General features: G+C 73.5%; 50 protein-coding genes and 3 pseudogenes (1 of these 53 cut by a window edge). 26 read left to right on the forward strand and 27 right to left on the reverse strand.

Features of this window, described 5'->3' with window-relative positions:
- A protein-coding gene (locus ACSLTV_RS19685; protein ID WP_432135352.1) for a BCCT family transporter crosses the window boundary here: on the reverse strand, nucleotides 1-534 show its beginning. It extends 1,167 nt beyond the left edge of the window; only the first 534 of its 1,701 coding nucleotides appear in the window; it begins with the start codon at nucleotides 532-534; the stop codon falls past the left edge of the window.
- A gap of 271 nt (nucleotides 535-805) precedes the next feature.
- Between ACSLTV_RS19685 and ACSLTV_RS19690 the strand changes: the two genes are divergently transcribed.
- Together ACSLTV_RS19690 and ACSLTV_RS19695 are read left to right on the forward strand one after the other, a co-directional pair.
- Nucleotides 806-1,912, forward strand: coding sequence for an endonuclease/exonuclease/phosphatase family protein (locus ACSLTV_RS19690; protein WP_435612566.1), 1,107 nt, complete (start codon nucleotides 806-808; stop codon nucleotides 1,910-1,912).
- 302 nt (nucleotides 1,913-2,214) lie between these two features.
- Nucleotides 2,215-2,709 carry a cupin domain-containing protein gene (locus tag ACSLTV_RS19695; protein ID WP_435612567.1) on the forward strand — a complete coding sequence of 165 codons (495 nt, stop codon included), beginning with the start codon at nucleotides 2,215-2,217 and terminating at the stop codon, nucleotides 2,707-2,709.
- A gap of 28 nt (nucleotides 2,710-2,737) precedes the next feature.
- Here the strand turns inward: ACSLTV_RS19695 and ACSLTV_RS19700 are convergent, their stop codons facing one another.
- Genes ACSLTV_RS19700 through ACSLTV_RS19715 form a run of 4 tightly spaced genes read right to left on the reverse strand, consistent with a single transcriptional unit; the run spans nucleotide 2,738 to nucleotide 5,763 of the window.
- Nucleotides 2,738-4,336, reverse strand: a complete 1,599-nt coding sequence (locus ACSLTV_RS19700) for a polyamine aminopropyltransferase (RefSeq protein ID WP_432135349.1) — start codon at nucleotides 4,334-4,336, stop codon at nucleotides 2,738-2,740.
- A 16-nt stretch (nucleotides 4,337-4,352) separates the two neighbouring features.
- Entirely contained in the window at nucleotides 4,353-4,790 is a 438-nt protein-coding gene (locus tag ACSLTV_RS19705) for a DUF350 domain-containing protein (RefSeq protein ID WP_432135348.1), read from the reverse strand.
- A gap of 59 nt (nucleotides 4,791-4,849) precedes the next feature.
- Nucleotides 4,850-5,260: a DUF4247 domain-containing protein gene (locus tag ACSLTV_RS19710; RefSeq protein WP_432135347.1), complete on the reverse strand. Its 411-nt coding sequence runs from the start codon at nucleotides 5,258-5,260 to the stop codon at nucleotides 4,850-4,852.
- The gene (locus ACSLTV_RS19715) at nucleotides 5,257-5,763 is read right to left on the reverse strand and encodes a DUF2617 family protein (RefSeq protein WP_432135346.1); all 507 of its coding nucleotides are present in this window, start codon (nucleotides 5,761-5,763) and stop codon (nucleotides 5,257-5,259) included. The genes ACSLTV_RS19710 and ACSLTV_RS19715 overlap by 4 nt, the downstream gene beginning before the upstream one ends.
- A gap of 127 nt (nucleotides 5,764-5,890) precedes the next feature.
- On the opposite strand from ACSLTV_RS19715, the gene ACSLTV_RS19720 reads away from it, so the two are divergent.
- Nucleotides 5,891-6,079: a hypothetical protein gene (locus ACSLTV_RS19720; RefSeq protein WP_432135404.1), complete on the forward strand. Its 189-nt coding sequence runs from the start codon at nucleotides 5,891-5,893 to the stop codon at nucleotides 6,077-6,079.
- A gap of 26 nt (nucleotides 6,080-6,105) precedes the next feature.
- Entirely contained in the window at nucleotides 6,106-6,969 is an 864-nt protein-coding gene (locus tag ACSLTV_RS19725; RefSeq protein WP_435612568.1) for a penicillin-binding protein, read from the forward strand.
- 13 nt (nucleotides 6,970-6,982) lie between these two features.
- Here the strand turns inward: ACSLTV_RS19725 and ACSLTV_RS19730 are convergent, their stop codons facing one another.
- On the reverse strand, nucleotides 6,983-8,380 hold the full coding sequence (locus ACSLTV_RS19730; RefSeq protein ID WP_435612569.1) for a trypsin-like serine protease: 1,398 nt from the start codon (nucleotides 8,378-8,380) through the stop codon (nucleotides 6,983-6,985).
- Nucleotides 8,381-8,530: 150 nt separating this feature from the next.
- Complete coding sequence (locus ACSLTV_RS19735) at nucleotides 8,531-10,195, reverse strand: alkaline phosphatase D family protein (RefSeq protein WP_435612570.1); 1,665 nt, start codon at nucleotides 10,193-10,195, stop codon at nucleotides 8,531-8,533.
- 242 nt (nucleotides 10,196-10,437) lie between these two features.
- Here ACSLTV_RS19735 and ACSLTV_RS19740 point away from each other — a divergent pair, with 242 nt between their 5' ends.
- On the forward strand, nucleotides 10,438-11,262 hold the full coding sequence (locus ACSLTV_RS19740) for a DUF1206 domain-containing protein (RefSeq protein ID WP_435612571.1): 825 nt from the start codon (nucleotides 10,438-10,440) through the stop codon (nucleotides 11,260-11,262).
- Nucleotides 11,263-11,305: 43 nt separating this feature from the next.
- On the opposite strand, the pseudogene ACSLTV_RS19745 reads toward ACSLTV_RS19740, so the two are convergent.
- Nucleotides 11,306-11,494 (reverse strand): annotated as a pseudogene (locus ACSLTV_RS19745) (phosphatase PAP2 family protein); the annotation flags it as partial.
- 11 nt (nucleotides 11,495-11,505) lie between these two features.
- Here ACSLTV_RS19745 and ACSLTV_RS19750 point away from each other — a divergent pair.
- The 3 genes and pseudogenes from ACSLTV_RS19750 to ACSLTV_RS19760 all read left to right on the forward strand — a co-directional run.
- A pseudogene (locus ACSLTV_RS19750) lies at nucleotides 11,506-11,789 on the forward strand (SRPBCC family protein); the annotation flags it as partial.
- Nucleotides 11,790-11,819: 30 nt separating this feature from the next.
- On the forward strand, nucleotides 11,820-12,062 hold the full coding sequence (gvpK, locus tag ACSLTV_RS19755) for a gas vesicle protein GvpK (RefSeq protein WP_435612594.1): 243 nt from the start codon (nucleotides 11,820-11,822) through the stop codon (nucleotides 12,060-12,062).
- Between the two features lie 59 nt (nucleotides 12,063-12,121).
- A pseudogene (locus ACSLTV_RS19760) lies at nucleotides 12,122-13,288 on the forward strand (ABC transporter substrate-binding protein).
- A gap of 309 nt (nucleotides 13,289-13,597) precedes the next feature.
- Here ACSLTV_RS19760 and ACSLTV_RS19765 read toward each other — a convergent pair.
- A complete protein-coding gene (locus ACSLTV_RS19765) occupies nucleotides 13,598-14,491 on the reverse strand; it encodes an NADP-dependent oxidoreductase (RefSeq protein WP_435612572.1) in 894 nt (297 codons plus the stop codon).
- 136 nt (nucleotides 14,492-14,627) lie between these two features.
- Between ACSLTV_RS19765 and ACSLTV_RS19770 the strand changes: the two genes are divergently transcribed.
- Nucleotides 14,628-15,044, forward strand: a complete 417-nt coding sequence (locus ACSLTV_RS19770) for a winged helix-turn-helix transcriptional regulator (RefSeq protein WP_432135339.1) — start codon at nucleotides 14,628-14,630, stop codon at nucleotides 15,042-15,044.
- A 21-nt stretch (nucleotides 15,045-15,065) separates the two neighbouring features.
- Here ACSLTV_RS19770 and ACSLTV_RS19775 read toward each other — a convergent pair whose 3' ends face one another.
- Nucleotides 15,066-16,514 (reverse strand): extracellular catalytic domain type 1 short-chain-length polyhydroxyalkanoate depolymerase, encoded by a 1,449-nt coding sequence (locus ACSLTV_RS19775; protein ID WP_435612595.1) that lies wholly within the window; start codon nucleotides 16,512-16,514, stop codon nucleotides 15,066-15,068.
- Nucleotides 16,515-16,921: 407 nt separating this feature from the next.
- Between ACSLTV_RS19775 and ACSLTV_RS19780 the strand changes: the two genes are divergently transcribed.
- Nucleotides 16,922-17,380: an SRPBCC family protein gene (locus ACSLTV_RS19780; RefSeq protein ID WP_432135337.1), complete on the forward strand. Its 459-nt coding sequence runs from the start codon at nucleotides 16,922-16,924 to the stop codon at nucleotides 17,378-17,380.
- A 138-nt stretch (nucleotides 17,381-17,518) separates the two neighbouring features.
- Here the strand turns inward: ACSLTV_RS19780 and ACSLTV_RS19785 are convergent, their stop codons facing one another.
- The gene (locus ACSLTV_RS19785) at nucleotides 17,519-18,400 is read right to left on the reverse strand and encodes a helix-turn-helix transcriptional regulator (RefSeq protein WP_435612573.1); all 882 of its coding nucleotides are present in this window, start codon (nucleotides 18,398-18,400) and stop codon (nucleotides 17,519-17,521) included.
- 101 nt (nucleotides 18,401-18,501) lie between these two features.
- On the opposite strand from ACSLTV_RS19785, the gene ACSLTV_RS19790 reads away from it, so the two are divergent.
- The 3 genes from ACSLTV_RS19790 to ACSLTV_RS19800 all read left to right on the forward strand — a co-directional run bounded on the left by ACSLTV_RS19790 (nucleotide 18,502) and on the right by ACSLTV_RS19800 (nucleotide 21,817).
- A complete protein-coding gene (locus ACSLTV_RS19790; RefSeq protein WP_435612574.1) occupies nucleotides 18,502-19,929 on the forward strand; it encodes an MFS transporter in 1,428 nt (475 codons plus the stop codon).
- Between the two features lie 514 nt (nucleotides 19,930-20,443).
- The gene (locus tag ACSLTV_RS19795) at nucleotides 20,444-21,391 is read left to right on the forward strand and encodes a GNAT family N-acetyltransferase (protein ID WP_432135334.1); all 948 of its coding nucleotides are present in this window, start codon (nucleotides 20,444-20,446) and stop codon (nucleotides 21,389-21,391) included.
- A gap of 99 nt (nucleotides 21,392-21,490) precedes the next feature.
- Nucleotides 21,491-21,817 (forward strand): antibiotic biosynthesis monooxygenase family protein, encoded by a 327-nt coding sequence (locus ACSLTV_RS19800; protein WP_432135333.1) that lies wholly within the window; start codon nucleotides 21,491-21,493, stop codon nucleotides 21,815-21,817.
- 240 nt (nucleotides 21,818-22,057) lie between these two features.
- On the opposite strand, the gene ACSLTV_RS19805 is transcribed toward ACSLTV_RS19800, so the two are convergent.
- Nucleotides 22,058-23,773: a sigma-70 family RNA polymerase sigma factor gene (locus ACSLTV_RS19805; RefSeq protein ID WP_432157025.1), complete on the reverse strand. Its 1,716-nt coding sequence runs from the start codon at nucleotides 23,771-23,773 to the stop codon at nucleotides 22,058-22,060.
- Nucleotides 23,774-24,288: 515 nt separating this feature from the next.
- Here ACSLTV_RS19805 and ACSLTV_RS19810 point away from each other — a divergent pair.
- Both ACSLTV_RS19810 and ACSLTV_RS19815 read left to right on the forward strand, forming a co-directional pair.
- Complete coding sequence (locus ACSLTV_RS19810) at nucleotides 24,289-24,795, forward strand: DUF1772 domain-containing protein (protein ID WP_432135332.1); 507 nt, start codon at nucleotides 24,289-24,291, stop codon at nucleotides 24,793-24,795.
- A gap of 187 nt (nucleotides 24,796-24,982) precedes the next feature.
- Entirely contained in the window at nucleotides 24,983-25,645 is a 663-nt protein-coding gene (locus tag ACSLTV_RS19815; RefSeq protein ID WP_435612575.1) for a hypothetical protein, read from the forward strand.
- 84 nt (nucleotides 25,646-25,729) lie between these two features.
- Here the strand turns inward: ACSLTV_RS19815 and ACSLTV_RS19820 are convergent, their stop codons facing one another.
- Both ACSLTV_RS19820 and ACSLTV_RS19825 read right to left on the reverse strand, forming a co-directional pair.
- Nucleotides 25,730-26,284: a DUF3291 domain-containing protein gene (locus tag ACSLTV_RS19820; protein ID WP_432135330.1), complete on the reverse strand. Its 555-nt coding sequence runs from the start codon at nucleotides 26,282-26,284 to the stop codon at nucleotides 25,730-25,732.
- Between the two features lie 336 nt (nucleotides 26,285-26,620).
- A complete protein-coding gene (locus ACSLTV_RS19825) occupies nucleotides 26,621-27,295 on the reverse strand; it encodes a hypothetical protein (RefSeq protein WP_435612576.1) in 675 nt (224 codons plus the stop codon).
- 284 nt (nucleotides 27,296-27,579) lie between these two features.
- Between ACSLTV_RS19825 and ACSLTV_RS19830 the strand changes: the two genes are divergently transcribed.
- The 5 genes from ACSLTV_RS19830 (at nucleotide 27,580) to ACSLTV_RS19850 (ending at nucleotide 34,283) form a co-directional block, all read left to right on the forward strand.
- A complete protein-coding gene (locus ACSLTV_RS19830) occupies nucleotides 27,580-27,837 on the forward strand; it encodes a hypothetical protein (RefSeq protein WP_435612577.1) in 258 nt (85 codons plus the stop codon).
- A 187-nt stretch (nucleotides 27,838-28,024) separates the two neighbouring features.
- The gene (locus ACSLTV_RS19835) at nucleotides 28,025-29,671 is read left to right on the forward strand and encodes a glycoside hydrolase family 27 protein (RefSeq protein ID WP_432135327.1); all 1,647 of its coding nucleotides are present in this window, start codon (nucleotides 28,025-28,027) and stop codon (nucleotides 29,669-29,671) included.
- A gap of 586 nt (nucleotides 29,672-30,257) precedes the next feature.
- Nucleotides 30,258-32,393 (forward strand): cellulose binding domain-containing protein, encoded by a 2,136-nt coding sequence (locus ACSLTV_RS19840; RefSeq protein ID WP_435612578.1) that lies wholly within the window; start codon nucleotides 30,258-30,260, stop codon nucleotides 32,391-32,393.
- A gap of 496 nt (nucleotides 32,394-32,889) precedes the next feature.
- Nucleotides 32,890-33,855 (forward strand): DMT family transporter, encoded by a 966-nt coding sequence (locus tag ACSLTV_RS19845; protein ID WP_435612579.1) that lies wholly within the window; start codon nucleotides 32,890-32,892, stop codon nucleotides 33,853-33,855.
- Between the two features lie 41 nt (nucleotides 33,856-33,896).
- Complete coding sequence (locus tag ACSLTV_RS19850) at nucleotides 33,897-34,283, forward strand: signal peptidase I (RefSeq protein WP_432157003.1); 387 nt, start codon at nucleotides 33,897-33,899, stop codon at nucleotides 34,281-34,283.
- Here ACSLTV_RS19850 and ACSLTV_RS19855 read toward each other — a convergent pair.
- From ACSLTV_RS19855 to ACSLTV_RS19890, 8 genes are read right to left on the reverse strand one after another with little or no spacing between them, the layout of a single operon-like run.
- The gene (locus ACSLTV_RS19855) at nucleotides 34,249-35,676 is read right to left on the reverse strand and encodes an NADH-quinone oxidoreductase subunit N (RefSeq protein WP_432135323.1); all 1,428 of its coding nucleotides are present in this window, start codon (nucleotides 35,674-35,676) and stop codon (nucleotides 34,249-34,251) included. The genes ACSLTV_RS19850 and ACSLTV_RS19855 overlap by 35 nt on opposite strands.
- On the reverse strand, nucleotides 35,673-37,178 hold the full coding sequence (locus tag ACSLTV_RS19860) for a complex I subunit 4 family protein (protein WP_432135322.1): 1,506 nt from the start codon (nucleotides 37,176-37,178) through the stop codon (nucleotides 35,673-35,675). Before ACSLTV_RS19860 ends, ACSLTV_RS19855 begins: the two co-directional genes overlap by 4 nt.
- 7 nt (nucleotides 37,179-37,185) lie before the next feature.
- Nucleotides 37,186-39,060, reverse strand: a complete 1,875-nt coding sequence (locus ACSLTV_RS19865) for an NADH-quinone oxidoreductase subunit 5 family protein (RefSeq protein ID WP_435612580.1) — start codon at nucleotides 39,058-39,060, stop codon at nucleotides 37,186-37,188.
- Nucleotides 39,057-39,362 (reverse strand): NADH-quinone oxidoreductase subunit NuoK, encoded by a 306-nt coding sequence (locus ACSLTV_RS19870; protein ID WP_432135320.1) that lies wholly within the window; start codon nucleotides 39,360-39,362, stop codon nucleotides 39,057-39,059. The genes ACSLTV_RS19865 and ACSLTV_RS19870 overlap by 4 nt, the downstream gene beginning before the upstream one ends.
- Nucleotides 39,359-39,919, reverse strand: coding sequence for an NADH-quinone oxidoreductase subunit J (locus ACSLTV_RS19875; protein WP_432135319.1), 561 nt, complete (start codon nucleotides 39,917-39,919; stop codon nucleotides 39,359-39,361). Before ACSLTV_RS19875 ends, ACSLTV_RS19870 begins: the two co-directional genes overlap by 4 nt.
- A gap of 20 nt (nucleotides 39,920-39,939) precedes the next feature.
- Nucleotides 39,940-40,866, reverse strand: a complete 927-nt coding sequence (locus tag ACSLTV_RS19880) for an NADH-quinone oxidoreductase subunit H (protein WP_435612581.1) — start codon at nucleotides 40,864-40,866, stop codon at nucleotides 39,940-39,942.
- Nucleotides 40,859-42,163 (reverse strand): hypothetical protein, encoded by a 1,305-nt coding sequence (locus ACSLTV_RS19885; RefSeq protein WP_435612582.1) that lies wholly within the window; start codon nucleotides 42,161-42,163, stop codon nucleotides 40,859-40,861. The genes ACSLTV_RS19880 and ACSLTV_RS19885 overlap by 8 nt, the downstream gene beginning before the upstream one ends.
- Nucleotides 42,154-42,504, reverse strand: a complete 351-nt coding sequence (locus tag ACSLTV_RS19890; RefSeq protein WP_432135316.1) for an NADH-quinone oxidoreductase subunit A — start codon at nucleotides 42,502-42,504, stop codon at nucleotides 42,154-42,156. The genes ACSLTV_RS19885 and ACSLTV_RS19890 overlap by 10 nt, the downstream gene beginning before the upstream one ends.
- A gap of 145 nt (nucleotides 42,505-42,649) precedes the next feature.
- Here ACSLTV_RS19890 and ACSLTV_RS19895 point away from each other — a divergent pair, with 145 nt between their 5' ends.
- From ACSLTV_RS19895 to ACSLTV_RS19910, 4 genes are all read left to right on the forward strand, one after another.
- Nucleotides 42,650-43,429, forward strand: coding sequence for an SDR family NAD(P)-dependent oxidoreductase (locus ACSLTV_RS19895; protein ID WP_432157008.1), 780 nt, complete (start codon nucleotides 42,650-42,652; stop codon nucleotides 43,427-43,429).
- A 598-nt stretch (nucleotides 43,430-44,027) separates the two neighbouring features.
- Nucleotides 44,028-45,068 (forward strand): terpene synthase family protein, encoded by a 1,041-nt coding sequence (locus ACSLTV_RS19900; RefSeq protein ID WP_432135314.1) that lies wholly within the window; start codon nucleotides 44,028-44,030, stop codon nucleotides 45,066-45,068.
- A 17-nt stretch (nucleotides 45,069-45,085) separates the two neighbouring features.
- The gene (locus ACSLTV_RS19905; protein ID WP_435612583.1) at nucleotides 45,086-46,570 is read left to right on the forward strand and encodes a cytochrome P450; all 1,485 of its coding nucleotides are present in this window, start codon (nucleotides 45,086-45,088) and stop codon (nucleotides 46,568-46,570) included.
- A 78-nt stretch (nucleotides 46,571-46,648) separates the two neighbouring features.
- Complete coding sequence (locus ACSLTV_RS19910; protein WP_435612584.1) at nucleotides 46,649-49,558, forward strand: ATP-binding protein; 2,910 nt, start codon at nucleotides 46,649-46,651, stop codon at nucleotides 49,556-49,558.
- Nucleotides 49,559-49,620: 62 nt separating this feature from the next.
- Here ACSLTV_RS19910 and ACSLTV_RS19915 read toward each other — a convergent pair whose 3' ends face one another.
- Nucleotides 49,621-50,082 (reverse strand): potassium channel family protein, encoded by a 462-nt coding sequence (locus ACSLTV_RS19915; protein WP_432135402.1) that lies wholly within the window; start codon nucleotides 50,080-50,082, stop codon nucleotides 49,621-49,623.
- Between the two features lie 102 nt (nucleotides 50,083-50,184).
- Entirely contained in the window at nucleotides 50,185-50,403 is a 219-nt protein-coding gene (locus tag ACSLTV_RS19920) for a hypothetical protein (protein WP_432135311.1), read from the reverse strand.
- A gap of 615 nt (nucleotides 50,404-51,018) precedes the next feature.
- Here ACSLTV_RS19920 and ACSLTV_RS19925 point away from each other — a divergent pair.
- Nucleotides 51,019-51,201, forward strand: a complete 183-nt coding sequence (locus ACSLTV_RS19925; RefSeq protein ID WP_432135310.1) for a hypothetical protein — start codon at nucleotides 51,019-51,021, stop codon at nucleotides 51,199-51,201.
- Nucleotides 51,202-51,321: 120 nt separating this feature from the next.
- Here the strand turns inward: ACSLTV_RS19925 and ACSLTV_RS19930 are convergent, their stop codons facing one another.
- From ACSLTV_RS19930 to ACSLTV_RS19940, 3 genes are read right to left on the reverse strand one after another with little or no spacing between them, the layout of a single operon-like run.
- Nucleotides 51,322-51,894 (reverse strand): NifU family protein, encoded by a 573-nt coding sequence (locus tag ACSLTV_RS19930; protein WP_432135309.1) that lies wholly within the window; start codon nucleotides 51,892-51,894, stop codon nucleotides 51,322-51,324.
- Nucleotides 51,895-51,900: 6 nt separating this feature from the next.
- The gene (feoB, locus tag ACSLTV_RS19935; RefSeq protein WP_435612585.1) at nucleotides 51,901-53,850 is read right to left on the reverse strand and encodes a ferrous iron transporter B; all 1,950 of its coding nucleotides are present in this window, start codon (nucleotides 53,848-53,850) and stop codon (nucleotides 51,901-51,903) included.
- A complete protein-coding gene (locus ACSLTV_RS19940) occupies nucleotides 53,847-54,149 on the reverse strand; it encodes a FeoA family protein (RefSeq protein WP_432135307.1) in 303 nt (100 codons plus the stop codon). The genes feoB and ACSLTV_RS19940 overlap by 4 nt, the downstream gene beginning before the upstream one ends.
- Before the next feature lie 403 nt (nucleotides 54,150-54,552).
- Here ACSLTV_RS19940 and ACSLTV_RS19945 point away from each other — a divergent pair, with 403 nt between their 5' ends.
- Nucleotides 54,553-55,095, forward strand: a complete 543-nt coding sequence (locus tag ACSLTV_RS19945; RefSeq protein ID WP_435612586.1) for a hypothetical protein — start codon at nucleotides 54,553-54,555, stop codon at nucleotides 55,093-55,095.
- Nucleotides 55,096-55,299 lie beyond the last annotated feature (204 nt).

Genomic DNA, 55,299 nt, shown 5'->3' on the forward strand with positions numbered 1-55,299 from the left:
CCCGGCGTACGCCAGCGCCAGCCCGGCGACCCCGTAGATCGCCCACGGGGTCAGCGTCCAGTGGAAGAACGAGTACTCCATGGCCGTGCGCGCCGCACCGGACGACTCGGGCCGCACCCCGCTCGCCGGGGGCGGCGCGAGATAGTGGGTGAGCGGTTCCCCGACGCCGTAGAACATCAGGCCGATGCCCATACCGGCGCTGAACATCATCGCGATCCAGGCGAGGTTGCCGAACTCCGGCTCGGAGTCGTCCGTGCCCAGCCTGATCCGGCCGAACCGGCTGAACGCGATCACCAGGCACAGGACCAGGAACACGTCGGCGGCGACCACGAAAAGCCAGCCGAAGTTGTTCAGGACCCACGTGAGGCTCGTGGAGGAGACGCTGTCGAAGTTGTCGTCGCCGAGCCAGGCCCACAGGACCACGGCGATGACGGCGGCCATGCCGATTGCGACGAGAACGCGGTCGGGAGTGCCGTCGACCGAGGCGTCGGCCGGCGGTGACGGCCGGGACTGATCAATCGGTTCGGTGCTCATGAGGCCCCACTATGGTGGGAAATCGGCTGACAAGGTCAAGTGGCGCGCCGCTCGTGACCACCGAACCGGCCGTGCCACGCCACCGCGGGTACCGGGCCTTCGGCGATCTAGGCCTGACGTCCCGTCAAGTCCGGCCGCCGTCCCTCCGGCCACCGGCACGAGGCGAGCGGGCGCGGACCGCTCGCCGAACGCGGGCCAGTGGTACGCACAGGCCGCCCCCGTCGCGGCTCCGGGGGAACCTGACGTGCCCGCCCGCACGTCGTTGTGGGCGATGAGGCAGAACGGACGGGAGACCATGGTGGAGCGGGCGGGTGGTGGTGTGCCGTCGGCGGTGAAGGCGGCGGTGGTGGGCCCCCGGCCTGCGCGGCTTCGCGACCGAGGGCGGCGCCCGGTGAAGGACGAGTCGCGGGGCGGGGGAGAAACCGGGCGCCCGGGACGCGGCCGGGTCCCGGGTCCGGGGCGGGGGCCGACCGTACTCGCCGTACTCGCCGTGCTGACCGCGGGCCTGCTCGCGTTCCCCCGGGCGGTCCCCAACTCCGCGGGGCGCCTGGGTAGTCTGCTGGAGTCGTTCCTGCCGTGGCTCGGCCTGGTCGTCGTGGCCCTGTTCCTCCTGGCGCTGCTGCACCGGTCGGCCCTCGCCCTGCTGGCGCTTCTGCTGCCGGTGGCGGCCTGGACGCACCTCTTCGGCGGGCTGCTGCTGCCGGCTCCCCGGCCCGGGCCGCGCGACCTGGTCGTGGTCCAGCACAACGTCAGCGACGAGAACCCCGACCCGGCGGGCACCGCCCGCGCCCTGACCGCCGCCGCGCCCGACCTCATCGCCCTGCAGGAACTGGTGCCCCCCGCGCTTCAGGTCTACGAGGGGACGCTCGCCCGGGACTACCCGTACCACGCCGTGCGGGGCACGGTCGGCCTGTGGTCGAAGTACCCGTTCACCGACGCCCGGCCGCTGGACATCAAGCCGCGGGGCATCGAGGAGCCCTGGAACCGCGGTCTGCGGGCCGTGGTGCACACTCCGCACGAGGAGATCGCCGTGTACGTCGCACACCTGCCCTCCGTCCGCGTCGGGGTGAGCGGCCTCGCCTCCGCGCGGCGCGACGAGAGCGCCCGCCTCCTCGGCCGGGCGGTCGCCGCCGAGGAGCGCGGGACGGTCATCCTCCTCGGGGACCTCAACGGCACCGTCCACGACCGCGGACTGACCCCGCTCACCTCACGGTTGGAGGTCGCGCAGCGAGGCTTCGCCCTCAGCTTCCCCGCCCGCTTCCCGCTGGCCCGGATCGACCAGGTCATGGCTCGCTCGGCCACCGTCTCCCGGATCCGCACCCTGCCCGCCACCGGCAGCGACCACCTCCCGGTCGCCGCACGCGTCACGCTGGGCTGAGCCTCGGGAGCCCGCCGGCGTGACCCGGGCTCCCGAACCGCCCGTCGGCCGACGCCGCGAGCGGCCCCCCCGCTTCCCCGTCCGGCACCTCACCCATGGCCGTCCGTTTCCCCGCCCGGCACCTCACCCATGGCCGTCCGTCTCCCCGTCCGGTACCTCAATCACGGCCGGTCGTTTCCCCGGTCTCCGACCGGCCCCCGACCCGCCCCCCGGCCCTGTTGCCCGGCCCCCGCCCCACCCCCCCGGCCCTGTTGCGCGGCCCCCGTCCGAACCTCAGCCGCCCGCTGGGTCACAATGCCCCCATGACCGACGACCGGCCCCGCACCCCCGCCGCCCGCCCGCTGCTGCGTCGCCGTCAGGACGGTGAGCTCATCGACGTCGCCGGTGTCGCGCACTTCTTCCGGCTCACCGGTGATCACACGGGCGGGCGCTTCGCGTTCGAGGAGTTCACCCTCGCCCCCGGCACCATCGGGGCCCGACCGCACGTGCACGACGGACACGACGAGTACTTCTACGTCCTCGAAGGCGAGTTGACGCTGCACACCGGCGACGGCGAGATCACGGCCGGCCCGGGCGACCTGCTCGCCGCGACCCGGGGCACCCCGCACGGTTTCCGCAACGCGGGCCCGGCCACCGCCCGCGCCCTGTGCCTCTACACCCCGGCCGGCTACGAGAACTACTTCCGCGACGTCCACGCCGCCGTGAGCGCGGGAGCCGAACCCACCGACGACCTGCTGGCCGTGTTCCGCGGCCGCTACCGGACCGCCTCCGTCCCGGCGCCCCCGGACGCACCCTGATCGGCGCCGGACAACGTCCCCCGGCAGGTCAGTAGTTCTGCCACTCGTCCAACTCGTAGTCCAGGACCGCCGGATCCATCAGCGTGCTCGGCCGGACGTCCGTGCGGCGGCGGTCGACGGGGAACACGGTCGCCGCTTCGAGCACCTCGTCGTCCAGATAGCGCAGCCGCGGCGCGTCCGCCGCCACCCGCAGCGGTGGGGGCGTGCCGCCCGGCGAGGCGAGGACGAACCCCCAGTTGCCGAAGCTCGGCACATCGACCTGGAACTCGGTCGTGGCGTACCCGGCGGCCTCGACGGTCGCCGCGATCGACCAGTACGTCTTCGGTGCGAAGAACGGCGATCCGCTCTGCACCATCACCTTGCTCCGCGGCGTCACCACCTGGCCGAGCAGGTGGTAGAACTCCACCGAGTACAGCTTCGCCAGCGCCGCCGTGTCCGGGTCGGGGAAGTCGATGATGACGGCGTCGTACCGCTCCCGGGCGGAGCGCAGCCAGGTGAACGCGTCCGCGTTGACCACCCGCACCCTCGGGTCCTCCAGTGACGCGCCGTTCAGCGTGCGCAGTGGCCCGAAGCCGCGGGCCAGCCGCGTCATCGCCGGGTCCAGCTCCACGAGTGTCACCTGACGCACGTCCGGATAGCGCAGCACCTCGCGCAGCGCCAGCCCGTCGCCGCCCCCCAGGATGAGCACCTTCTGCCTGTCCCCCGACAGCGCGGGATGCACGAGCGACTCGTGGTACCGGTACTCGTCCACGGAGCTGAACTGCAGGTCACCGTTGAGGAAGAGCCGCATGTCGGGCTTGCCGGTGAAGGCGGTGGACCGGGTCAGCACTATCTCCTGGTACGCGGTCGTCTCCGCGTGGATGATCGGATCCCGGTACATCTGCTGCCGGGCGGTGACCTCCAGGTCGTCCGCCAGCACGTAGGCCGTGCCGAGCACCGCCAGCACCACGGTGACCCCGGCGAGCAGCCCCGCCTGTACGAAACGCCGGGTCTGCCGGCGGAAGATGAACACCACGACGACCACACCGGCCACCGCGTTGACCGCGCCCACCACCAGCGCGCCCTTCAACTGCCCGAATGTCGGCAGGAGCAGCAGCGGGAAGCACAGCCCGCCGACCAGGGCGCCGATGTAGTCGACGGCGAACATGTCGGCGACGGCGCTGCCCGCCTCCTGTCTGCGGATGCGCTGCAGCAGCGTCATCAGCAGCGGTATCTCGGCGCCGATCAGCAGCCCCACCACCAGGGCGATGACGACCATCGCCGGCGTGTACAACTGCAGCCAGGCGAACGCCGCGTACAGCGTCAGCACCGACAGCCCGCCGACGAGCGCCAGCGCCGCCTCCACGAGGGCGAACGCGCCGACCGGGCGGCGCCGCAGCGGCTTGGCGGCCAGCGAGCCGAGTCCCATGGCGAAGACCATCACGGAGATGACCACGGAGGTCTGCAGCACGGAGTTGCCGATGAGGTAGCTGCCCAGCGCGGTCAGCGCCAGCTCGTAGACGAGACCGCAGGCCGCGCAGAGGAACACCGCGAACAGCAGCAGGAAGCGCGCCCCCCGGGGATGCCGGCGGGCCGGGGCAGGAGCGGGCGCCGAGGTGTCGCGGCCGCGCAGGACGGGTGTGCTCATGGAGGCGGCGACCGGGCTAGGAGAGCGCCGCGCCGACCATGAACCCGGTGCCCAGGTACATGCCGGCCTGGACCCAGGCGGCGGGGTGCGGACGGCCGTCGCTGTCGTCGAGGACGACCGAGCCCATCTGACCGGGCGTGAGAGCGCCGATCACGATGCCCACCAGGGTCATCACCAGCACCCCGGCCAGCCCGTACAACAGTGTGCTGGTCAGGCCGTAACCCAGGCCCCGCTCGGACTCGCTGGCCCGGATCGCCTCCATGATGACGAGACCCACGGCCACCGACTGGCTGCCCAGCAGGACGGCCGCGCCGCGGTTGCGGTCGGACCACACCACGTGGAAGAGCTTGCCGGGCGTGACGAGGTCGAGGGCGATGAAGCCGACCGCCATCACGGCGAGGCCGACGACTCCGTAGAGCAGGGCCTGGCCGGTGGACTCGAAGATCTCGGTCACTGCGTTGCCTTTCTTCAGGGCGTCGTCGGGGGCGGGTCAGGGTGTGGTGGGCGCCGCGGTCACTTGCCCGTGCCGGGACCGCCGCCGCGGAAGCTCTCGCTGTACGGGTTGGGCCAGTGGCTCAGGTGCTGGGAGTGGCGGTTGTAGCCGTTGCGGTAGTCCTCGATCTGGATGAGGCTGCCGTTCCGGTACGGCGAGACGGTGACCATGTCGTCGCCGTACCGCAGGAACTCCATGCTGTCGCCGGAGGCGCGGTCGAGCGCGTGGCTGTGGTCGTCTATCGCGTCGGCGACGTCGCCCGGCACGCTGTCCCGGTCGCGCCAACCCCCCGCGTCCACGGTGTACGTGTCCGCTATCCAGCCGCGCGGCACGGCGGTGTCCGAACCGCCGGAACAGGCCGTCAGCAGGACCGCGGCCAGCATCGCCGCCACCGCCGCAGCCGCCGCGCGGACGGGTCGGGTGCTCTTCATCGGGCCTCCAGCCGGGTGTGCGTCGATACGATCTGGCCGTACTGCGGATACGTGTGCCAGGTGCGCCAGACCAGCCCACCGCCGGCCGGCCCGTCCGCCTCCTCGACGAGTACCGCCGTCACCGCCTCCGGCGAGCCCGGGAAGACTCCGCACAGGCTCGCCTCCCGGTCGGCGACGCGGCCGAGGATCCGTGCCACCCGCGCGCCGAACTCCTCGGGCGGCAACCGCCGTGTCTCGGCGGTAAATGCGTAGTGCCAGCCCGGCAACTCCCGCCGGTGCGCGGTAGGGAGGCCCGTCACCGCTCCCCGCAGACAGGCCACGGTCTCGCGCACGGGTCCGGCGAAGACCTGGTGCGACGCGCCGAGCAGCCGCAGCCGTACGACGAGCCCGCCGACGACCCTCTCGCGCTCGGCCAGCGCCGGACGCTCGTCCAGGTCCAGTGACAGACAGAGCTGGTCCGCGTCGGTGTCCAGATAGGGGGCGTCCAGGGAAATGGCGTGCACCTGGCGTCCCCCCGGAGTCAATTCGTGCGATGAGCGGCGCCGAGTATGACACATGAGGCGCATGTGTTCTAAGCGGCTGGTGGGGCGCCCGTACGTCGTACGGCGCAGGCCCGCCCGACGCGGTGACATGACCTCCGCCGAGAAGCTGACCGACGCATTCGCGGCCGTCCGTGACGTCGAGCTGGAACAGGCCCTCGATCCCGCCGAACCCGACGGCGTCTACCGCGACAGCAGGCAGTGCGCGGCCCTGGCCCTGCAGTCCGGGACCACCACCCTGCTGCCCTCGCCGCCGACCCCGCGCCCGAAGAGGGGCTGAGCGGCACGACGAACGGGAGCACGTAGATGGAGCAGTCAGGTACTTCGGCCCTCCTGCAGGGCGTGGTGCAGGACCTCGCTTCGGGCGTGGCCTCCGCCCTCCGCGGCGGCGGCCACGCCCCCTTCCCCGGCGGGGCACCACCGGACGAGCGGGCCCAGGGGGTCCTCCTCGCCGCCGTCCGCGTCCTCGGGGCCGATGTACTGCTGCCCCGCGTACTCGACCGGACCCCGCCCGCCGGACAGGAACTGGCCGTGTTCCGCGGGGCGATCGAGGCGTTCCGGCCGCAGGCCGACGCGGCCCCGACCGTGCGCCGGAGCCACTGGGGCATGGTGCGCGGCCTGCGGACGGTCGACGCCGCCCACGGCCCGGCCCACGGCGACGCGGGCGCCGAACCCGACGCCGGGTGGCTGTACGAAGCCCCCTGGCAGTCCGTGACACACCGGCTGTCGGTCCTCGCCGCGCTCGCCCTGCCCGGCGAGGACTGCGCCCTGAACCGCGCGGCACAGCACCGGGTCGTCGACGTCAGCCGCGGCTTCGTACGCGCCGTGCGCCGGGCGACGGGCGCCCTCCGCGCCACCCCCCCCCACGACCTGCTCACCTTCCTGGAAGCCCACCTCGGCCCCGACACCACCCCGATCCCCGGCGCCCTACGGGCGGTCCGCACCCCGTTGCTGCGCCGCGGCCTGGATCACCGGCACGTCCACACGCTGACGTGGTTCCGGCACCCCACCGACGGCGGGCCGATGTACTTCCACAGCGGCGCCACCCTCGGCCAGCAGGCGTTCCTCGGATTCCGGCCCGGCACCGCGGTGGCCGCCGTGTGCACCCGCCGCTTCCGCGCCCGGGACCCCTTCGTGGCCACGGCGTACGCACTGCCCGCCGAGCACTGACCGCCGGGCGGTGTCACAGACGCTGCCACAGGGCCGGCGTGCCGCCCGGGAGCCACGCGCCCCGCGCCTGGTGGGACTGCAGGCAGCGGTACCGCTCCGCGCCGTACGTCACCGTCGCGCCCGGCGCGTACACCCGCCCCTCGGCCCACGTGTCGACGGTCGCGTCGTCCTGCGGGCCGGGCGTGCCGGACTCGGAGCCCGCGGTCTTCAGGGTGAGCCCGAACTCCTTCAGCACCGGGTTGACCGGCTGGAAGAAGGTGGTGCCGCCGCTCGCGCAGTCCCCGGAGCCGCCGGAGGTGGTGCCCTGGGCCTGCGCGCCGGAGGCGTACGGGCCGCCGGAGTCGCCCGGCTCGGCGCACACGGTGGTGCGGGTGAGGCCGTGTACCGTGCCCTCGGAGTAACGCACCGTCACGTTCTCCTCCTGGATCGTCCCGCAGTGCCAGCCGGTGGTGGAACCCGAACGGCACACCGACGCTCCGACGACCGCCTGGACCGACCCGCTGACGTCCACCAGCGCGTCGGCCTCCCCCCTGATCCGGGGCGTGGCCGTCCAGTCGCTGTTCACCGCCACCCACGCCATGTCCTTGCCCGGGAAGACGGACGCCTGGAAGGTGCCCTGGTCCGTCCGGTCGGCGCCGGCGGTCTTCGCGCCGGGGTCGCCGCAGTGACCGGCGGTGGCGAAGCCCTGCTGCTCCTCCTTGGTGACGGAGAACCCGACGGAGCAGCGGGCGGAGTCGTCGATGTAGTACGGGTCGCCGCCGACGACGTCGGCGAGTGTGCGGGGCCGGTCCTTCACCACCTGGACGGTCACCCGCGCGGCGTCCACGCCCGCCGCCTCGACGAAGGCGTCCCCGGCCGCCCGGCTGACGCCCTGCACGACCACCCGGTTGGCCCGCACGTCCACGTACCAGACCGGCGCGTCCAGGGCGATGGACCGGGTGCGGGCGGCCGTGGCGTCGAGCTTCTTCTTCACGGCGCCGAGGTCGCTCAGCGAGGTGGTCACCACGGCGGTCTCGGCGCCCTGGGCACGGATGGCGGCCTCGTCGCCGACCCGGGTGGTGGCCACGGTGAGCCTGTCGGACGTCGCGCCGCTCACCCAGGCCCCGGCGAAGCGTTCGCCGAGTGCGTGGCGCAGCAGGCCCACGCGGGCGCCCGCCTCGGCCTCGTTGACCAGGCGGTCCCGCGCCTGGGCGGCCGTCAGCCGCAGGTCGCGCTGCATGGCGCGGAGCACTTGCGGGGACGGCTTGTCGGCGCCGAGGGTCTGTGCGGCGGTCGGGAGGGGACCGGCCGCGGGAGCCGGTCCGGCGACCGCCGCGGCGGGGGCGGTGCCGAGGACCAGCGCGCCGGCCGCCACCAGGGCGGCGCGGCGTCTGCCTCCGCGGAGTGTTCTGACCAAGCGTGTTCCGACCATGCGTGTGCCTCCTGAGGGTTCGGATCCGGGACCGGCGCGACGCCGGACGCCGGGAACCGGAGATCTAGCCGTACCGGCCCGTTCCGACGCGGCCCGCGCGGGGGTTTCGCGCGAAGGGGGACGCGGAGGGAGGCATGCGCAGTAGGCGGGTCAGGCCCGCTCGAGCCCCGGGCTGCCCGCCTCGGTGACGAAGGAGGCGGCCGTGGTGATCGCCGCTCCGGGCCGGCTGACGGCGGCGACGGTCCGGAAGTCGGCGCGGGCCGCGTCGCGCCCCAACTCGACCCGGACGTAGCCGCGTCTGCCGTTGTAGAACCTCATGTGGGGGTTGGCCGTCATCAGCGTGTCCCAGTTGCCCGGCTTCTCCGCCCCGTCCTTGCCGCTGGCGATGGAACTGCACGTCAGTTCCGTCCCCACCGTCCTGGACCCCGGGTCGTCGAAGTCCTCCTTCAGGTCGAAGGCGTAGGCCACATGGACGTCCCCCGTCAGGACCAGCCAGTTGTCCAGCCCCGCCGCCCTGGCCCCGTCCATCACCCGCCGCCGGGACGCGGGGTAGCCGTCCCAGGCGTCCACGGAGACCGTGGACTGCGCGTTGAGGTTGAACCTGCGCTGGGCGAAACACACCTGCTGGGGCATCACCTTCCACCGGGCGCGCGACGACCGCCAGCCGTCGATGAGCCAGCGTTCCTGGGCGTCGCCGGTCAGCGTCCGGGACGGATCGGTGCTCTCCGGGCCCGGGACGTGCGGCCGGTCGCCGTAGGCCTGGTCCGAGCGGTACTGCCGGGTGTCGAGGATGTCGAACTGCGCGAGGTCGCCCCAGATCAGCCGCCGGTAGAGCTGAGCGTTCGGCCCGCTGGGCAACTGGGCGGCGCGCAGCGGCTGGTTCTCCCAGTAGGCCCGGTAGGCCGCGGCGCGCCGGGCGAGGAACTGCTCCGGGGGCTCGCCGTTCTCGCTGACGGAGCCGGCGTAGTTGTTCTCCGTCTCGTGGTCGTCCCAGGTGAGGACGAAGGGGTGGGCGGCGTGCACCGCCTGCAGGTCGGCGTCGCTGCGGTAGAGCGCGTAGCGCAGGCGGTAGTCCGCCAGCGTCGTGGTCTCGTGGCCGAACACGTCGGGAAGGACCGCGTCACCGGTGTAGCCGCGGGCGCCGCCGGCCGGGTCGACCGGGTACTCGTAGATGTAGTCGCCGAGATGGAAGACGACGTCGACGTCCTCCCGCGCGAGATGCCGGTGAGCGGTGTAGTAGCCGTCCGGGTACGCCTGGCAGGCCACCGCGGCCAGGCGCAGGCTCGGGGTCGCGGCGCCCGCGACGGGCGCGGTGCGGGTACGGCCCGTCGGGCTGATCCAGGCACCGACCCGGAACCGGTAGTAGAAGACGCTCGACGGGGCGAGCCCCTGGACGTTGATGTGCACGCTGTGCCCGTACTCCGGGAAGGCGGTGGTGGTTCCGGAGCGCAGCACGACCGTGAACCGCTCGTCCAGCGCCAGTTCCCACAGCACGGCGACCCGTTCCGCGCCGAGCCCGCCGTCCGCCTCGAACGGTCTCGGGGCCAGCCGTGTCCACAGCAGGACCGAGTCCGGCAGCGGGTCGCCCGAGGCCACGCCGAGGGTGAAGGGGTCCTCCGTGATCCGGGCCGCGTCCCGCTGCGGTGCGACCATCGCGCCCTGGGCGGGCAGGTTCGTGGTGAAGGCGAGGGCCGCGGCCGCCGCCGTGAAGGTGAGGAAGCGGCGGCGGCCGACGCGCGGGGCGGCGGCGCGCAGCACCGCGTCGTGCGGGGACGTGAGCTCGATCGGCGTGGTGCGGTGGCCCGTGCGCGCCATCTGACGTCCTTTCAGGAAAGGGCGAGAAAAACGGACCACGCATACTAATCAGACAAAAACGCTTGAAATCCGGTGATTTGCCGTAACAGTCACACGAGAGGTGGACGGTGGCGCACAGCGCTGCGCCGCATCGGGTGATGCCGAACGGCGACGATCGCCCCGGAGGCGGGGTGTGCGCGGGCCGTTGCGGGGCATCCGGACTGTCGACATATCCCCCGGGAGGTGCGGTGAACGGCGGAGTGATGGCGAGTCGGAGCAGGATCGAGGCCGAGCGGGCGGCGCGGGGTTCGGGTACCAGATGGGCCGCCAGAGCCGGGCTGACCGCACGCGGCGTCATTTACCTCATGGTCGGGGTGCTGGCCCTGCGGATCGCGTTCGGCGACGGCTCCGGGCGGCAGGCGGACCGCCGGGGCGCCCTCGCCGAACTGGGGGAGAAGCCCTTCGGCTCGGTTCTGCTGTGGGCCCTGGGCGCCGGTCTGGTCGGCATGGCGTTGTGGCGGCTGTCGGAAGCGGTCTTCGGCTCCGTCGGCCCCGGGGGCCGGAAGGCGAAGAAGCGGGCGCTGGCATGCGCCCGCTGCCTCTTCTACTGCTTCGTCGCCTACTCGGTCCTGCAGTTCGCCGCGGGCTCGGGCGGCGGGGGCGGTTCCAGCGACGAGCGGTCCCGGGATGTCACGGCCCGGCTGCTGGGGGTGTCCGGCGGCCGGTGGATCGTCGCCGCGATCGGCATCGGCATCGTCGTCGCGGGCCTGTGGATCGGTGGCCGCTCCCTGATGGGCGCCCACCGGGACAAGCTGCGGACGGGGGAGATACCGCCGCGTCTGCGCCGACCCGTCGACCTGACCGGCGTCGTGGGCGGCGCTGCCCGCGGTCTGGTCTTCGCGGTCGCGGGCTCCTTCACCATACGCGCTGCGATCGCCTACGAGCCCGACCGGGCCAAGGGCTTCGACGACACCCTGCGCTCTTTCGCCGAGACCCCCGCCGGACCGAGCCTGCTGGCCTGTGTCGCGGTCGGGCTCGTGCTGTTCGGGGCCTTCTCGTTCGCCATGGCCCGCTGGCGCCGGGTCTGACGGTGAGCACCCCGGCGCCGCCTGTGCCCCGCGGCCCGCGCCGTCACGGCCGGCGCCGCGGCAGCAGCCGGGGCCGCCGCCGGGCGAGCCGGGCGCAGGCCAGGCCGATCAGGGCGCCGGACGTGACGTCGTTGGGACAGTGCGCGCCGGACTGGACGCGCTCGAGGGCCACCAGGGCGGCCGCCGTCCCGCACACCGTGCCGGCCGCCGCGACGGTGAAGGCGGTCGCCGCCGCGGTGCGCCCGGAGGGGAACGACGACCTCGGACTGGCAGATGAAGATCTTCTGGTCCAACCGCAGCTGGAAGGCCACCACCACCGAGCAGGTGTCCGACGACCGGATCGCCTGGACCTGCTGGTGATCGAGTACAACCCCAGCGGCCTGTTCGAGAAGACCGGCAACATCTGGCGGGCCCAGGGCCACCGTGCACGCCTCGACCTGAAGAACTACGTCCGCTTCATCACCCTCAAGGGGGAGGCGGACGACGGCGCGAACGAGGAGGAAGAGCCTGAGGAGTCCGAGCGCGCCGGCCGCGGGAGCCGCCGTTGACGATGCCGCATTCCGGAGCCTTACGGTCGCGATGGCGGCGGTGAGATCGCTCTGGTCGACACGCTGGACCGACTCCTCGCCGGGGGCGTCGTCGTCAGCGGCGACCTCACCGAGGAGCAGGAGGAACGGATCGGCCTGACCCTGATGCTCCTCGACGACCGCATGACCGAACTTCGTGAGCGCTACGGCCTGCGCCCCGAGGACCTCAACCTGGACCTCGGCCCGCTGGGCCCGCTGCTCCCTCGTGAGTGACTCCTGAGACCGCGCGGACCGGCAGCCGGGAGGCCGCCGCCGGTGATACATGTAGGCGCATGAACACGCCAGCAACGAGCCCGGCAGCCGGCGCGGCGGCCGGCCCGCCGGTGCGGATCGGTGCCCTCGTCCCGCTCTCCCCGCCCGGCTGGGTCGAAGCGGGCCGCCACCTGCTCGCCGGTCTGCAGCTGGCGGTGGACGAGGTCAACGAGGCCGGCGGGGTCGGCGGAAGGGCGCTGGAGCTCGTGGTGCGGGACACCGCGGCTGATCCGCGGCGGGCCGTGGCGGCCGTGGACGAACTGGCTCGGCTCGGCGTGGTCGCCGTGGCCGGGGAGTACCACAGCGTCGTCGCTCGCGCCGCCGCCGGCCGGGCGGACACACTCCGCCTGCCGTTCCTCTGCTCGTCGGCGGTGCTCGACGAACTCGTCGAACAGCCGACGGACTGGGTGGCGCGCCTGCCCCCGGCGCAGTCGCGAGGCTGGCGCATCTACGCGGACCACCTGCTCGGCGCCGGTCACAGCCGTGTGGCCGTGGCGACCCAGCCGAGTGCGTACTGGGCGTCGGGGACGGGGATCCTGCGGGACCGCCTCGCCGCACACGGCGGCACCGTCACCGAACTCGACATGCGTGACCTGACTCCCCCCGCCCTGTGCGCCGCCCTGCTCGACGACCGGGCGACCGCCCTTCTCCTTCTCGTCGGCTTCCCGGAACCGGCGGTTTCGATCGTCAAGGCGGTGCGCCGGGACCAGCGCCTCGCCGAGGTCGTGATCGGGGCTCCGGCCGGGCAGCCCGAGTTCACCGCATGGGCGACGGCGCTGGGCGACGACGGCTCGGCCACCCCGTTCCTGCGCTATCTGCCCGAACCCCTCGGCCCACAGGGCGTCCGGGTGGCGAGCGCCCTGCGCGAGCGACTGGGCCAAGCGCCCTCCTTCGTGGCCTTCGAGGGCCACGACACCGTCACCGTCCTCGCCGAGGCGCTGCGGGTCGGCTGAGTCGACCGGTCGCGCGTCGCGGCGTCGTGGCCGCACCTCGCGGTGGACGGCACCCGCGGCCGGATCCGGTTCTCCCGACCGCCGGGCAGCACCGTCTGGCAGTGGGCCGAAGCGCCGGTCCACGTCGTCGACCGGGATCCGGCGAACCCCGATCGCTTCCGGACCCGCCATGCCGGCCACGGCGGACCGGTAGCGCCGGGGGACCTCGTGCCGCCGAGGACCTCGGACCGCTGACAGGCCGCGAGAGCCCCCCGAGGAGCTCCGCGAGCGAGCCCGCGCCCCCGCTCCGGGCCGTCGCCGCCACTTCGCAGGGATCGGTGGCCGCCGGAGCGAGGGGGCCGCGCGGGCGGCGGTCGGGACACCGCCAGGTCGCCGGCCGCGTCGCCTCGCCGGAGCGCGCCCGCCCGGCGGCCGGTGTTCCCCACCGGCCCGGGGCCTCGACCGTGCGGGCACACACGGCACGTCCGCCGAGCCCGGGGTCACACCGTCCGGGCACGGAACGCCTCCCCGGGCACAGCACGCCCACCGAGGCGGCCGCGGGCTCTAAGGGAGGAGCACCAGTCGCCCGCGCAGCCCGCCCTCCGCGAGCCGCGCGTGCGCCTTGGCCGCGTCGTCCAGGGCGAACGTCTCGGCGACCCGCAGGGTCAGCGCCCCCTCGTCCACCAGCCGGACCAGTTCGGCCAGGCGCGCTCCGTCCGCGCGCACCTCCACCGCGTGGGTCCGCACCCCGCGCACGGAGGCCGGCTGGGCCTGCGGGATGACACCGACGTACACGCCGCCGTCCCGCACCCGCTCCAGGGCGGGCGCGCCGAGCACGGCGGCGTCGAGTACGGCGTCGAAGCCGGTGCTGTCCGCGCCGTCACCGGTGAGGAAGCGGGCCGCCCCGAACGACCGCAGGAGTTCCTCGTCGTCCTTTCTGGCCTGCGCGGTCACCGACATGCCGAGGCGCGCGGCGAGCTGGACGGCGTACCCCCCGACCGCGCCCGCCGCGCCGGTCACCAGCAACGACCGCCCCGGCGCCGGCTCCAGCAGGTCCAGGGCCTGCGCGGCGGTCAGCGCGTTCAGCGGCAGCGTCGCGGCGTGGACAGGGTCGGCGGTGGCCGGCGCGGCCGCGACGGCGTCGGTGTCCACGACGACGTACTCGGCGTGTGCGCCGAGGGCGCCGTCCACGCCGTGGTCCAGCGCCACCACCTCGTCCCCGACGCTCCAGGTGCCGGCGGTACCGACCGCGTCCACGGTCCCGGCGACGTCCCAGCCGAGCCCTGTCTGCCGGCCCGCGCCTCCGAAGATCCCGGACCGCACCCCGGCGTCCACCGGGTTCAGCGTGGCCGCCGCGACCTTGATCCGTACCTGCCGGGCGGCCGGCTCGGGCACATCGACGTCCACGATCCGTACGTTCTCGGGGCCACCGAACTCCGTCACCACTGCAGCACGCATGGTCAGAACTCCTCATATCGTCGTCAGATGCGGGGGACTTGACCGTCTTCCGCCCCGCCGCACGCAACCCTAGGAAGAGTTACTATCTCCGAGGAAGTAGTTACCTGGAGGTGCCTACCTCACCGGGAGGAGAGCCATGGCGACCATGACAGCGGCCCAGCGGCGAGAGCAGGCGCGGGTGGAGTACGACGCGTTCCTCCGCGACTGCCCCACCAACCAGCTCCTCGGCCGCCTCAGCGACAAATGGGTCAGCCTGGTCGTCGCGGCCCTGTCCTCGGGTCCTCTGCGCTACAGCGACATCAGTCGCAAGATCGCCGGTGTCAGCCCCAAGATGCTCACGCAGACCCTGCGTGCCCTGGAGCGCGACGGCATCCTCACCCGCACGGTCACCCCGTCGGTCCCCGTCCGCGTCGACTACCGGCTCACCCCGCTCGGCAGCAGCCTCGCCCGGCTGCTGAAGGCCGTGAAGGTCTGGGCGGAGACCCACTTCGACGAGGTCCACGCGGCACGGGAGCGGTACGACACCGAGAACCCGCAGGACGCCAAGGGCTGAGGCCCCGGTCGGCCGGGGGCGTCACCGGCTCGGTGCGGGGCAGCCCGAGTCGGCGAGGACGTAGTAGCCCGGGGAGGTCTGCAGCAGGGTGTGGACGGTGAAGGTGTTCCACAGCCCCATGGGCCGGCCCGAGCCCTGGGCGTAGGTGTAGCCGCCGCTCCGATAGGCGCGTCCGGCGGCCACGTGGTCGTAGTTGTCGGCCGTGTGGCAGGTGGGGGTGAAGCCGGTGGTGGTCGCGGTCACCACCGCGGAAGCCGCCCCGACCCTGCCCGCGGCGTCCACGGCCGCCACGCTGTAGCCGTAGGTGGTGCCGGTCGCCAGGTCGACGTCCGTGAACGAAGTCGCCGGGGCGGTGCCCACCCGGGCGCCGCCCCGGTGGACCGTGTAGGAGGCGGCCCCGTCGACGGCCTGCCAGCGCAGGCCGACGGTGGTGTCGGTGGTTCCGGTGACCGTGAGGCCCGCGGGCGCGGGCAGGGCGTCCCCGTCCTGCCCGCCGCCGTCCAGGCCCCAGAACCGGGCGGTGTGGTAGCTGGAGCAGATGGTGTCGAGGTAGTAGGTGCCGGTGCTGCCGCACTGTTCGACGCCGCTGCCCGGGTCGACGGCGAGACCGTGGGACATGCCGGACACGGAGTAGACCTCGACGGCGGGCCGGCCGGCGCGATCGTCGTAGACGGTCAGCGTGGTGCCCCCGCTCAGGCTCTCGGTGCGGCTCGGGGTCTGGCCTATACCCCACAGGTCGGTCCACTGGTCGCGCAGTTCGGTGGCGTTGGCGGGCCGGACGGTGGTGTCGGCCGTGCCCTGCCAGATGGCCACGCGGGGCCAGGAGGTGGTACCGGAGGGGGCGGCGGAGCGCGCCAGGTCGCCCCACTGGGCGGGAGTCCTGTCCGGCGGGGCGTACATGCAGGTGTAGGCGGTGGCCACGCTGTCCGCGCAGTAGGCGGGCAGGCCGGAGTCGATCGCCCCGCCGGCGAACACGTCGGGGTAGGCGGCGAGCAGGTCGGCGGTCATGCCGCCGCCGGCGGACAGCCCGGTGATGTGGACCCGCCCCGTGTCGCTGCCGTACCGCGCGACGGCCGCGTCCACCATCTGCTTGATCGACAGCGCCTCGCCCCGGCCGCGCGTGCTGTCGCCCGGCTGGAACCAGTTGAAGCAGGAGTTGGCGTTGTTCGCGCCGCTGGTCTGCGGGAGGACGAGCGCGAAGCCGTAGGTGTCGGCCACCTCGGGCCACCCGGAGTGCGCGAAGTAGTCGCCCGCGCTCTGGGTGCAGCCGTGCAGGGCCACGACGAGCGGGGCACCCGGGGGGAGGCCGTCGGGCGCGTACGTGTACATGGACAGGTTGCCGGGGTTCGTGCCGAAACCGGTGACCTGGGTGAGCCCCGCGGCGGACGCCTGCGGACCGGCGGCGAGCAGGCCCGCGGTGAGGACCAACGCGCCCACCGATGCCCTGAGCGGGCGGCGCACACCGCTCATCAGGCGGCTGGTGGGGGAGGGGGTGAGGGGGAGCGGCTCTGTCATGATGCGGTCTCCTGGGGGGGAAATGTCCTCGTCCGGCGCCGGGGCGCGGGGCCCGGCTCGGCCCGTTCCGGCCCGCCCCCGCACGGCTGGGAGCCGGCCTGAGGTGCATCATCGGGGCCGCAGCACATGGGTGACATGGTCTGGACAAACACGGTCGGTGCGGTCCCTGTGTCCCGGGCGTCCATGGCCGCACGCGGCCCCGGCCGTGTACGGCACGGGGCTGCCGGCGCCCGCTCGGCACGACAGACACGACCGGGCGGTCGGGGTGGCCGAAGAACGGGTACTCGGCCCGGGCGGTTCCGGCGCGGACCCGGCGTCCGTGCCGCCGCAGACGACCACCGGCCTACGCGGAGGGAACAGAGATGAGCACAGTGAAGGAATCGGTCGAGGTCGAGGTACCGGTCCGCACCGCGTACAACCAGTGGACCCAGTTCGCGGAGTTCCCGAACTTCATGGAGGGGGTCGAGGAGGTGTCGCAGATCGACGACACCCACAACCACTGGACCACCAAGATCGGCGGAGTGCGTCGGGAGTTCGACACCGAGATCGTCGACCAGCTCCCCGACGACCGGATCACCTGGCGGACCATCAGCGGCGACACCCGGCAGAAGGGCACCGTCCGCTTCGAGAGCATGGACGACACGCACACGCGCGTGGAGCTCACGATGGACGTCGAGCCGAGCGGGATGGCGGACAAGACGGCCGACTGGCTCGGGATGGTCGACCGCCGGGTCAAGGGCGACATGCGCCGGTTCAAGACCTACGTCGAGGAGCACGGCCGGGAAACCGGCGAGTGGCGGGGCCGGGTCACCCCGGGCTGAGCGACCGCCCCAGGCCCGGCGACCGCACCGCGGCCCGGACCCGTCACCGGTCCGGGCCGCGAGGACGGCGGAGCCCGACCGGGGAGGACTCACCCGGCCGAACCCACCGGCCCCCTTCCCCGCGCTCCGGACGAGGCCTCACCGCGCCGACGCGATCGCGTGCAGCTTCTCCAGCCGCGCCCTCGACTCACCGTCCACCGGCACGTACGTCACCATCCGCGCGCCCAGCTCCGGGCTGAGCCACAGGTCGCTGTGGTCGACGGTGATGCGGCCGACGTGGCGGTTGAGGAACTCCTTGCGCTTGGTGCGGTGGGCGCCGACCTCGTGCCGGTCCCAGTTCTCGCAGAAGTCGGGGGACTGCTCACGCAGCCGCTTCAGCAGCATCTTCCAGGCGGGTTCCCCGAGGTGCCCGGCCATGGCGACCCGGAAGCGGGCGGCCATCAGACGCTGGGCCTCCTCCAGGTGCACGATCGAGGACCGCCAGTCGTCGTTGGTGTGGGAAAGGATCAGGCAGTTGCGGTCCTCCGGTGCCACCGCGTCCAGGTCGCACAGCAGCAGGCCGTAGGTGCGGTTGTAGGCGAGGATGTCGTACCGGTCGTTCTGGACCGCCGCCGGCAGCGGTTCGAGCTGGTCCAGCAGTGCCCGCACCGCCGGAGTCACCGACGGACAGCTGTGCGCCGGGGTCGGGTCCGCGGCGCCGGCCAGCTGGAAGAGGTGGGCGCGCTCGCCGGCGTCGAGCCGGAGGGCCCGGGCCAGGGAGTCCAGCACCTGGACGGAGACCTGGATGTCACGGGCCTGTTCGAGCCACGTGTACCAGGTGACGCCGACCGCGGAGAGCTGGGCCACCTCCTCACGGCGCAGCCCCGGTGTGCGCCGCCGACGGCCGCGGGGCAGCCCGACCTGCTCCGGGGGGATCCGCTCACGGCGGCTGCGCAGGAAGGCGGCCAGTTCATGGCGGCGGATCTCCGTGCCGCGCGGGGCGGCGGAGGCGGCTTGCGTGTCCTGGGCCGACATCGTCATGGTCCCAGGGTGCCGTCCCGCGCGTACTGTTTCCAGGTGCTGCTTCTACCAGGATAAGGACACTCTGGTACCCCCTTGAGGGGCGGCGCAGGCTCGGTGCCGTGACCGAAACAGCCACTCCACGCCTCGTCCGTTCCCGACCGGAACCGGCCGCGCTCGGCGGCGCCGGCCTCTTCACGGTGCTGCTCGCCGCGGCCCTGCCCCTGGTCGACTTCTTCATCGTCAACGTCGCCCTGCCCACCATCGGCCGCGACCTCGGCGCCGGCGAGTCCCTGCTCGAACTGGTCGTCGCCGGGTACGGCGTCGCCTACGCCGTCCTCCTCGTCCTCGGCGGACGCCTCGGCGACCTGTTCGGGCGCCGCCGGTTCTTCCTCGGCGGCATGGCCGCCTTCGGCGTCACCTCGCTGGCCTGCGGGCTCGCGCCCGACGCGTGGAGCCTGGTGGCGGCCCGCATCGCACAGGGCGCCGCCTCCGCCGCGATGCTGCCGCAGGTCCTCGCCACCATCCAGGCCGCGACATCCGGGCCGCGCCGCGCCAGGGCGATGAGTCTCTACGGGGCGACGGCCGGCCTGTCCATGGTGGCGGGCCAGGTTCTCGGGGGCCTGCTGGTCGCCGCCGACCTGTGGGGAACCGGTTGGCGCCTGGTCTTCCTGGTCAACGTCCCTGTCGTCGTCCTCGGTCTGGCGTTCGCCACGCGCACCGTCCCCGAGACCCGCTCCCGGCGCCCCGAACCCGTCGACGGCCCCGGCACCGTCCTGCTCGCCGTGGCCCTGCTCGCCCTGCTGGTGCCCCTCACCGAGGGCCGTGCCGCGGGCTGGCCGCTGTGGACCTGGCTGTCGCTGGCCGTGTTCCCGGTCGCGACCGGCGCGTTCTTCGCGGTGGAGCGCCGGGCCGACCGCGCCGGACGGACGCCGCTCGTTCCGCCGAGCCTGTTCACGCTGGTGACGCTGCGGCGTGGACTGGTCATGATCCTGCCGTTCTCGATCGGCTTCAGCGGCTTCATGTTCGTCGTGGCGGTCGCCCTCCAGCAGGGCGCGGGCCTCGGCCCGGTGGCCGCGGGGCTCGCCCTGGCCCCCCTGGCGGTGGCGTTCTTCTTCACGTCCCTCGCCGGGCCCCGGCTGGTCGCCCGCCACGGCACCCGCGTGATCACCGCCGGCGCCCTGCTCCAGGGCCTCGGCCTCGCGCTGATCGCGCTGGCCGCGTGGCGGTCCTGGCCGGACCTCGGCGTCCTCGGACTCCTGCCGGGCGGTGCCGTCGCGGGCGCCGGGCAGGCGCTTCAGCTCCCCGTCCTCTACCGGATCGTCCTCTCCGAGGTACCGACCGCCCGGGCCGGGGTCGGCAGCGGCGTGATGACCACCACCCAGCAGGCGTCCCTCGCCCTCGGCGTGGCCACGCTCGGCACCCTCTTCCTGACCCTGACCCCCCACACCGGCATGCGCGACGCGCTGCTGACGACCCTGCTCGTGCAGTTCGCCGGAGTCGTCCTGACGGGGCTGCTCAGCCTGCGACTGCCGCGCACGATCGGCTGACACGGCCCGGGCCGCTTCCACGGGGCACGCCCTGGTCCGGGCTTCTGCGGGCCCCGCGCCCGGCCGGGGCGCCCCTGGAGGCTTCGGCCCGTCGGCGCTGCGGGGTGCGGGGTGCGGGATTGGCTCGTGGTGCGGCCCGGGGTTCGCCGAGGCGAGGGCCTCGGGCGGGGGGCCCGGGGAACTCCCTCCGGGTCCCGCCCGCGGGAGTTCCCCCCGCCCGCGGGGCCACCGCCCGGCGCACCGGCCGGTCCTCCGCCTCCGGACCGACGGCGAGGGAGTCCGCCAGGCCGGTCCCCGGCGGTGCCACGCGTGCTCCGTCCACCGGCGAGCCGGGCAACGGGAGTTCCTCACCTGCCCCCTGGCCCCGGTCCGACGAGACAGCCGGAACAGCACCCGGGAGTGCACGAGGGTGGCAGCCGCGAAAGCGTGCACATGACGGCCAGCGCGGGCCGGCGGCGACCCCGAGCCGGTTGAACAGGCCCACGGGCAAGGCGCGGTGAATAGGGTTCAGACCATGCCTGGACTCCCCTCCTTGCCGTTGCCGGTCGGCTACCGCGGCCGGCCGGCCACCATCGCTGACGCCTGTCCGATCCACCGTCTGATCACCGCCCGCGAAGACGAGTTGTACGGCCGTGCCGAGACCGGCATCGACCGTGTCGCTGCCGATCTCGCCCTCCCGGGGCTGCACCTGGCGTCCGACACCGTGCTCGTTCACGACCGCCCGGGAGAACTGGCCGGCTGGGGGTGGGTGAAGGGACGGCGGGCCACGGTCGACGTGCATCCCCGTCACCGAGAGCGGGGTCTGGGGAGCGCGCTCGTGGCGTGGGCCGAGACGCGGGCCCGGCAGGCGGGAAGCGATCGGCTCGCCCAGTCGGTCCTCGACGGCGATGCGGCCGCCGTCGCGCTCCTGCGCTCCCGTGGCTACGAGCGTCTCGTCACCGAGTGGCTGCTGGAGATCGCGCTGCCCGTGGAGCCGGAGGTGCCGGGGCCGCCGGACCGCATCACCGTCCGGGCGTTCCGGCCCGGCGACGAACGAGCGGCCTACCAGCTCACCGAAGACGCGTTCGACGAATGGCAGCAGCGGCGCAAGTCCTACAGGGAATGGGCCCGGCACACGGTCGGACGGTCGACGTTCGCACCCGGGGCGTCACCCGTCGCGTTCGCCGGCGGCCAGATGGTCGGCGCCGTACTGTCCCTGGACGCCCCCGACAGCGACGAGGGATACGTCGAGCGGGTCGCGGTACGACACGACCACCGCAACCGCGGCATCGCCCGCACGCTGTTGCAGACAGCGTTCCGCGCCTTCCACCACCGAGGGAAGCGGACCTGCACCCTGTGGACGCACTCGGACACCGGCGCGCTGTCGTTGTACGAGCGGATCGGCATGACGGTCCGGCGCAGCGCCACGGTCTACAGCAAACCGCTCACCACCGGACAGCTCGGGCGCAGGGACCCGCCGTAGCCCTCGGACGGTGTACACGCGCTCGGACGCGAGGACGCTCGCCCGGGACGACACGACGCCCTGGCCTCCCGCGCGTCGTCCGTAGGACAGGATGGTCCCATGAGCGTAGTGAAGATCAATGTCCTGACCGTGCCCGCCGAGCAGCGGGAGACCCTCGAGAAGCGGTTCGCCTCGCGGGCGCACACCGTGGAGGGCTCCGACGGCTTCGAGTGGTTCGAACTGCTGCGTCCCGTGGAGGGCACCGACACGTACCTCGTGTACACCCGCTGGCGGGACGAGGAGTCGTTCCAGGCGTGGATGGAGGGCCCGATGAAGGCCGCCCACCAGGGCGGCGGCGAGGGCGCCGAGCGGCCCCGGCCGGCGGCAAGCGACTCCACCCTGTGGTCCTTCGAGGTCGTCCAGCAGGCCGGCCCCAAGGGCGCCTGAGGCGATACCGGCAGGACGTCCGCCGACCGCCCGGCGGGCCCGCGCGAGGCGGACCCGCCGGGAAGACGCCGGTGAGCCCACGGCAAGGGCGGACGAGGTGACGGCGCGCCCGCGCGGCAGCGGCCGGCATCGCACCCGCGGGGCGCCACCCCGATCCGCCCGGCGCCGGCGAACCCTTCGTCCGCTGCGGCGCCGCCGGCCTCCACCACCCGCAGGCGACCGCGCTGCCCTACGGGCTGCTCAGTAGCCGAATACCTGGGTCCACGTCCAGTCGCTCGTGACCACCCCGACCCCGAGGGTCTTGAGCGAGCAGTTGAGTATGTTCGCGCGGTGGCCGGGGGAGTTCATCCAGGCTTGCATCACGCTCGCCGCGGAACTCTGGCCCTGGGCGATGTTCTCGGCCCCCGGACTCGGGTAGCCCTGCGCTTCGGCCCGGTCGACGAACGTGCTGCCGTTGAGCCCGGTGTGGGAGAAGTAGTCGTTGGCGGACATGTCCTCGCTGTGCAACTGGGCCGCCCTGGCCAGACGGTCGTCGAGTGTCACGGGGGCGCATCCCGCTTTCGACCGCTCGGTGTTGGTGACGGCGAGGACCTGGGCGGCGGGTCCCCCGGCGGAAGGGGCGGCGAGCGCGGACGCCTGAGGCGCCTTCTGCCGCGCCGGTGCCTTCTGCGGCGTCGAGGCCGTCGCGGGAGAGGGGCGCGCCGAGGACTTGTCGGGACGCGGTGTGGCCGAGGGCTTCGGCGTGCGGGACGCACCGGCCGACGCGTCTGCCGACGGCGACGACGAGGGGGACGAGGCGGACGGGCTCGGCGCGGTGGGCGTGGGCACGGCGGACGCCGCACCACCCGATGACGCAGACTGCACCGTGTCCCCCTCGCCGTCCGGCGTCAGCAGGACTGCCCCGGTTATGGTGCCGCCGGTGATCAGCAGTGCCACGGCCACGGCCGCCACGGTCCTGCCCCGCCGCTTGCGCTCCCGGTCCTGCGCGCGGCGGCTGGTGCGGGCGCCGACGACCGCCACCGGCGCGGACGACGCGGTGGGGACACCGGCGGATGTGGTTCCCGCGTCCGCGAATGCGGCGCCCCCGGGCCCGGTGTCGGCGGCCCCGTTCCCCGCGTAGGACAACGGCGTCGGGTCGGGCACCTCGTTCCCGGCGGGGGAGAACGGTGTCGTGCCGGATGCCACGTCCCCGCCGTAGGACAGCGGTGTCGCGTCCGCCGACCAGGAGCCGAGGCCGCCGAGCAGGCCTGCGGCCACCGGAACCAGTCCCAGCCCGACCAGCAGGCCCTCCGCCGGGACCAACCCCGCCTGGAAGCCCGCGCAGACCGTGCAGTCGCGGGCGTGACGGGCGATGCGCTTGCGCCACAGTGCCGAGGGGGTGCCGTCCCAGGCGGCGACCACGTCGTCGAGCAGCACACAGCGCGGCTGCGCGGCCAGTGCCCGCACCACCAGCCGGGCCGTCTCCAACTGTGCCTTCATCCGCTGGACGCGCACCGCCGTGTGCTGCGGTGACAACTCCAGCGCGGCCGCGACCTCCGCCCGCGTCAGCTCGCCCGTCGCCTCCAGCCACCACAGCGACAGCAGCGCCTGGTCGTCGGTGTCCAGCCAGCGGGTGGCCTCGGCGACCTCACGCCGCTGGCTCTCCAGCCCGAGCCGCACGATCGTGAGGTCCACGAAGTCGGCCCCGGGATCGGCGACGTCGTACGCGTCGTGCAGCGCGGAACTGGTCCGATCCGGACGGTGGTCACGCCAGTAGTGCCGGATCTGGTTCATGGTGACGGCAACCAGCCATGACCGGAAGGCGGCGGGGTCGATCAGCGAGCCGAGAGATCCGAGGACGCGGAGCATGGTCTCCTGCACCACGTCGTCGACGTCGGGGCGCCCGTTCAGGGCCCGGCCCACGATGTTGTACACCAGCGGGAGGCAGTCGGCGACGAGTTCGTCCTGGGCGCGCATGTCGCCACGCCGCGCCGCCTCGACCGTCTCCCTGCCGGGTCCGCTGCTCGCTTCCACGCTCGTCCACGCTCCTTCTGGTCCCTGGGCCGTTCTGCCCTGTCACAAGAGGAGAGCCGCCGCACCGAGCCGGATAACGGAAAAGGCCCTCGCCGATGTGTCCGCGCCGGGCAGCGCGGTGAACCGCGGTCCGTCCCGCGGCGGTCCACGGTCCTGAAAGCCGGCCCGGGCCTTTCCTCGCCGTGCGGCCCGCCACGCGTACGTACGCGCGTTCGACCGACATGAGGTGAGTCTCGCACAGGGTCGGGCGCGGGGCGGCCGGGCGGCGTACCGCCCCGTCCGCCCGGGTCCCCCAGCCGCCCGGGTTCCCCATCCGCCCGGTTCCCCGGTCGGCGGCGTCTTCGGCGTCGGCGATGTGCTGCTCAGTCGCGTATGCGGTCGAGCGTTTCGATGATGGCCGGTGCTCCGGCCCCACCGGTTGACTGGCGGCACACCACCAGAGAACGGGGGATCCTGGAATGCCGGCTCTTCGTACGGTCGTCCTGTTCGGGGCGACACTCAGCACCGGACTCGGCGCCGGACTGTTCTACTCGTATGCCTGTTCGGTCATGCCGGGACTCGCCCGCGCCGACGACCGGAGTTTCATCGAGGTCATGCAGCGGATCAACGTGGCCATCCTCAACGGATGGTTCATGGCGTCCTTCCTGGGCGCCCTGGGGCTGATCGGCGTGGCAGGCCTGCTGGAACTGAGGGGCGGCAGCCGGACGGTGCTGCTGTGGATCGGCGCGGCGGCCGTGTTCCAGTTGGCGGTGCTGGTCATCACCGGAGTGGTCAACGTCCCGCTCAACGACCGCCTGGCGGCCGCCGGGGCACCCCACCACATCGCCGACCCCGCCGCCGTCCGGGCGGCCTTCGAGGCCACCTGGGTCCGCTGGAACGTGGTCCGGGCGCTTTCCGGAACGGCCGCTTTCGCGTGTGTCTCCTGGGCCCTGCGCCTGTCCGCCCGGATACCCGAAGGCGGCTGAGTGCCTGTCGGCCCTGCCGGTGACCGGGCGCCGGGCTGCCATGAGGCAGGGTCTCTCCGGCGCCATGGCCGACGAGGTCTCCATCCCGCTCAGGCCTCCCGGCCGTCCCGGTACACCCGGGTGACCGGCCCCCGCTGCCGGGACCTGGCCCGATCCGCTCTGCCGGCTCGTCGATACAGTGCAGTTCATGTCGAACGCGTATCCGACCGAGCCCGGCGCCCAAGGCCCCTACGGGGCGCCCCAGCACCAGGCGTCGCAGACTCCGGACACCCCCTTCAGCCCGTCACAGCCCCAGGCCGCGCAGGGCCCAGGCCCCTACGGTGGTACCCCCGGCCCTCATGGCGCCCCGCACGCTCACGGCGCTCCCGGCCCGTACGGCGCTCCCGGCCCGTACGGCGCTCCCGGCCCTTATGCGCCGGGAACCGCGGGTTCGTACCCGCACCCGTTCGCACCGCCCCTCCCGCTCACCATGCCCGCCTCCGTGCGGGGCGCGCAGGTGGTGAACTTCTCCGTCGCGGGACTCGGACTGCTGCTCTCCGGCGTCGTGGGCGCCACCTCCGGCGCAGAGGCCGCAGGTCGGTCCACGGCGCAGTATCTGACGGCGCTCGTGCTCTTCGTCCTGGCCTTCCTGTACGCGAAGGCGGGCAACGGCGTCCGGATCACCTCTCTGGTGCTGGCCGGCCTGCAGGTCATCGCCGGCCTGGGCGCCACGGCGAACCGCGCCCCCCTCACCATCATTCCGCTCGGCGGTGCCATCGCGGTGATCGTGCTGCTCACCCAGCGCTCGGCGAAGCAGTGGTTCGGGCGACCCCGTACGCCCGGCGTACCGCCTCCCCCGCCGTACGTCTGACAGTTGCCGGCACCGCACCGCCTTCCCCAACCCCCGCTCCCGCCAAGGCTCTCGACGGCGAACCCGGGCCCTCCGGGCTTCCGGTCACCGAACCTCGCTCGTCCTTCCGGCGCCATCGAGCCCGGTCGGTGTCCCGCCCGGTGCGAACGAGGAGCGGAAGGTGAAGGCGTACGGCGCGGAGCCGTATGCGTGGAGATGCTCCAGCCTTGAGACCCCCTCCTGCCATGTGGGTAGCACACCGTCGGCGACCCACCAGAGCACGTAACCCGGCTGCGCCGTCCGCTCGAACCAGTCGTAACGCCTGTTGAGCGCCGTGCGGTGCAGACCGGTGTAGACGGCGTCGAAGGCGGATCGCAGGTCGCTCCAGAGCGAGAGGGTCGTGGCGAGGGCGGTGGTTTCCGTGCTGCGGCCCTTGCTGTACCAGGCCGGAACGACGAACTCTCCCCACTCACCCCAGTCCGCGTCGAAGAGCGCGCCCTGGATGTGGTGTGCCGGTTCGGCACGAGCGATATGTCCGGGGTGTCGGCCGATCTCCCGGTAGACGGCCTCACCGCTCTCGTAGAACTCCCGCATGCTGGGCGTGGGATCGGTGAGGGGCGACTGCAGAACGCCGAACGTGTACAGAGCAAGCTGGGGCATGCGTATCTCCCTGGCCGAGTGGGCCTGGTGGGGAAGTTCCTGACGGTCTCGCCGTCCGGGCGCGGGATCGGTTCGACGGCCCGCCCGTCGGGTGGGGAGTTTCGGGCGTGGTCGACTCGGCCTGACGGGACTTCTGCGCGGCTGCGGGTGCCGCCGAACGACAGGGACGATAGCCATCTCGACCGACTCTGTCGAAGTTGCGTTTTTCCTCTTCAAGTGGCCTCTTGCCGAGGCTCTCCCGGACATTCGGCAGGGCTGCGTCGGATCACCCTGACGCACGACTTCGCCGCACCGGGGCACAGCGGCAGGGGAGTCCGACGCGCGTGTCGTGCGGGTTCATGCCGTCGTGCTGAGGCGCGTGCGCAGGTTGTGGAACTGGCGGGTCTGCATGATCAGGTGGGCGGGTTCCCAGAACAGGATGTCCATGGGCCGGGTCAGGGGCCGCGGGCGGCTGCGGCCGCGCGTGCGGACGACGAGCCGGGTCCTGCCCCCGGGCTCCGGCCGGAGATGGAAGCCCCAGATCGCGTCGGTGTACGCCCGCGGTGGCGCGTCGAACCGGTCGTAGGGGCGTCCGGACGGGAGCGTGGTCAGCGAGCGCAGCACCAGGGTCCTCTCCGGTTCCAGGACAGCGACGACGAACCAGGCGTCGCCGCTCGGCAGGGAGTCCAGGTGCCGGCCCGTGTGCAGGTCCTGCCATTGCTCGACGATGCGTTCCGCGCTCGGGTGTCCGCCGTTGTCCAGGCGGTCCCAGCTGTACCAGCCACCGCGGTTGCAGCCCATCTGCACAAGCCAGCCCCAGACCGCCGGGGGCGGCGCCGGCAGGGTCGTGGCCATGGTCGACGACGCGTCGGCGTCGGGGACGAGGTCGTCACCCGGGTAGCCGCGGCCGGCTTCCTCGCCGGTCGCGCCCCAGGTCAGCACCCGCGGTCTCAGGAAGACGCCGTACAGGGCGAGGGCGGCGGTCGCCACGCCCAAGGAACGTCGCCCAGCCCGGGGCCGGTGCTTGCTCATGGTTCCAGCGTCTCAGCTCCGTCCCGGTCGCACCACAGGACACGGGAGCGTCACGCAACCGGGACCACTCATCCGAACAGCCCCTCGCGCCAACCCCCGGCAGATCTGCGGGACTTGAAGTGCGCGAGAGGTATTGACGCCGCCCACCTGAACCTCAATCATCCAGTTGCTCGGTACCTCGACCTTCGTTCGATATCACGAACATCTGGATCGTTCCCACCGGCATCCGGACAGCCTCTGCCGCGGCGAGCCGGAGCCGCTTGCCCAAGGATGACGAGGTCCCCATGCGCAGAGGTAGTTCCAGCCGCCGGCATCCGGCCGTGGCGCTCGCCGCAACGGAGGCGGCCATGGCCGCGCCGGGGGCGATGCTCGCCGGCGGTCCGCTTCAGGCGGCCACCACGGCCGGCACCGGAGCGCAGATCCACACCTGTGACGGCGGTGCGAACCGGCAGGCGCGGGCGAACGCCGACGACACGCTCGTCGGGGTGCTGTTCGGGCCGTGCCTGGACGTCGGCGGCGGCGGTACGGCCCACGGCACGTGATGTCCCCTGCCGCACTTGGGGCCCGTGGCCCTCCCTCGGTCGCGGGCGGCAAGTACGGGTGTGGTCGTGCCGACCGGACGTCCAGCTCCGCAGCGCCACCCGCGCGCACTTGATCACGGGCGCGTCACCGTGCCCTGCAGACCCGCCAACGAGTGGCTTCCGCTCCGCCTACCCGGAAGGAATTCCCATGGTTCCCCCACGCAGTCGACTGCTGCGCCTCCTCGCGGCCACCGCACTGACCGTCACCGCCTGTGTCACCGCCTCCGTCGGCACGACCGCCGAGGCCGCGCCGGGCAGCCCGGCGCTCACGCCGCCGCTGGGCTGGAACAGCTGGAACAGCTTCGGATGCGGGATCACCGAGGCACAGGTCCGCGAGGCCGCCGACGCGATGGTCTCCTCGGGCATGCGCGACGCCGGCTACGAGTACGTGGTGGTCGACGACTGCTGGTTCGACCCGCAGCGTGACACGGCAGGCAACCTGCGGGCCAACCCGACCAAGTTCCCCAGCGGGATGAGAGCGCTCGGCGACTACATCCACGGCAAGGGCCTGAAGTTCGGCATCTACCAGGCTCCCAACGAGAAAACGTGCGCGCAGGGCGTGGGCACCTACCCCGGCGCCACGGGCAGCAAGGGCCACGAGACCCAGGACGCCGCCACGTTCGCCTCCTGGGGTGTGGACTACCTCAAGTACGACTGGTGCTCCGGCAGCGGCACCCTCAGCGAGCAGGTCGCACGGTTCTCCCTCATGCGTGACGCCCTGCGCGCCACCGGCCGTCCGATCGTCTACAGCATCAACCCCAACAGCTTCCACGCCCCCGCCGGCGACAGGTACGACTGGGGCGGCGTCGCCGACCTGTGGCGGACGACCGAGGACCTGCTCGACATCTGGCAGAACAACAACACCAACAGCTATCCGATGGGCGTCGGCAACGTCCTGGACGTCACCGCGCCGCTGGCGGCGCAGTCGGGTCCGGGGCACTGGAACGACCCGGACATGCTGGTCGTCGGCCGCCCCGGCCTGTCGCTGACCGAGTCCCGCTCCCACTTCGCCCTGTGGGCGCTGATGGCGGCCCCGCTCATGGCCGGCAACGACATCCGCACCATGTCCGCGGATGTCAGCGCGATCCTGCGCAATCCGCGTCTGCTGGCCGTGAACCAGGATCCGCTGGGAGCGGGCGGGCGCAGGGTGCGCGACGACGGCGCCACCGAGGTGTTCGCCAAGCCGCTCGCGGACGGTTCGGTCGCGGTGGGCCTGCTCAACCGCGGCGGCAGCGCGACGACCATCACCGCCACGGCCGCTCAGGTCGGCCTGTCCGGAGGGTCGTTCACCCTGACCGACCTGTGGACCGGCACCACGTCGAGCACGTCCGGTCAGATCTCGGCGCGCGTCCCCGCGCACGGTGTCGCCGTGTTCAGGATGACCGGCGGCAGCCCTCTCGACGCCACCACCGGCCGCCTGCGCGGTACCGGGTCCGGCCGCTGCCTCGACGTGAAGGGCGCCTCCACCGCGGCCGGGACGGCGACGCTGCTCTGGGACTGCCACACCGCCGCGAACCAGCTGTGGACCACCTGGGCCGGAGGCGAGATCCGCGTCTACGGCGACAAGTGCCTGGACGCCTCCGGCCAGGGCACCGCCAACGGAACGCCGGTCATCATCTGGCCCTGCAACGGCCAGAACAACCAGAAGTGGACCATGCAGGCCGACGGGTCGGTCCGCAACGTCCACGCCGGGCTGTGCCTGGACGCCGACCACGCGGGAACGGCCAACGGGACACCAGCCATCCTGTGGACCTGCAACGGCCAGAACAACCAGAAGTGGACCACGCTTCCGTAACCCGCCACCCCCACCACCCCCGGCAGGGTGCCGTCCGGCGTCACGAGTGCCTCCGTCCTGCCGCGCGGTGCCCGGCCGGACGGGCTCGGAACTCGGCGCGCGCGTTCCTGGCCGTCACGGCCTGTACCGCACGGCGGACCGGCAGCCATCGCGTGATCCCGTGAACGACTCGGCAGGCACGGCGAGTCGCCGGGCGGCGGCCGGGCCGCGCCACCGGAGCCGGGAGACGAACCCAGCGCCCCACCCGGGACACCGCCCCTGAGCCGGTGGCGCCGTTCCGCGATCGATACCACCGCGTTCACGGAACGGCACTCCGGTGCGTTGACAGAACGGCACCGCACTCCCATCATGGGAGCGCTCCCACGCGCGGGTCGGACCGCCGTCCCACCTCGGCCCCACCGCAGTCACAGCGCACCTGCGCAGGCCACCGCGTGTCCAGGCACCACCGCCGTCGCCCCGCATCAACGCACGTACCCGTTGTCCCATGCCACCGGCGCGGAACGTCCTGCCGCGTCGACACCCTGCCTGCGGCACGGCCCGGCAGCCGCCTGCCCCCGCCCGTCCGCCGGACTCCAGGAAGGACCCCATGCCCCCTCTGCTCAGACACCGCCGGCCGGCCGGTGCCGGCCCCCACCTTCTCGCGCGCACCGCGACCGCCCTGGCCGGCGCACTCGCCCTGCTGGCACCGGTGGCCGCCGCGGGCCCCGCGTTCGCCACCGAGCCCCGGACGGCCGCCGTCGCGGACGTCGAGGTAAGGGTCAACACACAGGCGGCCCTGGGCCGGCTGTCCGGCACCGCCCGGGGTGTCAACACCGCCATCTGGGACTCGCACATGAACGATCCCGAGGTCGTCGGCCTGATGAAGGAGGCCGACGTGGGCGCGATGCGCTACCCCGGCGGCTCGTACGCCGACATCTACCACTGGGAGACGCACACGGCGCCCGGCGGATACGTCGCCCCCGGCACCGGCTTCGACGCCTTCATGGGCACCGTCCGCGCCACCGGCGCCCAGCCGATCCTGATCGCCAACTACGGCTCCGGCACACCCGAGGAGGCGGCCGGCTGGGTCCGCTACGCGAACGTCACCAAGGACTACCACGCGAAGTACTGGGAGATAGGCAACGAGATCTACGGCAACGGCCACTACGGCAGCGGCTGGGAACACGACGACCACGAGGACAAGAGCCCCCAGGAGTACGCTCGCGAGGTCCGCGCGTACGCCACGGCCATGAAGGCCGTCGACCCGACCATCAAGATCGGTGCGGTCCTCACCATGCCGGGCAACTGGCCGGACGGAGTGGTCGGTCAAGGCGACTCCGGCGACTGGAACAACACCGTGCTCCCGGAAGTGACCGATGTCATCGACTTCGTGAGCGTCCACTGGTACGCGGGCGGGGCCGACACCACCGCCCAGGACGCCACGGCCAGACTGGCGGGACTTCCCGGCGAGCTGCGCGAGGTGCGCAACCAGCTCGACAGGTACGCGGGCGCCGACTCACCGCGCATCGGCATCGCCCTCACCGAGATCAACACCAACACCGGCGGCGCCCGGCTCACGGCCCGCCCCAACGGCCTGTTCGCCGCCGACGCTTTCATGACGGCCCTGGAGAACGGCGTGTTCACCGTCGACTGGTGGAACACCCACAACGGCGTGGACCGCATTACCACGGTCGACGGGGAGACCGACTACGGCGACATGGGGATGCTCTCCAGCGGCGGCTGCTCCGGTGACGTCTGCGAACCGGCACCGAACACGCCGTTCCACCCCTACTACGGCATGAAGATGACCGGCGAACTGGGCACCGCGGGCGACACCATGGTCGCCGCCGCGTCCTCCGGGCAGGACCTCTCCGCCCACGCGGTGCAGCGCCGCGACGGGCGTCTGAGCCTCCTGCTCATCAACAAGAACCCCGAGACCGCACATACGGTGGACCTCGCGTACGCGGGCTTCACCCCGTCCGCCGACGCACCCCGCGTCAGCCGCTACGCTCGCGGCGACAGCGACATCACCCAGGTCGCCGACGGCGAGGCATCCGCCGCACAGGTCACCGTGCCGCCGTACGGGATGCTCACCCTCACCCTCACCCCGCGAGCCGGCACCGGACCCGGCGCATCGGCCGCCGGCGCCCCCGGCACGCCGAGGCTGGAGGCGGTGGCCGACACCACCGCCCGACTGACCTGGCAGGGTGCCACGGGGGCCGCCCGTTACCTCGTCCAGGAGCGCGACGGCGCGCACACCCATCTGGTCGGCGAGACCAGCGGCACGTCCGTGACCCTGCGGAACCTGCCCCCGGGCAGCACCCACACGGTCAACGTCCTGGCCGCCGACGCCTCCGGACGTCTGTCCGCCCCGTCCGATCCGCTGACCTTCACCACCGGCACACCGTCGGACGCCCCTTGCGCGGTGACGTACCACCGCGACACCGGCTGGGGTGACGGCTTCGTCGCCACAGTCACCGTCCGTAACCTCTCCGACACCCCCATCACCGGCTGGACCATGGACTGGGACTGGCCGACGGAGGGGCAGTCCGTCTCCTCCGGCTGGAACGCCACCTTCCACCAGACCGGACGGCATGTACGGGTGACCGCACCCGAGGGCGCGGGCCCGCTCGCTCCGGCCGGCGGATCGACGGCCGCGTTCGGATTCGTCGGCGCCAACGACGGGCCTACCACCGATCCGACGGTCTTCCGTCTCAACGGCGCTGTGTGTTCCAGCGGTTGAGACCTGCGGAATCAGCCGACCGCACGTTCCGCCGCCGGTCCCTGTCGGCGGAACGTGCGGCGCCGCTGCTCCCTTCGGGCATCCCTGCCCGAGCCGGTTCCGCCTCCCACGGGACTGAGTGTGACGACGAGCCGGCGGAGGGGACCCGTGCCCGCGTCCGGGCCGGGTGGACACCGGCGATGCGCCCGGGTCGCGCACCCGGCAGGTCGTGGCCACCGGCAGCGGAGCACCATGGCGGCCGACGCACGGGTGCCGGCCCTACCGAGCAGCACGACGTGCGTGCGCTCGGCCAGGCGGCTGTACACGCTCGCGCTACGATCTCCCCGTGAACACCTACTGGCACGTCGTCCTGCCGCCGCTCCCCGCCTGACGGGCGCGGACAGCGACGGTCACTCACCCCGACCCCGGCCGACCCCCGCGGTGAGGCCGGGGACCGTTGTCGTGCGCCCGTCCCGGACCACCTCCCTGACGGACCCGACGACGGAAGACCACGACCGTGCCGCACCGCACAACCCGCCCGGCCCCCGCACGCCCGGCCACCACCGCCCGGCGCCCCGCACGCACCCGCCCCCTCGGCGGCCCCGCGCCGATCCTCGCCTCGGCCGTGCTCTGGGGCACCACCGGAACCGCCGCCACCCTCGCCCCGCCGTCCGCGCCCGCCGCCGCGGTCGGCTGCGCCGGACTCACCGTCGGTGGCCTCCTGCTGTTCCTCACCTCCCGCCGGGTCGGCTCGCGGCTCGCCGCCGGCACCGCTCACGAACGCCGCCTGCTCGCCCTGGGCGCGTTGGCGGTGGCCGCGTACCCCGTCACCTTCTACCCGGCCGTGGCCGCCACCGGAGTGGCCGTCGCCACCGTCATCGCGCTGGGCAGCGCACCCGTTCTCGCCGGACTGCTGGCCTGGCTCACCGGGCAGACCCGGCCCACGGCCCGTTGGGCGGGCGCCACCGCCGCCGCCGTGCTCGGCTGCGCCCTGCTGGTGCTGGGCCCCGCGCTCACCGGCGGCGCCACCCCGATCGACCCGACGGGCGTCGCACTCGCCGCCTGCGCCGGTCTGTCGTACGCCGTCTACTCGCTGATCGGGGGCCGGCTCATCGGCCACGGGCACCCCTCCGACGCCGTGATGGGCGTGCTGTTCGGTGGCGCGGCACTGCTGGTGCTCCCCGTCGTGCCGCTGACCGGCGCGGGCTGGCTCGGGGAGCCCCGGGGCGCGGCCGTGGCCCTCTACCTCGCCGTGTTCACCGTCCACCTGGCCTACCGGCTCTTCGGCCACGGTCTGCGCCGCACCCCGGCGTCGGTGGCCACCACCCTGACGCTCGCCGAGCCCGCCGTGGCGGCGGTCCTGGGCGTCACCGTCCTCGGCGAACGCCTTCCCCCCGCCTCCTGGTGCGGCCTGGCCGTCCTGGCCGCCGGCCTGATCCTGCTGACGCTGCCGGCCGGCACGACCGCCCGACGCCGGCGGTAGCCGCCTCCGCCCCGCGGCCCGAGGCTGTTACGGTCCGGGCCATGACCGACAGCGTGTACGTGGGCAACGCCGGCACGGACGCCGCCCTGGACCGGGGCTGGCTGCTGGGGCATTTCAAGGACGCCTCCGACCCCCGCCACAGCGAGGCCGTGGAGATCAAGTGGGGCGTCCACCCGAAGGGCGACACACGGCAGCGGTGGGTCACCGGCGAGGAGCGCACCGCCCTCCTCGTCCTCGTCAGCGGCCGCTTCCGGGTCGAACTGCCCGGACGCAGCGTGCTCCTCGCCGAGCAGGGGGACTACGTCGTCTGGGGCCGGGGCGTCGACCACTCCTGGCGGGCGGAGGAGGAGTCCGTCGTGCTGACCGTCCGCTGGCCCTCGGTCCCCGGCTACGTCAGCGCAGGACCAGCGGACCGTCCGCCGCGCTGAGGAGGGCTCCGCCCGCCACGCCCAGCAGAAGGGACAGCCCGGCCGCGGTGTAGGCGGTCGCGGCGCACCAACTGCCCGTCGACGCCCGGGCGGCCGGGGCCGGGGCGGGCGAGGCGGGCAGGAACACGGGGGTCAGCCACCGCAGGTAGTAGAAGAGGGAGGCGACGGTGTTCGCCACCGCGAGCACGGCCAGCCACGTGTAGCCGCCGTCGACCGCCGCGCCGAACACCTCCAGCTTCCCGAGGAAGACCCCGGTGGGCGGGGTACCGACCAGGCCGAGCAGACACACCACCAGCACCGCCGCCAGCCCGGGGCGGTCCCGGGCCAGCCCCCGGTAGTCCTCCAGCGTACGGGCGTGCGGCAGCTCGGCGACCACGGCGAACGCGCCGAGCTGGGTGGCCGCGTAGGCGGCGAGGTACAGCAACAGCCCCTGCTGGGCCAGGTCGGAGCGGGTGGCGACGGCCAGCGGCATCAGCAGATAGCCCACCTGACCTACCGTTGAGTACGCCAGCAGCCGCCGCACGGAGGTCTGGAAGAAGGCGGCGAGGTTGCCCAGCGTCATCGACGCCGCGGCGAGCACGGCCAGCAGCAGCGGCCAGTTCACCCCGGAGGCCGGCAGCGCCTGGTGGACCAGCCGGTACCCGGCGAGCAGACCGCCCACCTTGGGCAGCGTGGTCACGTACGCGGCGACCGGGGCGGTGGCGCCCTCGGTGACGTCCGGCACCCAGTAGTGGGCCGGCACCCCGCCGATCTTGAACAGCAGCCCGGCCAGCACCCCGACCAGTCCCACGGCGACCAGTCCGTACCCGGCCTGCGGCAGCGCCGTCTGCAACCGCCAGTACCCGGTGGCCCGCCCCGCCCCGTACAGCAGGGCGGCCCCGGCGAGCATGGTCACCCCGAGCAGCGCCCCCATCAGGTAGTACTTCAGCGCCGCCTCGGTGCCCGGGGCGTCCTTGGCGTACCCGGCCAGGGTGTAGGCGGGAACGCTCGCCAGCAGGTATCCCGCGAACAGCATCAGCAGATCGTTGGCGCCGATCATGGCGAGTGTCCCGGCCCCGGTCAGCAGTACCAGGACGTAGTACTCGCTCTCCCTCCGGTGCCCCCGGAAGGGCTCCACCGACAGGGCGATCACCAGCAGCAGCGCGCCCAGCACGATCAGCCGCCCCACCCCGGTGACGGTGTCGACGGCGAAGGTACCGGAGAAGACCGTGCGGTCGCCTTCGCCGGCCAGGCCGACACCGGTCGCCACCACGCCGAAGCCGCAGGCCACCGCGGCCAGCGCGGCGACGGCCCACTGGCGGCGGCGCGGCAGCCACGACCCGGCGAGCAGCCCCACCACGGCAGCCACCGCGAGCGCGATCTCGGGCACCAGCGCCCTCAGCTCACCGCTCACCGCGCCACCAGCCCCACCAGGGCCCGGCCGGCCGGTTCGACGACGTCCAGCAGCGGACGCGGTACGACACCGATGAGCAGGGCGATCACCAGCAGCGCGGCGACCGGCACGGCCTCCCGGGCGACCAGGTCGGAGAAGCCGCCGAGCCGCACCTCGCCCGGCAGCCGGGCCGGCCCCAGGAACATCTGCCGCAGCGCCCGCAGAAAGAGCGCCGCCGTGATGAGGATGCCGGTCAGGGCGATCGCGGTGGCCACCGCCTGTGAGCCCAGCGAACCGGTGAAGATCTGGAACTCCGCGATGAACCCCGAGAACCCGGGGATGCCCAGACTGGCGAACGCCGCCACCCCGGTCGCCGCGGCGAACCGCGGACTGGGCCCGGCCAGACCCGAGTACGCGTCGATGCGATAGGTCCCCGCCCGGTCGTACAGCACGCCGGACAGCAGGAACAGCGCACCGGTGAGCAGCCCGTGACTGACCATCTGGACCACCGCGCCGGTCACCGCCAGCGACCGTGCCTGGGCGTCCGTGCCGGCGAGCATCCCGGCCGCGCCGACCGCGAGCACCACGTATCCCATGTGGTTCACGGAGGTGTAGGCGACCATCCGCTTGAAGTCCGTCTGCGCCAGCGCGACCAGAGCGCCGTACACCACGGACACCACCCCCACGATCACGAACACCAGCGCGTAGCGGCGCCAGGCGTCGGGCAGCAGCGGCATCGCGATGCGCACGAACCCGTAGGTGCCCATCTTCAGCAGGACCCCCGCCAGGATCGCCGACCCGGCCGCCGGGGCGTCGGTGTGGGCCGGCGGCAGCCACGTGTGGAAGGGCACCGTCGGCGTCTTGACGGCCAGCCCCGCGCCCAGGGCCAGCAGCACCAGCGCGGCGTAGCCGCCCCGGCCGGACAGCGGGTCGGCGCGGGACAGCTCCACCATGTCGAAGGTGTGCGGGTCGGCGGCCAGGTACAGGCCGATGAAGCCCAGCAGCAGGGCGAGCGAGCCGACGAACGTGTACAGGAAGAACTTCAGCGCCGCCGCCCGTGCCCGCTCGCCGTGGCCCCAGCCGGCGATCACGAAGAACATCCCGACGATCGACAGGTCGAAGTAGACGAAGAACAGGATCAGGTCCAGGGCCACGAAGAGCCCCGTGCAGACGGTCTGCAGGAACAGGAACAGACAGACGTAGGCCCGCACCCGGCGGGTCTCGCGCAGCGAGTACACGGCCACGGCGAGGAACAGCACCGAGGTCAGCGCGACCAGCGGCAGCGACAGGCCGTCCACGCCGACGTGGTAGCCGACCCCGGCGCCGGGGATCCAGCGCACCCGCTCCTCGTAGCGCGGGCCGCCGCCCGGCTCGAATCCGGCCCATACCGCGCCCACCAGCGCGAGTTCGACGCCGGCCGCGGCGACCCACGTCCACAGGAAGAGCCGGGCGGGCCGGCCCGCGGGCACCAGCAGCAGCGCGGCGCACACCAGCAGCGGCCAGAACGTGACGACGGTCAGCATCAACGGTTCACCTCACCAGGAGCACGATCAGGGTCAGTACCGCGAAGCCGACCGCGGCCTGGGCGTAGTACTGGTGCAACAGTCCGGTCTGCGGGCGGCGCGCCCATCCGCCCAGCCGCCGGGCCCCGCGCCCGACCGCCCGTACGCCCGCGTCGACACCTCCGTCGTCCACCCGGCGCGCGGCCCGCGCGAGGGTCAGGCCGCCGCGGCCCACGGCACGCACCGCGCCGTCCACCACCCGGTCGTCGAAGGACGCCAGAGCCCGCGCCAGCGTCGTCACGGGCCGCACCACCAGCCGCCGGGCCACCGCCTCCAGCCCCAGCCAGTCACCCGCCCAGGCCCGCACCCGGGACGGCACCGGCGCAGGGCGCTCGCGCGCCGACCACCACCACCCCAGTGCGAACGCGGCGACCACGACGACGGCGGAGAGCACCAACTCCCAGGCGTGCGGCGTCGGTTCCCCCGGCGCTCCGACCAACTCGCGCAGCCATGCGGCGGGCCCCGACAGCGCGAGCACCCCCAGCGTCGCGGCGGCACTCGCCAGCACCACCACCGGCGCCACCATGAGGACGGGAACCCGTGGACGGACCTGTGCGGCGGCCCCGGTTCCGGACCGCCGGACATCCATCGGAGCCAGCACCTGGTGGACGGCGCGCACACTGTAGACGGCCGCCACCGCCGCCGCGGCCAGCCCCACCGCGTACAGGGCCGGATCCCGCTCGTAGGCGGCCGCGAGCACCTCGTCCTTCGTCGCCCACAGCGACAACGGCGGCAGTCCCGCCAGCGTCAGCCCCGCGACCGTGAAGGCGGCCCCGACCGTCGGACGGGTCCGCGCGGCGCCCCGCAGCTCCGACAGCCGCCGGGTGCCCAGCGTGGTCAGCCACACCCCGGTCACCAGGAACAGACCCGACTTCACGGCGGCGTGCGCGACGAGCTGCGCCGTCCCTCCGGCCACCCCTCCCGCCCCTGCCGCGAGCACCATGAAGCCGATCTGCGCGGCGGTGGACGCGGCCAGCAGCTGCTTCAGGTCCGCCTGGAACACCGCGACCGCCCCCAGCACCAGCGCGGTCGCGGCCCCCGCCCAGGCGACCAGCGGCCCGGCCCAGTCCGTCACCGTCAGCAGCGGTTCGAGCCGCAGCAGCAGGTAGGCGCCGGCCGCGACCATCGCCGCCGAGTGCAGCAGCGCCGAGACCGGGCTGGGGCCCTCCATGGCCCGCGACAGCCAGAAGGAGAAGGGCAGTTGCGCCGACTTGCCCAGTGCGGACGCGACCACGCCGCCGGTGATCACGTGCAGCCACGGCGACGACGCCGAGTCCAGTGCGTCAAGGCGCAGCCCGCCGACCCCGCCGGCGACCGCGGCGCCCGCCGCCAGATACAGGCCCAGGTCGGCGGTCCGCGTGGTCAGGAAGGCCACGTCCGCCGCCGCCACCCGCTCCCGCTCGTGCCACTGGAAACCGATCAGCGCCCAGCTGGTGGCCCCCATCACCTCCCAGGCCATCAGCAGCGGCGGCAGCGTCGTCGCGGTGACCGTGACCAGCATGGCCCCGGCGAACAACAGCATCAGCCCGAAGAACCGGCCCCGGTTGTCCCGGGCCCCGAACTCCCCTGCGGAGAAGACCAGCACCGCACAGGTCACCGCCGCGACGGTCACCACCATGACGGCCGACAGCCCGTCCACCCGCGCCCCCGCGTCGATGCCGGTGAACAGCGGCACGCTCAGGGCCGGGCGGCCGAGCGCCGCGGTGACCGCCAGGCCCAGCGTCGCGACGGCCGCCGCGACGCCCGCAGGTGCCGCCCAGCGGCCGGCGGTGCGGCCCGCCAGGGCGAGCGTCGCGCCACAGGCCAGGGGCAGGGCGAGCAGCGCCCACAGGACCGCGCTCATCCCTTGAGCTCCTCGGCCATGTCGGTCATGTCCACCTGCCGGGCCCGGTAGATCGCCGTGGTCACGGCGAAACCCATCGCCATCTCCACCGCCATCGCCACCACCGCGGCCACGACCACCACCTGTCCGCTCGCGGCGGCCGGGGCCACGAAGTGCCAGAGCGCGGCACCGGCGACGATCACCCCGCCGATCATCAGCTCGATCCCCATCATGATCATCACGATCGACTGCTGGGACAGCGCTCCGTACAGCCCCACGCAGAACAACGCGGCGGCCAGGAGAAGGAACAGCTCCAGCGTCATCGGCCCACCCCTCCGCGGACCGGGTCGTCGGGCGGCCGCCGGTCGAGGCCGTCGCCGAACCGGTCGTAGCGGCCCCGCTGGGTGGCCAGGACGACCGTCCCCACCATGGTCGCGAGCAGCACCAGCCCCAACGTCACCATCGTCAGCATCTGTCCGCCCATCAGCGCCTGCCCCACCTGGAACGTGGTGTCGCTCGGGGGCCGGCCGGCCCGGTCGGGCCACGGCGCCAGGAACACCCCGACGGCCAGCGCCGCGAACAGCGCCCCGCTGATGCCCAGCGCGCCCCGCCGGTTGTGGACCATCGACATGGGCATCAGCCCGGCCGGATTCATCATGTAGGCGACCATGAAGACGGCCATGACGACCATCTCCATCACCATCATCAGCACGATCACCACACCCAGATAGGGCAGCCCCAGCACCACCGCCTCGCCGCCCACGCACACCAGCGACGCCAGCAGCGCGAAGGTCGCCCGGGCCATCGAGTCGAACCGGAACACCAGGGCCCCCGCCACCAGGGCGATCACCCCCAGGGCCACCGACAGCACCGTCTCCATGCCCGTACCTCCCATCCCTTTCACCGGTTCAGGACGACCAGGGCCGCCACCAGGGCCTGAGCGATCGTCACCGGGACGAGCACCACCCAGGCCACCTCCATGAAGCGGTCCGCGCGCACCATCGGCACCCGCCGCCGTAGGACCACCAGCAGCGCCAGCACCGCCGCCGTCTTCACGGCCGACCAAGCCCAGTCGGGCAGCAGCGGGCCGCTCCCGCCGCCCAGGAACAGCGGCACCGCCATCGCCGCGCCCGCCGCCAGCCACAGCCAGCGCCCCGCCACCAGCAGCAGCCGGTCCGGCCCCACCGCCTCCCCGAGCACGCCGCCCGCGATGTCCGGCCCGGCCGGGTAGGCGAACGGACCGAGGAAGGAGAACGCCAGGACGGCGCCGAGGAACACCACGAACGCCACCGGCATCCATACGGCGAACCACAGCCCGTCCTGCGCGGCCGCGACCTCCCCGACCCGCAGGGACTCGGCCCCCGTGGCGGCCGAGATCAGCGCGAACATCAGCGGCAGTTCGTACGCCAGCCCCTGTGCCAGGAACCGGTAGCCGCCGATCAGCGAGAAGGCCGCGTTCGGCCCCCAGCCGGCCAGCCACAGCCCCGCCCAGGTGGCGACCTCCATCGCGTTGAACCACACGACCCCCACCGACAGGTCGGCCACCGCGTACCCGCCGAACGGCACGACCAGCACCGCCAGCACGGCCGACACCGGCACCGTCACCACGCCCAGCCGCCACAGCGGCACGTCCGCGCCCGCGCGCCGCCGCGGCTGGACCGCGAGCAGCCACACCGCGTCCCGCACCGGACGCACCGCCGCCGCGGCGCCCGGCCGCCCGGCCTCGGCGGCGGCCAGCAGGGCGTCGCCGCCGGCCGCCAGCAGGGCAAGGGCGAGCAGGGCGAGCGGGGCGAGCGGCACCGCCCACCAGGGCACGGTCTCAACCATCGGTCACCTCCGGGCCCAGGCCGATCAGTTCGTCGACGTCCGGGTCGAGGCTGGCCACCGTGAGCCGCGCCGCGGCCAGCTCGGCGCCCCTCAGCAGACCGGGCAGGACCCGCACCAGCCCCGCCGACGGCGGCCGGCCCGCCACGGCCGGCCCCCGGGGCGGGGGGAACGCGCGGGGGTCCAGCGGCGCACCGTCGTCGAGCCGGGCCACGTCCTCCTCGACGGCCGCCAGCCAGGCCCGGTAGCGGGCGGGAACGTCCCCGTCGGCGTCGGCCGCCGGACCGTACACCCCGGCCGCCCGCGCGTCCGCCCGGGACAGCGGGGCGATGCCGTGCGTGAGCCAGTACAGGACGCGCGAGCGGCCCACCCGGCGCGCCAGCCGGGCGGCGCCCGGCGCGACCTCCGAGGCGGCGGCCCCGGCCAGCAGGGCGTCGCGCAGCCGCCGGGCCCGAACGGCCTGCGCCGGCCACCCCGCCACGGCCAGCAGCCGCGCCACGCTGTCCAGACGGCACGCCGCCCGCCGCCGCGCCGCCTGCCCGGTCGTGACCCGGCCGCCCGCCTCCGCCCGCTCCCACGGCTCGTTCCAGAAGACCCCGCCGGGCGGCCGGTCCGCGTCCGCCCAGCCCGTCGGATCGACCTCCGCCTCCTGGATCACATCTCCCTGCACGGCCAGACGCACCGTCAGTGCCGTCGGCCAGTCGCCGAGCAGCGGCCCGAGCGAGAAGTGGAGCCGATCGAGCGTCAGGCCGTCGCGGTCCTCGGCCTGATCGGCCATCGGAAGCCCACCGGGCATGTCCATATCGCCCCCGTGGCCCCCGTGGCCCCCGTGGCCCTCGTGCCCGCCGTGATCGTCGTTCTCGGGTGCGCCGTGCTCCTCCTCGCCCCCGTGGCCGTCGTCACCGCCGTCGTCGTCACCGCCGTCGCCGTGGCCGCCGTCGTCCTCCTCGCCGCCGGGGCCGGCCGCGCGGACGGTACGCCGCTGCAGTGTCGGGTCCGTCAGCAGGGAGCGGCCCGTGTCCAGGGCCGCGGCGACCTCGCGCGGCGTGGCGACCCGTACGGTGGCGCGCGGGGCCGGTATGTCGCGGGCCAAGCGGTCCACCGCCGCGGTCAGGGCGGACACCGGGGTGCCCAGGACCAGCAGGAGGTCCGCGTCGGCCGGGGTCGAAGCGGTGGCCCAGCCGCGCCGCCGAACCTCCCGCTCGGCGGCGAGCCGTACGGCGGTGGAGCCGGGCAGAGGGGCCGTCAGCACGCGGGGGCGGGCCGCGGTCACCCGCAGCACCGGGCCGGTCAGGTCCACCGCAGGGCCCCCTCCCGCCAGGCGTACACCACACCGGCGAGCAGCACCGCCAGGAAGGTGAACATCTCGACCACGGCGCTCGTCCCCATCGCGGTGATCACCCGCACCCACGGGTACATGAAGACCATCTCCATGTCGAAGGCCAGGAACAGCATCGTCACCGCGTACCAGCGCACATGGAACCTGCTCACCGCGTGCTCGGCCGGCTCCAGCCCGGACCCGAACGGGCGCGCGCCCAGCGGCTCGGAGACGGTGCGCACCCACCACGCCGAGGCGTACACGGCGGCCACCCCCAGCAGCGCGACGGCCAGCAGGACGAGGACCGCACCGAACCCGCTCACCGGTACCACCGCTCCCTTCGTCGTCGACCGGCCACAAGTACCCCGTGCGGCGGCGATATGCCTGGCCCCCCGCCCCGCACCAGCCGGGGGCCACTCGTCCGGACCAGCTCCGACGGCCGCGCCGCCCGCCGACTACGCTGGCGCCATGGGCAAGCAGGGGTACCTCGCGGAGCTGTTCTCGCTGGACGGCCGCGTCGCCGTGGTGACCGGCGGCAGTTCGGGTATCGGCCGGGCCGTCACCGGGGCGCTGGCGCGGGCCGGCGCACGGGTGGTCGTCGTGGCCCGTCGGAAGGCCGAACTGGTGGCCACGGTCGACGAACTGCGGGCCGACGGCTGCGAGGCCGCCTGGGTCAGTGCCGACCTGGGCACCCGGGACGGCGTACGGGCGGCGGCCGAAGAAGCGGCCGCGGTGTTCGGCGAGCCCGACATCCTCGTCAACAGCGCCGGCGTCAACCTGCGGCCGCCGATGGGCGAACTGGACGAGGACGTCTGGGACACCACCATGGCCCTCAACCTGGAGGCGCCCTACCTGCTGGGCCGACGGTTCGGACCCGGTATGGCCGAGCGGGGCTTCGGCCGGATCATCCACATCACCTCCCAGCAGGCCCACCGGGCGCTGCTGAACAGCGGGGCCTACGGGGTGTCCAAGGGCGCTCTGGAGTCACTGGCCCGGTCCCAGGCGGAGGCCTGGTCCCCGCACGGCGTCACCTGCAACACCCTGGTGCCGGGTTTCGTGATGACGCCGCTGAACGCGCGGGTGTCGTCCGACCGCCGGAAGGTGGCCGCTCTGGCCGAGCGCACGCTGGTGGGGCGCAACGGACTGGCCGAGGACTTCGCGGGCGCGGCGGTCTTCCTCGCCGGGCGCGGCTCCGCCTACGTCACCGGGCAGTCGATCTTCGTGGACGGTGGCTTCTCCGTCCACTGAGCCGCCGTCAGGACCTCGTGCGGGCCCACCGGAGGAAGCTGATCCTCGGCTCCGGGGGAGTGGCTCGCCCGTTCCCGCATCGGTAACGGCCGCCCGGCCGCGGTCGGCGCCGGGGGCGGACTCGCCGTCGGTATGACCGCCGGCACCGAACTTCGGCCTCCACTCCGTCCTCCGGGACGGCACCTTCACCGCCGGGTGAGCGGCAATTCGCGACCGTGTGGCGTTCCCGGGCGTCCGACTATCGGCTGCCGAATGTGCTGTAACGGCTTTTCAGTTCCCCGTCGCGCAAACGGCGACCCGGCCGCCCCACGACCCCCGCACGGTCCCGGAGGGCCGCCGACACGGCCCTGCGCACGCCGGCCGGTGCGCATATGCCGAGAAGAAATACGCGCGGCAAATACGTGATTTCGCAATCCATGATTGCACCGCATTATATTGACAGGCGGGTTCTCTTCAGGAGTTAATGGTTCCGAATGGCTTCAAATCGCGCCTCCGTGTGTTCTGCGGGGCATCGCGGAACAGGGCGGGTGACTGCCCGCAAGGCGAGAGGCGTGCGAGCGGGGAATGGCGGACCAGGATTTCCTTCGGAGGGAGATCAATGCCCCATCTCGACTCTTTCACCATTCCGGAATTCTACCTTCCCTTTGAGAATGCCAAGGATCCGTGCGCGGACCGGGCCAACGACGAGGCGACCTCGTGGGCCGTACAGCGCGGCCTGATCGAGGAGGCCACCGAAGAGTTCGCCGGCATAGGCTTCGGCCACCTGGCCGCCCGGGTCGGCGCCGGCGCCTCCTACGACGACATCGTCCTGCTCTCCCAGTGGATGGCCTGGTCCTTCGTCCTCGACGACCAGCACGACCTGCTCATCAGGTCCGGCCGGGTCGACACCTGGCGCCCCGTCACCGACGCCATCACCGGCTACCTGGCCCACGGCCGCACCGACCTGCTGCCGAGGTCCGCCCGCTCCCCCCTGGTCGGCTCCTTCGTCGAACTGTGCGACCGCATCCTCGCCGGCATGCCGGCCGACGGCCGCGCCCGCTACCGGGCCCACGTCCCGCTGATGCTGGCCTCACTCGACCAGGAGGCCCGCAACCGCAGGCCCGGCTATCGCCCACCGGTCGCCGACTACATCCTCACCCGACGCCACAGCTCACAGCTGCTGCCGATGATGGACATGGTGGAGGCCTCCCTCGGCATCGACGTGCCGGCGGTGGTGCACGACAGCCCGGCCGTCCAGGAACTCGCCTGGAGCGCCATCGACGTCATCTCGTGGGGCAACGACGTCTTCTCGCTCCCCAAGGAGTACTCCTGCGGGGACACCAACAACCTCGTCGCCCTGCTCGCCTCCTGGCGCGGCTGGCCGCTCCCCGAGGCCGTCCGGGCCGTCGAGGACCGCATCCGGCACCGTGTCGAGGACTTCCTGACCACGGCCCGTGCCCTGCCCGCCCACCTCGACGCCCTCGGCGTCACCGACCCACGGCAACGCGCCGCCGTGCGACGACGCGTGCGCGCCTACGAGGACTGGATGATCGGCTCCGACCTCTGGCAGCGCCACGACTGCACCCGCTACCGCGACGAGCGCTTCGCCGCCGGTCTGGAGGCCGCCTACACCCGCCCCGATCTCGTCCCGGCGGCCTGAGGGAGGACCCCCGGACCATGACCCACGCTCCCGCACCCCCCACCGCGGCGAGGGCCCCGGCCGCCCCCGGCGCCCTGCCCCTGCTCGGCCACGCCCTGCAGCTGTGGCGCCGGCCCATCGCCTTTCTGGAGTCCCTGCGCAGCGTCGGCGACGTCGTCCGCGTCGATGTCGGCACCTGGCCGCTGCACGTGCTCACCACCGCCGACCTGGTGCACACCGTGCTGGTGGGCGAGGCGCAGAACTTCGGACGCGGAAGGATCTTCGAGAAGATGCGGCCGCTGTTCGGCGACGGCCTCGCCACCGTCGACGGGCCGTTCCACCGCAAGCAGCGTCGCATGATCCAGCCCGCTTTCCACCGTTCCCACATCGCCGAACACGCCGAGCGGATGTGCCGTCAGGCGGAGGAACTGGCGGCCTCCTTCACGGACGGCCGACAGATCGCCGTGGACGAGGAGTTCCGCCGCTTCTCCCTGTCCGCGGTCGCCGACATGATCTTCTCCGGGGAGGTGGGGCAACGGGCCGTGGAGGAGGTGCACCGGTCCTTCCCCGTCCTCCTGGAGGGCATGCTGGCCCGCACGCTCATGCCGAAGGCCATGGACCGCCTGCCCATCCCCCTGAACCGGCGCTTCGACACGGCGGCCGGCCGGATGCGCGCCGTCATCGACGAGGTGATCGACTCCTGCGGCACCGAGCCGGAGGACACGGCGCACCCCGAAAGGCACGACCTGCTGTCCCTCCTCCTGGCCGCAACCGACCCGGAGAGCGGCGAGAGGATGAGCACCCGACAACTCCGGGACGAGCTGATCACCATGCTCTTCGGCGGCACGGAGACGGTGGCCACCACCCTGGCCTGGGTCTTCCACGAGCTGGCGGCCCACCCGGAGGCGGAGAGACGCCTGCACACCGAGATCGACACGGTGATCGGCGACCGGCGGGTCCGGCCCGAGGACCTGCCCCGGCTGACCTACACCACGGGGGTCCTGCACGAGACGCTGCGGCTGCACTCGGCCCTGGTGTTCACCCGGAAGGCGCTCCGCCGGGTCACGCTCGCCGGGGTGTCGATCCCGGCCGGGGCCGAACTGGCCTACAGCCCCTACGCGATCCACCGGGACCCCGCCTCCTTCCCGGACCCCACCGCGTTCGACCCGGACCGCTGGTCACGTCCCGACGCCGCGCGGCCGCCGCGCCTCGGCGGATTCCTCCCGTTCGGAGCGGGTCAGCACAAGTGCATCGGGGATTCTTTCGCGATGGCGGAAATGCTCGTCGTGGTGGCGAGCGTGGCATCACGCTGGCGACTGGTGCCCGCGGCCGGCGTCACCGTACGGGAAGTCCCGGCCGGAATCCCGATGCCGCATGCTCTGCCCATGATTCCCACATCCCGGAAGGGAGGGCTGTCCGACCCCGTCCCACGACTCTCACCCCACCCGCGAACGGACAGCGCGGGGCAGAACCGGAGGACGTCAGCGCATGATGCACCATGTGCCTCGTGCGAGTGGCGATAATCCCAAAAGAAGGGTCGTGAACTGCTGCACCGTGTCCCCTGGGGCCTACACTCGGCGCACCTGCTGGAGGGGACGACGATGACAGACGCCGTGGCACCCCGGGGGAGCGAGGGACATCCTCTCCTCGAACGGGAATCCGAACTCATCGCGGTTCGAAACGCGTTGGACGGACTGTGCGGGGTGCAGGGGGACGAGCCGAAATCGCGGCGCGGCGGGGTGCTCGCCTTCGCGGGCCCCGCCGGAGTCGGCAAGACGACGGTGGTCAACCAACTGCGGCGGCAGGCAGCGGACCGTGGCTGCACCGTGCTCTTCGCCCGCGGCGGCGAGCAGGAGACACAGGTGCCGTTCCGGGTGATGCGGCAGCTCATCCGCCCCCTGTTCGCCCTCATGGAGGAGACCGAATACCGCGACCTCCTGGGGAACTGGTACCCGATCGTGGCACCCGCCATAGGGCTGGACGCCCCCGCCGGAGACACGCATCCCGACCCGCAGGGCGTCCGCGACGGGCTGGACTGGGTCGTCACCCGCCTCTCGGTACGCCATGGCCGACCCCTCGTCATGGTCCTGGACGACGCCCAGTGGGCGGACGCCGAGTCCCTCGCCTGGCTGACCGCCTTCGCCGACCGCGCGGAGGAACTGGCCATGCTCATCGTGGTGGCCTGCCGTCCCGACGACGTCACGCCCGCCGCGCCCATGCTGCAGGAGCTGACGGAGCGCCACGGCACCCGGCCCCACGAACTGGCCGCCCTCACCCTGGGCGCGGTGGCGAGCATCGTCCGCAGGATCCTCGGCGAGGACGCCGACGAGATCTTCTGCCGGGAGGTCTGGGCCATCACCGGCGGCAGCCCCTTCGAAGTCGTCGAACTGCTGCAGAAGAGCAAGGAACTCGGCCTCAGAGCCCACGAGGACGGCATCACCCGGCTTCGCGACCTCGCCTCCGCCGTCAAGGGAAGCGGCATCGTCGAACGGCTGCTGCAGTTCCGTCCCTCCACGGTGAACGTGGCCTGGGCCGCCGCGATCCTCGGCAGCAGCGGCATCCCCGTCAACCTCCTCGGCACCGTCTCCTCCTTCGGCGAGGTCCAGGCGAGGGAGGCCGTCAAGGAACTCCGGGAAGCCCGCATCCTGACCGTCCTGACCAACATCAAGCGCGAGGAGGTCGTGGAGTTCAACCATCCGCTGATCTCCAACGCGGTGTACGGGGCGATCCCGCCCGGCGTACGCGTCGCCATGCACGGAGTGGCCGCCCGCGCGCTCATCGACGCCGGACTGGGGCCCGGCGAGGCGGCCCGGCACCTGCTGGAGACGCACCCCGAGGGCGACCCCTGGGTCGTGCGGATCCTTCGCCAGGCCGCCCGCGAGAGCTTCTCCGCCGGCGCGCCCGAGCCTGCCCGCCGCTACCTGGCCCGCGCCCTGCGTGAGCCACCGGACGTGGAGGAGCGCGCCGAGGTGCTCTTCGAGCTGGGATCCGCCAACCTCCCGCACGAGCCCGCCGCCACCGCCAACCAACTGCGGGCGGCACTGGAGGAGCCGAAGGTGGAACAGAGACTGAGGGAGGCCATCACCTACCGGCTCGCCCAGGCCCTGGTGCACTCGGGCCAGATGGAGCAGGCCATCGAACTTCTGGAGGACGCGGCCCAGCGCACCACCAGCTCCCGCACCCGGCAGCGCATGCAGGCCGAACTCTTCAAGTGGAACTCGATCCGTGTCGACGACCAGGACTCACCCGCCCGCTCGCGGACCCTGGCCCGCTACGCCGAGCACATCAGCGGGCGCAGCCTGGCGGAGCGCCACATCCTGGGCATGCGGGGCTGGGACGCCGTCCTGCGCGGCGAATCGGCGGCCGAGGCCCTGCACTACGCGGAAGAGGCCCTCAAGGGCGGGATGTCCTGGGTGGACCAGGACTTCGGGTTCGAGGCCCCGGCCGGTGTCGCTCTGGTGCTGATGTACTGCGACCAGCCGGGCCGCGCCGAGGAACTCTTCGTCAAGGGAATCGCGGAGTTCGAGGAGAAGGGCTGGCGCGGCCCTCACCTGTCGTTCGCCTACACCCTGCTCGGCTACATCCGTTACCGGCGCGGGCGTCTCGCCGAGGCCGAGGACTTCGTCCGCAACGGCCTGCAGATCGCCGACCGCGTGGGCCAGGGAGTGCCGGCCCAGGCCTACGCCATCGGCACCCTCGTGGAGACCCTCCTGGCCCGCGGGGACATCGCGGGGGCCCAGGAGATCGCGGACAAGTACCGGCTCGCCGAGATCCGCCCCAAGGCGGTGGTCTACCCCGACCCCCAGGCCGTGCACGGCAAGCTGCTCCTGGCCCAGGGCCGGGCCGCGGACGCCGAGCGTCGGCTGAGCGCGGCCGGAGAGCGGCTCGACAGGCGCGGCTCGCGCAACCCGGCCTGGAGCCCCTGGCAGCTCGACCTGGCCCTGGCCCAGGCGGCCGCCGGCCGTGGCGACACGGCCAGGGAGACCTCCGCGGAGGCTCTGGCGAGGGCCCGCGCCTTCGGAACGGCCAGCGTCATCGGGCACGCCCTGCGGGTGTCCGCGGCGGCCGCCGCCGATCCGGTCCAGGTGGCCGACTTCCTGGAGCAGGCCGTCGACCACCTGGAACAGTCCCCGGCCGCCTACGAACTCGCCTACGCGCTCGTCGACCACGGCACCACCCTGCGCGCCATCGGCCGGATGGAGCGGGCGGCACTCCAGCTCTACCGCGGGCTGGAGGTCGCCGCCACCTGCGGCGCCGACCACCTCGTCAGGCGCGCCCGAGAGCAGCTCGCCTCCGTGGGCCTGCGCCCCCGACGGCCCCTGCCGACGGGGCGGGACACCCTGACCGGGCGGGAACTCGTCGCCGCCGAACATGCCGCCGCCGGACTCGGCAACGCCGCCGTCGCCGCCGAGATGGGCACCAGCGAGCAGGAGGTCTCCGAACTGCTCTGCGCCGTCTTCACCAAGCTCGGCACCGACCGCCAGGGCCTGAACCGCGTCCTCGGCCTGTGACGGACCGCCACCCCGGCCCCCTCACCCGGACGGCAGGGGGCCGGGCCGCTGCGGGGACCGGCTCACCGGTCGCCGTCGCGGGGCGGACGTTCGACGAGCCGGGCGTGCAACTGCCGGCTCAGCGTGGTCGCGGCGGCCGTCAGGAAGACGAACGTGTAGACGATCTGGACGACGGTCAGGGCCCGCGCCGCCTGCCCGGTCGGCGTGATGTCACCGAAGCCCACGGTGGCCAGCGTGACCATCGTGAAGTACAGGGCGTCGAGCCGGGTGCGCAGGCCGGTGAACTCGCCCGGCTGCCGGGCCAGGACGAAGTAGGAGGCCGCGAACACCAGTACGGACAGGGACATCAGCAGGGGGATGACGAGACCGGCCCGCGTGCCGGACCGGTTCATCAGCACGTCCCTGATCTGGCGCAGCAACAGCACGGCGACGGTCGCGAGCACACACGTCAGGACGGTCCAGCCGAGCGCGGGATGGTGCGGGCCGAACAGGTCGAGGGCAGCGAGGGAGTACGCGGTCACCAAGCCCACCGTGAGCAGGCCGGCCCTCGCCCACAGCCGCCGGCCGGCCGGGGGACGCCCCGTCACACCGGCGTCCCGCACACCGTCGTCGCTCCGCGCGCCGCGCTAGACAGCGTCGTTCCAGTCGTACGGCCCTCCACCGCGCCAGTCGATCAGCTGTGGGTCGTCGATCGCCGTGTCGGTGGCGGGCAGGCCGACGGAGTGCAGCAGATCCAGCACCTCGAACAAGCTGTAGGCCACTCCGACGGCCTCGCCGCCGACCGTCACCTGCCGTCCGCCGTCCTGCGACGGTGGAAGCACGACCACGGGAGGCAGCCCATTCATGCCCCCAGCATGCACCGGACCGGGCGAGGACGCAGCCGAGCGTGGCCATGCGGGGGACAGCGCGCTCCCGCGCGACGGCCGGGGAGCACCGGGACGTGGCCGGACCGGGGCCGGCTCAGTCCCGGGCCACCGGGCCCGCCCCGCGCGACGAGTTGGCGGAACGTCCCGGCGCGGGGAGCGGTGTCGCCCGCCCGGACGAGGTCCGGCCTTCCGGCGCAACCCGACCCCGTCCCGGACGGGCCGGAGCCCCGCCGGCGCCACCGGAGACGGTCGCCGGACTCCCGCACGGTCACGGCACTTGGAGTCCGGGCCTCCCCCCGCGAGGAGGCGCCGCAGGGCCGCTGAGCGGGCACGCAAGTCTCCGGCCGCCCCGGGGGGCGACCGGCGAACGCGATAGATTGCCCGGGAAGGAGGGAGGATTCCGTGCCGGGACGCACCACCGAGTTCGGGAAGCACGCGACCGGATTCGTGCCGAGAGCCGTGAGGCCGGCCCCTGGGCGGCCGGCACGATCGTCGACTTCGCCTCATCACCCGATCCGCAGCGAAGCGCTGTGACCCGTCCTGTCGGCTCAGCGACGCCCGCCGGGCCGATCATCCACGAAAGCAGACCCACCCGTGTTCAGCCTCACCCCCATCTACGACCGCCTCGTCACCGAGCGTGGCGACATCCCCACCCAGACCCGCGCCGAGGCGGAGCGCATACAGCGGGACCTCGCGCGCGTGATGCAGGCCCCACCCCTGTCCGGGCTGCCGCCGCGCGGGCCCCGGCCGGGAGGCGACGCCCTCCCCTCGCTGTGACGCGCTCGACGGTCGGCCGTCCCGATGCCCCGCACGCAGACACCGTGCGGGGCATCTCGCATGACGCGCTCGCCCGACGCGCCCCGTGGCCCCGCCCGGCGGACGCGGAGACCGGACCGCTCACCCGCGGTGGCTCAACCAGTCGCCCGCGCCGTCGGCCCGGGCCGACGCCGCGCCTACGTTCCTGACCGCCACCAGAGCGGGGTACCGGTGGCGCAGCCGGCTCTCCAGCCGCCGGTGCAGGGTCGCCCAGGCGGCCGGACAGCCCAGGCAGGCTCCGCCGAGCCGGACCTCGACCACCCCGTCCCGCACGCACACCAGCGACATCGTGCCGCCGTGCGAGCGGACGAAGTCGCCGACCTCCCCGCCGATCAGCTCCCGTGCCACCGCCGCCAGCGCGGTGTCCCCGTCGGGCTCTCCCGCCGTCACCCACCCGGCGGGGTCGGCGAGGGCGGCGTGCAGGGCGGTACGCACCCGGGCACCCTCGGCGGGCCAGTCGCGGCCCGCGCCCAGCCGGGTGACGACGGCCGCCGGCTCCACCGTCACGCCCGCGAGCGTGCCGTCGGCCAGCAGGCCCGCCAGCGGCGCCGGAGCGGCGACGAGCCGGCCCCGCGCGCTCAGAACCCCGGCGGGCACGATCCAGCGCAGCCGGTCCGGCCGGCCCGTGACCCGCTGGGGGTGCAGGGGAACCACGGCGCCTCACCCGCCCAGCGCGGCGGTGAGCCACTTCGCCGCGTACGCCAGCAGCCAGGCCAGGCCGGTCAGATACCCGAACGCGATCGCCGGCCACCGCCAGGTGCCGGTCTCCCTGCGGATCACCGCCACGGTCGCCATGCACTGCAGCGCGTACGCGAAGTAGACGAGGAGCGCGGCCACCACCGGCGGGGTGAACACCCGCTGCCCGGCCCGCGGTCCCTCGGAGTACGTCATCGCGCGCAGCGCCTCGGCCCGGTCCTCGGGGTTCTCGGCGGCCGTGACCTGCCCGAGGGTGGCGACGAACGTCTCGCGGGCCGACTGCGCCGAAAGCACCCCGACGCTGACCCGCCAGTCGAAGCCCAGCGGCTCGAACAGCGGGCCCACCGCCCGGCCCAGGCCGGCGGCGTGGCTGTGGTCCACGGTGTAGGCCGACACGGCCGCGGGGCTGCCGGTGTCCACGCCGTCCGCCCGCATCTCGGCGACCGAGTGCAGGGGCAGGTTCAGCAGCAGCCACAGAAGCAGCGTGGTCGCCACGATGACGGTGGTGCACTTGCGGAGGAAGGCCCGCGCGGCCGACCACATCGCCGTCAGCACCGCGCGCGGGGCGGGCAGACGGTACGGCGGCATCTCCATGGAGAACGGCACGGGGGCGCCCCGGCGGTCGCCGAGCTTCTTGAACACCCAGGCCGCCGCCATCGCCGACACCGCGCCGAGCAGGTACAGCCCGAACATCACCACGCCCTGCGCGCCGAACGGGCCGAACCGCTCGTCGGGGTCGACGAGCAGCCCGATGAGCAGCACGTACACCGGAAGCCGGGCCGAGCACGTCATCAGCGGCGCGGCCATCATCGTCGCCAGCCGGTCCCTGGCCGACGGCAGCGTGCGGGTCGCCATGATGCCCGGGATCGCGCAGGCGAACGAGGACAGCAGCGCCACGAACGCGCGGCCCTCCAGCCCGGCCCGGGCCATCACCCGGTCCATCAGGAACGCGGCCCGCGCCAGGTAGCCGACGCCTTCCAGCAGCGACAGGAGCAGGAACAGCAGCAGGATCTGCGGGACGAACACCAGCACCCCGCCGACTCCGCCGACCAGCGCGTCGCCGAGCAGACTGGCGAGCCACCGGCTGCCGACATGGCTCGCGACCGCGCCGGTCAGCCGTTCGAACAGCGTCTCCACCCCGTCCTGCAGCGGCGCGGCCACCGTGAACACCGTCTGGAAGAACAGCAACATCACCGCGAAGAACACCAGGGTGCCCCACACGGGGTGCAGCAGTACCGCGTCGACGCGGCGGGTGATCCGGTGTCGCTCGGGTGCCCGGTAGCCGGCGAAAGCCAGCACCGACTCCGCCCAGGCGTCCCGCTCGGCCGGCTCGGTCGGCGGCACCAGCGCCGGTGGTGCCCACTGCCGCCACCCGGCCAGCCGCTCCCGCAGCGCCGCCAGGCCGTGGCCGCGGTGGGCGACCACCGAGGCCACCGGCACCCCGAGCGCCTCGCCGAACGCGTCGAGATCCAACCGACCCTGACGCAGGGCCAGTTCGTCGGTGAAGGTGACCACGACACAGGTGGGCAGACCGCGGGCGAGGACCTGCGCGACGAGCGCCAGCGACCGGCGCAGCGTGGTGGCGTCCACCACGACCAGCAGCGCGTCCGGGCGGGCTGTGCCCGCCGGCCCGCCGTCGACGACGTCGACGAGGATCCGCTCGTCCGGACTGATCGGATCCAGACTGTAGGTGCCGGGCAGGTCCTCGATCACCAGGGCTCCGCCGCCGGTCCGGCAGGTGCCGACCGAACGCGAGACGGTCACACCGGGGTAGTTGCCCGTCTTCACGCGCAGGCCGGTGAGGCCGTTGAAGACGCTGCTCTTGCCCGAGTTGGGGCTGCCGACGAGTGCGATCCGCGCTGCCCCGGCCGTCGCCGCGCACGCACCACCGGTGCCGTGGCAGTCCGTGTTCACCGCAGCGGCTCCGTGATCCGTATGCACGCGGCCTGGGCGCGGCGCAGACACACCTCGTAGTCCTTGACCCGGTAGATCACCGGGTCCCGCAGCGGAGCCCGGCGCACGACCTCGACCGGCGTGCCCGGTGTGAAGCCGAGGTCGCCCAGCCGGCGGGCCACCTCCGGTGCCCCGCCCGCGACGACTTCGACCACGGTGGCCCGCGCACCCGGTTCCAACTCGGCCAGAAAGGTTCCGACATCGCGCCGCACACAGGCCGGCCTCCCGGCCTCCGGCCCGCCGTCCACGTCACCCGGCATCCGCGCCTCCACCACGCCACGCCGGACGCGCTGCCCGACGACCCGACCACAGCAAGGCGAGGCTAGCCTTACTGCCCTCGGTTCTCCGAGGTCCTCCCGGCCCCCGTCCCGGGCCGACCGGCCCCCTGCGAACAGCCGGCGAACAAGGCAGCGCGACCGGCCGGCCGAGGACGAACGGCAGCCGCACGCGCCGAGCCCACTGAGCGTGGCCCGTTCGGCCGCCCGCGGCGCTCCCGGCGCCCCGTGCCGACCGGCAGCGCGTCCGGGTAGGTCGGCAATGCCGGGAACACCCGTCAGCGCAGGAGCCGGCCCCGCAGACGGCCGGCTCGCTCCGGGCACCCGCCCGCGCACGCCGTCCCGCCCGGGGGCTTCCCCTCGCCGCCCGCCCTTGCCATGATCAGCCATGCCCGATCGCACCTCGCCCGCCTACCAGGCCCGCTACGGCTGGGACCGCCGGACCGCCGCTAACGTCGCCCTCGCCGGGCTCTTCACGGCGCTCCTCCTGCTGCCGGACATGCCGTTGCTCGCCCGGGTCCTCGGGCTGCCGCTGTTCGGCGGGGGCGGCCTGTTCCTCGCGTACATCGGGCTGAGCCGCAAGGTCGCGTTCCGCGTGGACGAGACCGGTGTGCTGCTGGGCGGCAATCCCGCCCGGTACCGGGCCACCACCGCCCACGTCCCCTGGAGCGACATCACCGGCGTCGTCCTGTGGCGCCAGGCTGCCGGCGGCGCGTCCGTCCCCTACGTCGGCGTCACCCGGCGCGAGGGCGCTCCGCCCCTGCCCGGCGACGGCCTGAAGGCCCACGCCGCTCTGCGCCACCTCGTCCCGGTGCCACCCGAGGTCGCCACGGCTTCCCGTGCGGTGGTCGGCTGGCACCTGGACCAGGAGCGCCTGCTCGCCGCGCTCGCCCGCTTCGCACCGGACATCCCGGTGCACGGCCATCGCTGACGGGCGCGAGCGCGCGGCGAGGGGCGCCGCCGGAGGACTGTGCGCAGGCTCTGGCCCCCGGCGTCCTCCCCGCTCACGCCGGCGATGGGGGCGGCGCCGTCCGGGCGCGCTGCGACCGGGCCCGCGCCGCTCGCGCGGCCGAGGCCGCCGCCGTCGGCCCGTCGGCGCGGACGACGGGGGAGGGCCCCACCACTTCTCGCGGTT

It is taken from the genome of Streptomyces sp. bgisy159, assembly GCF_965341775.1.
In the GTDB taxonomy this organism is placed as follows: Bacteria; Actinomycetota; Actinomycetes; order Streptomycetales; family Streptomycetaceae; genus Streptomyces.

What these genes read in the sequence shown, in the direction of transcription:
- ACSLTV_RS19700 (WP_432135349.1), bottom strand. Translation starts at nt 4,336, where the DNA reads ATGAGCACACCCGTCCTGCGCGGCCGCGACACCTCGGCGCCCGCTCCT.
- ACSLTV_RS19840 (WP_435612578.1), top strand. Translation starts at nt 30,258, where the DNA reads ATGCCCCCTCTGCTCAGACACCGCCGGCCGGCCGGTGCCGGCCCCCAC.
- ACSLTV_RS19875 (WP_432135319.1), bottom strand. Translation starts at nt 39,919, where the DNA reads ATGGAGACGGTGCTGTCGGTGGCCCTGGGGGTGATCGCCCTGGTGGCG.
- ACSLTV_RS19830 (WP_435612577.1), top strand. Translation starts at nt 27,580, where the DNA reads ATGCGCAGAGGTAGTTCCAGCCGCCGGCATCCGGCCGTGGCGCTCGCC.
- ACSLTV_RS19690 (WP_435612566.1), top strand. Translation starts at nt 806, where the DNA reads ATGAGGCAGAACGGACGGGAGACCATGGTGGAGCGGGCGGGTGGTGGT.
- ACSLTV_RS19765 (WP_435612572.1), bottom strand. Translation starts at nt 14,491, where the DNA reads ATGCGTGCTGCAGTGGTGACGGAGTTCGGTGGCCCCGAGAACGTACGG.
- ACSLTV_RS19905 (WP_435612583.1), top strand. Translation starts at nt 45,086, where the DNA reads ATGACCCACGCTCCCGCACCCCCCACCGCGGCGAGGGCCCCGGCCGCC.
- ACSLTV_RS19940 (WP_432135307.1), bottom strand. Translation starts at nt 54,149, where the DNA reads ATGCCGGGTGACGTGGACGGCGGGCCGGAGGCCGGGAGGCCGGCCTGT.
- ACSLTV_RS19730 (WP_435612569.1), bottom strand. Translation starts at nt 8,380, where the DNA reads ATGGTCGGAACACGCTTGGTCAGAACACTCCGCGGAGGCAGACGCCGC.
- ACSLTV_RS19900 (WP_432135314.1), top strand. Translation starts at nt 44,028, where the DNA reads ATGCCCCATCTCGACTCTTTCACCATTCCGGAATTCTACCTTCCCTTT.
- ACSLTV_RS19795 (WP_432135334.1), top strand. Translation starts at nt 20,444, where the DNA reads ATGCCTGGACTCCCCTCCTTGCCGTTGCCGGTCGGCTACCGCGGCCGG.
- ACSLTV_RS19775 (WP_435612595.1), bottom strand. Translation starts at nt 16,514, where the DNA reads ATGAGCGGTGTGCGCCGCCCGCTCAGGGCATCGGTGGGCGCGTTGGTC.
- ACSLTV_RS19815 (WP_435612575.1), top strand. Translation starts at nt 24,983, where the DNA reads ATGTCGAACGCGTATCCGACCGAGCCCGGCGCCCAAGGCCCCTACGGG.
- ACSLTV_RS19835 (WP_432135327.1), top strand. Translation starts at nt 28,025, where the DNA reads ATGGTTCCCCCACGCAGTCGACTGCTGCGCCTCCTCGCGGCCACCGCA.
- ACSLTV_RS19920 (WP_432135311.1), bottom strand. Translation starts at nt 50,403, where the DNA reads ATGAATGGGCTGCCTCCCGTGGTCGTGCTTCCACCGTCGCAGGACGGC.
- ACSLTV_RS19695 (WP_435612567.1), top strand. Translation starts at nt 2,215, where the DNA reads ATGACCGACGACCGGCCCCGCACCCCCGCCGCCCGCCCGCTGCTGCGT.
- ACSLTV_RS19820 (WP_432135330.1), bottom strand. Translation starts at nt 26,284, where the DNA reads ATGCCCCAGCTTGCTCTGTACACGTTCGGCGTTCTGCAGTCGCCCCTC.
- ACSLTV_RS19895 (WP_432157008.1), top strand. Translation starts at nt 42,650, where the DNA reads ATGGGCAAGCAGGGGTACCTCGCGGAGCTGTTCTCGCTGGACGGCCGC.
- ACSLTV_RS19945 (WP_435612586.1), top strand. Translation starts at nt 54,553, where the DNA reads ATGCCCGATCGCACCTCGCCCGCCTACCAGGCCCGCTACGGCTGGGAC.
- ACSLTV_RS19735 (WP_435612570.1), bottom strand. Translation starts at nt 10,195, where the DNA reads ATGGCGCGCACGGGCCACCGCACCACGCCGATCGAGCTCACGTCCCCG.
- ACSLTV_RS19785 (WP_435612573.1), bottom strand. Translation starts at nt 18,400, where the DNA reads ATGACGATGTCGGCCCAGGACACGCAAGCCGCCTCCGCCGCCCCGCGC.
- ACSLTV_RS19720 (WP_432135404.1), top strand. Translation starts at nt 5,891, where the DNA reads ATGACCTCCGCCGAGAAGCTGACCGACGCATTCGCGGCCGTCCGTGAC.
- ACSLTV_RS19850 (WP_432157003.1), top strand. Translation starts at nt 33,897, where the DNA reads ATGACCGACAGCGTGTACGTGGGCAACGCCGGCACGGACGCCGCCCTG.
- ACSLTV_RS19860 (WP_432135322.1), bottom strand. Translation starts at nt 37,178, where the DNA reads ATGCTGACCGTCGTCACGTTCTGGCCGCTGCTGGTGTGCGCCGCGCTG.
- ACSLTV_RS19825 (WP_435612576.1), bottom strand. Translation starts at nt 27,295, where the DNA reads ATGAGCAAGCACCGGCCCCGGGCTGGGCGACGTTCCTTGGGCGTGGCG.
- ACSLTV_RS19725 (WP_435612568.1), top strand. Translation starts at nt 6,106, where the DNA reads ATGGAGCAGTCAGGTACTTCGGCCCTCCTGCAGGGCGTGGTGCAGGAC.
- ACSLTV_RS19710 (WP_432135347.1), bottom strand. Translation starts at nt 5,260, where the DNA reads ATGAAGAGCACCCGACCCGTCCGCGCGGCGGCTGCGGCGGTGGCGGCG.
- ACSLTV_RS19910 (WP_435612584.1), top strand. Translation starts at nt 46,649, where the DNA reads ATGACAGACGCCGTGGCACCCCGGGGGAGCGAGGGACATCCTCTCCTC.
- ACSLTV_RS19800 (WP_432135333.1), top strand. Translation starts at nt 21,491, where the DNA reads ATGAGCGTAGTGAAGATCAATGTCCTGACCGTGCCCGCCGAGCAGCGG.
- ACSLTV_RS19880 (WP_435612581.1), bottom strand. Translation starts at nt 40,866, where the DNA reads ATGGTTGAGACCGTGCCCTGGTGGGCGGTGCCGCTCGCCCCGCTCGCC.
- ACSLTV_RS19740 (WP_435612571.1), top strand. Translation starts at nt 10,438, where the DNA reads ATGGCGAGTCGGAGCAGGATCGAGGCCGAGCGGGCGGCGCGGGGTTCG.
- ACSLTV_RS19810 (WP_432135332.1), top strand. Translation starts at nt 24,289, where the DNA reads ATGCCGGCTCTTCGTACGGTCGTCCTGTTCGGGGCGACACTCAGCACC.
- ACSLTV_RS19770 (WP_432135339.1), top strand. Translation starts at nt 14,628, where the DNA reads ATGGCGACCATGACAGCGGCCCAGCGGCGAGAGCAGGCGCGGGTGGAG.
- ACSLTV_RS19865 (WP_435612580.1), bottom strand. Translation starts at nt 39,060, where the DNA reads ATGAGCGCGGTCCTGTGGGCGCTGCTCGCCCTGCCCCTGGCCTGTGGC.
- ACSLTV_RS19805 (WP_432157025.1), bottom strand. Translation starts at nt 23,773, where the DNA reads ATGCGCGCCCAGGACGAACTCGTCGCCGACTGCCTCCCGCTGGTGTAC.
- ACSLTV_RS19780 (WP_432135337.1), top strand. Translation starts at nt 16,922, where the DNA reads ATGAGCACAGTGAAGGAATCGGTCGAGGTCGAGGTACCGGTCCGCACC.
- ACSLTV_RS19870 (WP_432135320.1), bottom strand. Translation starts at nt 39,362, where the DNA reads ATGACGCTGGAGCTGTTCCTTCTCCTGGCCGCCGCGTTGTTCTGCGTG.